General features: G+C 62.9%; 52 protein-coding genes and 1 rRNA gene. 29 read left to right on the forward strand and 24 right to left on the reverse strand.

Annotated elements, in window-relative coordinates:
- From rrf to G3574_RS12590, 4 genes are all read left to right on the forward strand, one after another.
- Nucleotides 1-103, forward strand: a 5S ribosomal RNA gene (rrf, locus tag G3574_RS28995); the annotation flags it as partial.
- A 204-nt stretch (nt 104-307) separates the two neighbouring features.
- Nucleotides 308-829 (forward strand): chromate transporter, encoded by a 522-nt coding sequence (locus G3574_RS12580; protein ID WP_235953368.1) that lies wholly within the window; start codon nt 308-310, stop codon nt 827-829.
- Entirely contained in the window at nt 826-1,404 is a 579-nt protein-coding gene (locus G3574_RS12585; protein ID WP_163963612.1) for a chromate transporter, read from the forward strand. The genes G3574_RS12580 and G3574_RS12585 overlap by 4 nt, the downstream gene beginning before the upstream one ends.
- A gap of 30 nt (nt 1,405-1,434) precedes the next feature.
- Nucleotides 1,435-1,938 carry an arsinothricin resistance N-acetyltransferase ArsN1 family B gene (locus G3574_RS12590; protein ID WP_163963614.1) on the forward strand — a complete coding sequence of 168 codons (504 nt, stop codon included), beginning with the start codon at nt 1,435-1,437 and terminating at the stop codon, nt 1,936-1,938.
- A gap of 70 nt (nt 1,939-2,008) precedes the next feature.
- Here the strand turns inward: G3574_RS12590 and G3574_RS12595 are convergent, their stop codons facing one another.
- From G3574_RS12595 to G3574_RS12610, 4 genes are all read right to left on the reverse strand, one after another.
- Nucleotides 2,009-2,593, reverse strand: a complete 585-nt coding sequence (locus G3574_RS12595) for a hypothetical protein (protein ID WP_163963616.1) — start codon at nt 2,591-2,593, stop codon at nt 2,009-2,011.
- 103 nt (nt 2,594-2,696) lie between these two features.
- A complete protein-coding gene (locus G3574_RS12600; protein WP_163963618.1) occupies nt 2,697-3,785 on the reverse strand; it encodes a hypothetical protein in 1,089 nt (362 codons plus the stop codon).
- Nucleotides 3,786-3,909: 124 nt separating this feature from the next.
- A complete protein-coding gene (locus G3574_RS12605) occupies nt 3,910-6,657 on the reverse strand; it encodes a hybrid sensor histidine kinase/response regulator (RefSeq protein ID WP_163963620.1) in 2,748 nt (915 codons plus the stop codon).
- Between the two features lie 456 nt (nt 6,658-7,113).
- Nucleotides 7,114-7,932 (reverse strand): Crp/Fnr family transcriptional regulator, encoded by an 819-nt coding sequence (locus G3574_RS12610; protein ID WP_235953373.1) that lies wholly within the window; start codon nt 7,930-7,932, stop codon nt 7,114-7,116.
- A gap of 334 nt (nt 7,933-8,266) precedes the next feature.
- On the opposite strand from G3574_RS12610, the gene G3574_RS12615 reads away from it, so the two are divergent.
- The 3 genes from G3574_RS12615 (at nt 8,267) to G3574_RS12625 (ending at nt 11,546) form a co-directional block, all read left to right on the forward strand.
- A complete protein-coding gene (locus G3574_RS12615) occupies nt 8,267-10,237 on the forward strand; it encodes an MHYT domain-containing protein (RefSeq protein WP_163963624.1) in 1,971 nt (656 codons plus the stop codon).
- Between the two features lie 145 nt (nt 10,238-10,382).
- On the forward strand, nt 10,383-10,775 hold the full coding sequence (locus tag G3574_RS12620; RefSeq protein ID WP_163963626.1) for a VOC family protein: 393 nt from the start codon (nt 10,383-10,385) through the stop codon (nt 10,773-10,775).
- Between the two features lie 30 nt (nt 10,776-10,805).
- The gene (locus G3574_RS12625; protein WP_163963628.1) at nt 10,806-11,546 is read left to right on the forward strand and encodes a YoaK family protein; all 741 of its coding nucleotides are present in this window, start codon (nt 10,806-10,808) and stop codon (nt 11,544-11,546) included.
- A gap of 12 nt (nt 11,547-11,558) precedes the next feature.
- Here the strand turns inward: G3574_RS12625 and G3574_RS12630 are convergent, their stop codons facing one another.
- Nucleotides 11,559-13,757 carry a hybrid sensor histidine kinase/response regulator gene (locus tag G3574_RS12630; RefSeq protein WP_163963630.1) on the reverse strand — a complete coding sequence of 733 codons (2,199 nt, stop codon included), beginning with the start codon at nt 13,755-13,757 and terminating at the stop codon, nt 11,559-11,561.
- A gap of 211 nt (nt 13,758-13,968) precedes the next feature.
- Between G3574_RS12630 and G3574_RS12635 the strand changes: the two genes are divergently transcribed.
- Nucleotides 13,969-14,331, forward strand: a complete 363-nt coding sequence (locus G3574_RS12635) for a DUF3140 domain-containing protein (RefSeq protein WP_163963632.1) — start codon at nt 13,969-13,971, stop codon at nt 14,329-14,331.
- 30 nt (nt 14,332-14,361) lie between these two features.
- On the opposite strand, the gene G3574_RS12640 is transcribed toward G3574_RS12635, so the two are convergent.
- Nucleotides 14,362-14,817, reverse strand: coding sequence for a DoxX family protein (locus G3574_RS12640; RefSeq protein WP_163963634.1), 456 nt, complete (start codon nt 14,815-14,817; stop codon nt 14,362-14,364).
- Nucleotides 14,818-14,875: 58 nt separating this feature from the next.
- Nucleotides 14,876-15,658, reverse strand: a complete 783-nt coding sequence (locus G3574_RS12645; RefSeq protein WP_163963637.1) for a DODA-type extradiol aromatic ring-opening family dioxygenase — start codon at nt 15,656-15,658, stop codon at nt 14,876-14,878.
- A 166-nt stretch (nt 15,659-15,824) separates the two neighbouring features.
- Here G3574_RS12645 and G3574_RS12650 point away from each other — a divergent pair, with 166 nt between their 5' ends.
- From G3574_RS12650 to G3574_RS12670, 5 genes are all read left to right on the forward strand, one after another.
- Nucleotides 15,825-16,703 carry a LysR family transcriptional regulator gene (locus G3574_RS12650; RefSeq protein ID WP_205609772.1) on the forward strand — a complete coding sequence of 293 codons (879 nt, stop codon included), beginning with the start codon at nt 15,825-15,827 and terminating at the stop codon, nt 16,701-16,703.
- Between the two features lie 134 nt (nt 16,704-16,837).
- Nucleotides 16,838-17,662, forward strand: a complete 825-nt coding sequence (locus tag G3574_RS12655) for an alpha/beta fold hydrolase (RefSeq protein WP_163963641.1) — start codon at nt 16,838-16,840, stop codon at nt 17,660-17,662.
- 191 nt (nt 17,663-17,853) lie between these two features.
- Nucleotides 17,854-19,455, forward strand: a complete 1,602-nt coding sequence (locus G3574_RS12660; protein WP_163963643.1) for a catalase — start codon at nt 17,854-17,856, stop codon at nt 19,453-19,455.
- A 173-nt stretch (nt 19,456-19,628) separates the two neighbouring features.
- On the forward strand, nt 19,629-20,639 hold the full coding sequence (locus tag G3574_RS12665) for a hypothetical protein (RefSeq protein ID WP_163963645.1): 1,011 nt from the start codon (nt 19,629-19,631) through the stop codon (nt 20,637-20,639).
- 29 nt (nt 20,640-20,668) lie between these two features.
- Nucleotides 20,669-21,487, forward strand: coding sequence for a cysteine hydrolase family protein (locus tag G3574_RS12670; protein WP_163963647.1), 819 nt, complete (start codon nt 20,669-20,671; stop codon nt 21,485-21,487).
- A gap of 17 nt (nt 21,488-21,504) precedes the next feature.
- On the opposite strand, the gene G3574_RS12675 is transcribed toward G3574_RS12670, so the two are convergent.
- On the reverse strand, nt 21,505-22,593 hold the full coding sequence (locus tag G3574_RS12675; protein WP_268958883.1) for a sensor histidine kinase: 1,089 nt from the start codon (nt 22,591-22,593) through the stop codon (nt 21,505-21,507).
- Nucleotides 22,594-22,756: 163 nt separating this feature from the next.
- On the opposite strand from G3574_RS12675, the gene G3574_RS12680 reads away from it, so the two are divergent.
- Nucleotides 22,757-23,482 carry a Crp/Fnr family transcriptional regulator gene (locus G3574_RS12680; RefSeq protein ID WP_163963651.1) on the forward strand — a complete coding sequence of 242 codons (726 nt, stop codon included), beginning with the start codon at nt 22,757-22,759 and terminating at the stop codon, nt 23,480-23,482.
- Between the two features lie 7 nt (nt 23,483-23,489).
- Here G3574_RS12680 and G3574_RS12685 read toward each other — a convergent pair whose 3' ends face one another.
- The 8 genes from G3574_RS12685 to G3574_RS12720 form a co-directional block, all read right to left on the reverse strand.
- Nucleotides 23,490-26,804, reverse strand: a complete 3,315-nt coding sequence (locus G3574_RS12685) for a DUF4214 domain-containing protein (protein WP_163963653.1) — start codon at nt 26,802-26,804, stop codon at nt 23,490-23,492.
- 154 nt (nt 26,805-26,958) lie between these two features.
- A complete protein-coding gene (locus tag G3574_RS12690) occupies nt 26,959-27,282 on the reverse strand; it encodes a hypothetical protein (protein WP_163963655.1) in 324 nt (107 codons plus the stop codon).
- Nucleotides 27,283-27,342: 60 nt separating this feature from the next.
- Complete coding sequence (locus tag G3574_RS12695; RefSeq protein WP_163963657.1) at nt 27,343-27,621, reverse strand: hypothetical protein; 279 nt, start codon at nt 27,619-27,621, stop codon at nt 27,343-27,345.
- A 291-nt stretch (nt 27,622-27,912) separates the two neighbouring features.
- Entirely contained in the window at nt 27,913-28,464 is a 552-nt protein-coding gene (locus G3574_RS12700) for a GNAT family N-acetyltransferase (RefSeq protein WP_235953369.1), read from the reverse strand.
- Nucleotides 28,465-28,545: 81 nt separating this feature from the next.
- Nucleotides 28,546-29,529 carry an MBL fold metallo-hydrolase gene (locus tag G3574_RS12705; RefSeq protein WP_163963659.1) on the reverse strand — a complete coding sequence of 328 codons (984 nt, stop codon included), beginning with the start codon at nt 29,527-29,529 and terminating at the stop codon, nt 28,546-28,548.
- Between the two features lie 104 nt (nt 29,530-29,633).
- The gene (locus G3574_RS28800) at nt 29,634-30,179 is read right to left on the reverse strand and encodes a DUF4399 domain-containing protein (protein WP_163963661.1); all 546 of its coding nucleotides are present in this window, start codon (nt 30,177-30,179) and stop codon (nt 29,634-29,636) included.
- A 128-nt stretch (nt 30,180-30,307) separates the two neighbouring features.
- Nucleotides 30,308-30,706: a TetR family transcriptional regulator gene (locus tag G3574_RS12715; protein ID WP_163963663.1), complete on the reverse strand. Its 399-nt coding sequence runs from the start codon at nt 30,704-30,706 to the stop codon at nt 30,308-30,310.
- A gap of 127 nt (nt 30,707-30,833) precedes the next feature.
- Nucleotides 30,834-31,541, reverse strand: a complete 708-nt coding sequence (locus G3574_RS12720) for a PEP-CTERM sorting domain-containing protein (RefSeq protein WP_205609773.1) — start codon at nt 31,539-31,541, stop codon at nt 30,834-30,836.
- A 358-nt stretch (nt 31,542-31,899) separates the two neighbouring features.
- Between G3574_RS12720 and G3574_RS12725 the strand changes: the two genes are divergently transcribed.
- Nucleotides 31,900-32,760 carry an ABC transporter substrate-binding protein gene (locus tag G3574_RS12725; protein ID WP_407941668.1) on the forward strand — a complete coding sequence of 287 codons (861 nt, stop codon included), beginning with the start codon at nt 31,900-31,902 and terminating at the stop codon, nt 32,758-32,760.
- A 6-nt stretch (nt 32,761-32,766) separates the two neighbouring features.
- Here the strand turns inward: G3574_RS12725 and G3574_RS12730 are convergent, their stop codons facing one another.
- Entirely contained in the window at nt 32,767-35,232 is a 2,466-nt protein-coding gene (locus G3574_RS12730) for a mechanosensitive ion channel family protein (RefSeq protein ID WP_163963665.1), read from the reverse strand.
- A 273-nt stretch (nt 35,233-35,505) separates the two neighbouring features.
- On the opposite strand from G3574_RS12730, the gene G3574_RS12735 reads away from it, so the two are divergent.
- On the forward strand, nt 35,506-35,703 hold the full coding sequence (locus tag G3574_RS12735) for a hypothetical protein (protein WP_163963667.1): 198 nt from the start codon (nt 35,506-35,508) through the stop codon (nt 35,701-35,703).
- 7 nt (nt 35,704-35,710) lie between these two features.
- Entirely contained in the window at nt 35,711-37,198 is a 1,488-nt protein-coding gene (locus G3574_RS12740) for an amidase (protein WP_163963669.1), read from the forward strand.
- A gap of 48 nt (nt 37,199-37,246) precedes the next feature.
- On the opposite strand, the gene G3574_RS12745 is transcribed toward G3574_RS12740, so the two are convergent.
- The gene (locus G3574_RS12745) at nt 37,247-38,371 is read right to left on the reverse strand and encodes an ABC transporter substrate-binding protein (protein WP_163963671.1); all 1,125 of its coding nucleotides are present in this window, start codon (nt 38,369-38,371) and stop codon (nt 37,247-37,249) included.
- 277 nt (nt 38,372-38,648) lie between these two features.
- Here G3574_RS12745 and G3574_RS12750 point away from each other — a divergent pair, with 277 nt between their 5' ends.
- Nucleotides 38,649-39,488: an OmpA family protein gene (locus tag G3574_RS12750; RefSeq protein ID WP_163963673.1), complete on the forward strand. Its 840-nt coding sequence runs from the start codon at nt 38,649-38,651 to the stop codon at nt 39,486-39,488.
- 26 nt (nt 39,489-39,514) lie between these two features.
- Here the strand turns inward: G3574_RS12750 and G3574_RS12755 are convergent, their stop codons facing one another.
- Nucleotides 39,515-40,366, reverse strand: coding sequence for an EamA family transporter (locus G3574_RS12755; protein ID WP_163963675.1), 852 nt, complete (start codon nt 40,364-40,366; stop codon nt 39,515-39,517).
- A gap of 428 nt (nt 40,367-40,794) precedes the next feature.
- Here G3574_RS12755 and G3574_RS12760 point away from each other — a divergent pair, with 428 nt between their 5' ends.
- The 4 genes from G3574_RS12760 (at nt 40,795) to G3574_RS12775 (ending at nt 45,779) form a co-directional block, all read left to right on the forward strand.
- A complete protein-coding gene (locus tag G3574_RS12760) occupies nt 40,795-41,715 on the forward strand; it encodes a LysR family transcriptional regulator (protein ID WP_163963677.1) in 921 nt (306 codons plus the stop codon).
- Between the two features lie 100 nt (nt 41,716-41,815).
- Nucleotides 41,816-43,486 (forward strand): outer membrane protein assembly factor BamB family protein, encoded by a 1,671-nt coding sequence (locus tag G3574_RS12765; protein WP_163963680.1) that lies wholly within the window; start codon nt 41,816-41,818, stop codon nt 43,484-43,486.
- Between the two features lie 95 nt (nt 43,487-43,581).
- Nucleotides 43,582-43,857 (forward strand): hypothetical protein, encoded by a 276-nt coding sequence (locus G3574_RS12770; protein WP_163963682.1) that lies wholly within the window; start codon nt 43,582-43,584, stop codon nt 43,855-43,857.
- Entirely contained in the window at nt 43,857-45,779 is a 1,923-nt protein-coding gene (locus G3574_RS12775) for a PAS domain-containing hybrid sensor histidine kinase/response regulator (protein WP_163963684.1), read from the forward strand. Before G3574_RS12770 ends, G3574_RS12775 begins: the two co-directional genes overlap by 1 nt.
- Before the next feature lie 264 nt (nt 45,780-46,043).
- Here G3574_RS12775 and G3574_RS12780 read toward each other — a convergent pair whose 3' ends face one another.
- Nucleotides 46,044-46,253: a cold-shock protein gene (locus G3574_RS12780; RefSeq protein ID WP_163963686.1), complete on the reverse strand. Its 210-nt coding sequence runs from the start codon at nt 46,251-46,253 to the stop codon at nt 46,044-46,046.
- Nucleotides 46,254-46,574: 321 nt separating this feature from the next.
- Nucleotides 46,575-46,901: an NIPSNAP family protein gene (locus G3574_RS12785; protein WP_163963688.1), complete on the reverse strand. Its 327-nt coding sequence runs from the start codon at nt 46,899-46,901 to the stop codon at nt 46,575-46,577.
- Nucleotides 46,902-47,125: 224 nt separating this feature from the next.
- Here G3574_RS12785 and G3574_RS12790 point away from each other — a divergent pair, with 224 nt between their 5' ends.
- The 7 genes from G3574_RS12790 (at nt 47,126) to G3574_RS12820 (ending at nt 52,522) form a co-directional block, all read left to right on the forward strand.
- Entirely contained in the window at nt 47,126-47,797 is a 672-nt protein-coding gene (locus G3574_RS12790; RefSeq protein ID WP_235953371.1) for a DUF4197 domain-containing protein, read from the forward strand.
- A gap of 232 nt (nt 47,798-48,029) precedes the next feature.
- Nucleotides 48,030-48,860, forward strand: coding sequence for a class II aldolase/adducin family protein (locus tag G3574_RS12795; protein WP_205609776.1), 831 nt, complete (start codon nt 48,030-48,032; stop codon nt 48,858-48,860).
- A gap of 74 nt (nt 48,861-48,934) precedes the next feature.
- Nucleotides 48,935-50,239, forward strand: a complete 1,305-nt coding sequence (locus tag G3574_RS12800; protein ID WP_163963694.1) for an MFS transporter — start codon at nt 48,935-48,937, stop codon at nt 50,237-50,239.
- 244 nt (nt 50,240-50,483) lie between these two features.
- Nucleotides 50,484-50,750 carry a hypothetical protein gene (locus G3574_RS12805; RefSeq protein ID WP_163963696.1) on the forward strand — a complete coding sequence of 89 codons (267 nt, stop codon included), beginning with the start codon at nt 50,484-50,486 and terminating at the stop codon, nt 50,748-50,750.
- 14 nt (nt 50,751-50,764) lie between these two features.
- Nucleotides 50,765-51,151 (forward strand): RcnB family protein, encoded by a 387-nt coding sequence (locus G3574_RS12810; protein ID WP_163963697.1) that lies wholly within the window; start codon nt 50,765-50,767, stop codon nt 51,149-51,151.
- Between the two features lie 94 nt (nt 51,152-51,245).
- On the forward strand, nt 51,246-51,890 hold the full coding sequence (locus G3574_RS12815; RefSeq protein ID WP_163963698.1) for a glutathione S-transferase family protein: 645 nt from the start codon (nt 51,246-51,248) through the stop codon (nt 51,888-51,890).
- Between the two features lie 257 nt (nt 51,891-52,147).
- The gene (locus G3574_RS12820) at nt 52,148-52,522 is read left to right on the forward strand and encodes a hypothetical protein (RefSeq protein WP_163963699.1); all 375 of its coding nucleotides are present in this window, start codon (nt 52,148-52,150) and stop codon (nt 52,520-52,522) included.
- A gap of 51 nt (nt 52,523-52,573) precedes the next feature.
- On the opposite strand, the gene G3574_RS12825 is transcribed toward G3574_RS12820, so the two are convergent.
- The 3 genes from G3574_RS12825 to G3574_RS12835 form a co-directional block, all read right to left on the reverse strand.
- Nucleotides 52,574-53,902 (reverse strand): M20/M25/M40 family metallo-hydrolase, encoded by a 1,329-nt coding sequence (locus G3574_RS12825; RefSeq protein ID WP_163963700.1) that lies wholly within the window; start codon nt 53,900-53,902, stop codon nt 52,574-52,576.
- Nucleotides 53,903-53,990: 88 nt separating this feature from the next.
- On the reverse strand, nt 53,991-55,121 hold the full coding sequence (locus G3574_RS12830; protein WP_163963701.1) for an acyltransferase family protein: 1,131 nt from the start codon (nt 55,119-55,121) through the stop codon (nt 53,991-53,993).
- A 346-nt stretch (nt 55,122-55,467) separates the two neighbouring features.
- Nucleotides 55,468-56,766: an MFS transporter gene (locus tag G3574_RS12835; RefSeq protein ID WP_163963702.1), complete on the reverse strand. Its 1,299-nt coding sequence runs from the start codon at nt 56,764-56,766 to the stop codon at nt 55,468-55,470.
- Between the last annotated feature and the right edge of the window lie 173 nt (nt 56,767-56,939).

The following is a 56,939-nucleotide window of genomic DNA, read 5'->3' on the forward strand; positions in this document are numbered from 1 at the left end:
ATAGCGAGTTGGCCCCACCCCTTCCCATCCCGAACAGGACCGTGAAACGACTCCACGCCGATGATAGTGCTGCAACCAGTGTGAAAGTAGGTAATCGTCAGGCTCCCCATGCAAACCCCAGTCGCTCTCGCGGCTGGGGTTTTTGCTTTTGTGCTCGCCAAACGTGTGCGATGGTTCGTGCTCCGGGACCGGGTTTTGCGCCCGCCCGCGCGATGGTTGATAATGTTTCCAAACCCTATTCGTCAGCCTTATGCAAATCGAGCCAGATGTTTCCCGTCCAGGTCCAAGGTCTCTGACTGACCTATTCATGTCCTTTACCCTGCTCGCGCTGCAAGGCTTCGGCGGCGTCCTCGCGGTCGTGCAGCGGGAAATCGTGGAACGCAAGCGCTGGCTCACCAAAGAAGAATTCGTCGAAGACTGGGCCGTCGCCCAGATCATGCCAGGGCCGAACGTGGTCAACATCTCGCTCATGATCGGCGCGCGACACTTCGGACTCAAGGGTGCCATCGCCGCCCTGGCAGGCATGCTGACCTTTCCATTGATCCTGGTGCTTCTGCTGGCGACGATCTACTCTCACTTTGCCGACCAGGCCTGGCTCGCAGGCGCACTGCGCGGCATGGGCGCGGTGGCCGGCGGGCTGATCGCGGCGGTCGGCGTCAAGCTGATTCCGTCGCTGAAGACCAATGTGCTGGGTGTCGCCCTATGCGCAATCTTCGGCATCGGCTGCTTCATTTGCATCGCCATATTTAAAATTCCGCTCGGCAAGGTCCTCCTCACGTTGGGCGTCGCCAGCTACCTAATCGCCTATGTCAGGCTGGAGGGGAAATGAGCGCCGGCCTGCCCATTATCCAGGTGGACTGGCTGGACCTGTTCCTCCACTTCATGATGTTATCCATGCTGTCGATCGGCGGCGCAATTACCACGGCGCCGGAGATGCACCGCTACCTCGTGATGCAGCACGGCTGGCTGAACGAAGCGCAGTTCAACTCGTCGATCGCGATCGCGCAGGCAGCACCGGGACCCAACGTCCTGTTCGTGGCCTTGATGGGCTGGAACGTCGGCGTCAACGCGGGCGGCATCGGCTGGGGATTCCTGGGAATGATCGTCACGATGGCAGGCATTCTCCTGCCTAGCACCACGCTGACTTACCTTGCCACTGGCTGGGCGCACCGCAACCGGCATCTGCGCGCCGTGCGTGCGTTCAAGCAGGGCATGGCGCCGATCGTTATCGCCCTGCTGGTCGCCACCGGATGGATACTCTCGTCGGCGCACCAGGATCCGGCACGCGACTGGGGCTTGTGGGCACTGAGCGCGCTCGCCATGGTCGTCGTATGGCGCACCCGACTGCACCTGATCTGGCTGCTCGCCCTGGGAGCGATTCTCGGTGCCTTCGGCATCGTGTAGGCCAAACCCGCTAAGACGAGGACGACTTACATGCAAACAAGGCCCGACACGATTCGCGCCGCCACCAGCGCGGATGCGCCGGCAATCGCGGCAATCTACAACCACTACGTCGCCAACACCACGATCACCTTCGAAGAAGCCGAGGTTACGTCCGCTGAAATCGGCCGGCGCATCGATGCCGTGCAGTCCGCCGGATTGCCATGGCTGGTCGTCGCAAACCTTGGCGAAGTGAGCGGCTATGCCTACGCGACAAAATGGAAGGAACGATCCGCTTACCGGCATTCCGTCGAAAGCACGGTATATCTGCGCAACGGCTTTTCCGGAAAAGGCTTGGCCGCTCCGCTTTACCAGGCGATGCTCGAGGAACTGCGCCAGCGCGGCATTCACGCGGTGATCGCCGGCATCGCCCAGCCCAATGCCGGCAGCGTCGGGTTGCATGAAAAGCTCGGCTTCCGGCATGTTGCGAACTTCAGTGAAGTTGGCAAGAAATTCGGACGCTGGATCGACGTCGGATACTGGCAGCTCCTTCTCTAGTGGACCGCAGGCCGTTCCGGATATCCGTTTCTGTTCCGGCTTGATGCCGACGCCCTTCGATTACGCCGCCTTACTGGCAGACGTTATCCAGTCCCTTCAGGTCGATGGCGTCCGCCGCTGCCATCAGCTGCGCCTGGATGACGCCGCCGCCTTCGACGGTGACAACGCAGGTACCTGCGACCATGGTGAGTTTTCCAGCCTTGTTTTCGGCATCGTAGACCAGCAGCGCCTTGTGATCTTTCACGGCCAGCATAGACGTCACACCGCCTCCCTCCGGATTGCGGCCCAGTTTGGCTTGCTCAAGCTTCGGCAGGCCGATCCGGCTGTTCTTCTGGATGCGCTGGATGCCGATGTCCAGGTTGCCTTCCTGGTTCTTGAGCGAGAAAGTCTGGTTTACCGCTAGGCTGTGATCGAACATGTTGTCCGGATCCGAGGGCGGATCCGTCAGCCATCCGCCAAGCTTGGCCGGAAGATACTTGTCCAGTTTCTGTCCCATGGCATTCGCTGCCATACCGGGATAGGGCATAGCCAGCATGCCGGCAAGCAGGAACGCCGCGACAATGCGAGCGGAAAAAATAACATCTGGCGATTGGGTCATGGCGGGCGAATTCTCGTCGAGAGCAAAACCGCGAGTTAACTGGAAATCCACTCTCATGCCAAGCCATGTTTATGGGAGGGCGGATCGTCACAGTCAGACCCGGGCTGCGCCGCATCAGGTAGCAACGCCATTGCTGGCAAGCCGCCGCGGGATGCAAGGATCAACCGCCGCCCGGTGCGGTGTCGTCCGCCGAATGAATCAGGTCCTTGGTGACCGTCGCCTCCCGCGACGCCGACATCATGCCGTTCATGCGGCGCGCCGGCCTGGCGGCCAGCCGCTTGTCGCTTTCGCGGGCTTGCGCCGCTGCCGACACTTTCGGCGGCTTCGGCATGATCGATGGAGGAATGGCCGGCTTCGCCTCGGAAAACAGCATGGCCTGGGCTTCCTCCATGCCGCCCGCCTGGCCTGCCTGCTTGTCGCCCGCATTGCGCTGTATCTGGTGCAGCCTCGCCAAGTCCTTGAAGATGCCGATGGCGAATCCGCTGCGGTCGCCGCGGTCGTCGAGCACGAGGGTATTCAGGTAGGAGCCCAGTTCTTCCGTGCCCCAGAGGTCGAGGATGCGCTGGCGCACATGCGGCACTTCCGCCAGGGAAGTCAGTTCGCTCCACTGCTCGCGGGCGTCCCAGGCCGGTACCTTGACGTTGAAGAATTCCATCAGGCGGCTGGCGATCGCCTCGTAGTTCTCGCGATCGTCCATGGCAAAGTACACCTGCAGCAGCCCGAGCCATGGCACGGGCGATGACACATGCCTGACCTTGCGGTAGGGCGCGAGGAATTTCAGCGCGACGTCCGGCCTGTCCATCGCGAGCCACATGTCGATCAGGTCGAAGATATCCAGGACTTCCTGCGCTTCCAGCGTACCGCTGCTCTTGCTGATGGTGATGGAAAACTGGGACACCGGGTCGCACTCCGCCGGCTTCAGCGGAGGCCATATGGCCGGTGTGTTGTCCGGAGCAGGAATGGCGGGCGGGGTTGCCGCGGCAAGCCTCGGCATGGCGGGCGGCGTGGCGCGGGGCGGCTTTCTCCGGCCATGCCGGCGCTGCGATTGCTGATGCAGCTTGCGCAGCGCCAACGCTTGCCAGGCAATCCAGCATCCGAAGCTGATGGTGGCGAGGAACCCCGCGCCTAGCAGCCAGAGCCAGCGCGTGATCGACTGTTCTTCGGCGGCGCCGGCGAGCAGGGCGCCCTGGTTTGCCGCGAAGGTCTCCCGTCCGACGATCCATCCGAGAGCCAGCAACAGAAGAATCACACCAAGTTTGCGGTTATCCACGATTGCAAGCGCCCCAGGAAGGTTGCGATATTGACTATATTATTAGCCGATGTGCTGCCAGATGGAAAGTGTCGCGTGCGCCCCCCGGTATTTTTACGGTTCCTCAGTACAGCGGAAGCGCGTTCAGGAGTTCCTGCAGGCGTTCGAAGCGAACGGGCTTGACGAGGTGATGATCGAAGCCGGCCTCGCGGGCCAGGGCAAGGTCACTGTCCTGGCCGTAGCCGGTCAACGCGATCAATACCGCCCCGGCGCTGGCTTCCTGCCGGCGCAGCCGCCTTGCGAGCTCATAACCGTCGATGCCCGGCAAGCCGATATCCAGGATGAAGACATCGGAAGCGCTCGCCTCCACATCGCCGAGTACGCTGGCGCCATCCTCGCTGGCGATGACCGCATGACCCGACGCCAGCAGCGCCTCGGCCAGCATCCTTGCCGCATCGGCGTTGTCGTCGACGATGGTGATCCGGAGGCGTTTCGCCGAAGACGCGGGCAAGGAGTGATGCACGTCCAAGCGCACGGCGGCCAGATCCGGAAGCCGGGGCAGATACACGCTGAACAAGGAGCCCTTGCCCTGACCGTCGCTGTGCACCTCGATGCGGCCGCCGTGCATGCCGGCAAGGCTTTTCACCAGCGCGAGGCCAAGTCCAAGCCCGCCTTGCGCACGGTCCGGCGTGCGCTTGCCCTGCGTGAACAGATCGAAGATGCGCGGCAGCAGATCGGCCTCGATGCCGATGCCGGTGTCGGCGACGCTCAGCTTGATGTCCGCCTCGAGCACATCCAGCGCGATCGTGATTTCACCGCCGGGCGGGGTGTATCTGCAGGCATTGTTCAACAGGTTGGTCAGCACCTGGACCAGGCGGGTATGGTCGCCTTCCGCAAACGCGGACGCGGAGGCGATGCGGGTGCGCAGCTCATGCTGGCGCGCCTCGATCTGCGAACGCGCCTGCTCGATCGCGCTGGCCACGACGTATTTCAGGTCGACCCTCTCCTTCTGCAGCACCACCAGGCCGCGCGTGACGCGCGACACGTCGAGCAGGTCGTCGAGCAGTTCCGTCATGTGCTGCACCTGCCGGTTGATGATGTCGCTCGTCTGCTGGATCCGGCGCTCGTCGTGGCTCGCCACCTTCAGCAGGTAGGCGGCGGTGCTGATCGGCGCGAGCGGGTTGCGCAGTTCGTGCGCCAGCATGGCGAGGAATTCATCCTTGCGCCGGCTGGCTTCCTTCAGCTCGAGTTCAGCGAGCATCCTGTCGGTCACGTCGATGTTGATGCCGACCAGCGACACCGGCTCGCCGCGCTCGCTGCAGATGACCTTGCCGCGCTGCTCGACCCAGGTGACCTTGCCGGTACCGGGGTCGACCCACCTGCTGGTTTCGTGGAAGCTGCCGCAGGCCGCGATCGCATTACCGATCACCTCCTGCATGCGGGACGCGTCGTCCGGATGCACGTGGGTCCAGCCGTCCGCCGCGTCGCCGACCGTGTGTCCGAGCACGTTCGCGGCATTGTCCGAATACTTGATGACGCCCGATTGCGGCTGCCATTCCCAGACGGCCATCTTGCCGGTGTCCAGGCCCTGCTGCAGCCAGTCCTGCGTGCGGCGAAGCTCGTCCTGCGCTTCATGCAGGGTCGAGACGTCGGTGTTGGTGCCAAACCATTGCGTCACCTGGCCGGCGTCATCCTTGAGGGGAATGGCGAGGATATAGAAGGGACGGTACTTGCCATCCTTTCCGCGCATGCGGGCCATTCCCTCGTACGGCGCGCCGCTCTGCTGCGAGGCTTTCCAGCGCTGCATTACGTCGGGCAGCGCTTCCGGTTCGAGCAGGTGCTGCCAGCCCCATCCCTGGACGTCCGCGGCCGAGAGGCCGGTGTAGTCATGCCAGCGCTTGTTGCACCACGTGACGCTGCCGTTGGCATCGGCGATCCAGGTAAGCTGCGGAATCATGTCGGCCAGCTGCAGGATCTTCATGTCGCTTTCGCGCCTGGCCTGGTTCCTGCGCACCCGCTCGGTCACGTCGACGCCTTCCGTGAAAAGCCCGGTCACCTTCCCGGATTCGTCGCGGATCGGCTGGTAGATGAAGTCGAAGTAACGGTCTTCCAGTGTGCCCCCGGGCCAGCGGCGCACCTGCGCCGGCACTTCTGTGCCGATGAAGGGCTCTCCCGTCCGGAACACGCGGTCGGCCAGCTCGCCGAATCCTTGCGCCGCGAGGTCGGGCAACGCTTCCTTCACGGGCATGCCGATGAAGTCCTGGCCGCCGATGAAGTCGCGATACGCCTCGTTCATGAATTCAAACACGTGGTCGGGCCCACGCAGCACGGCCACCAGTCCCGGCGCCTGTTCGAACAGGTCGAGCATGCGCCGGCTTTCGGCCTCCTGGGCGAGCCGCAGGCTGACCTTCTCGGTCGTGTCGACGCAGACCGCGGTAATGCCGCACACGTCGCCATGCTCGTCGAGCACGGGCGAGCAGGAATAGGTGATCCACGCAGGAATGTCCTTGCCCTCGCGGCGCACCGAGAAGGGAATGTCCTCGAAGAAGCTGGCGTCGCCGGCGTAGGCCTTGTCGACGAGCGGCCGGGCGCGTTCCCAGCGTTCGGCCCAGACCTCGCTGAACGGCTTGCCGAACACCGCGGGATGCTTGTCGCCGAGGATCTTGCCGTAGGCATCGTTGTAGATGGTGATCATGTCCTTGCCCCAGACCACCGCCATCGCCAGCGGCGAGTGCAAGGCAAAGGAAACCATCGTGGACAGGGAACGCGGCCAGCTGTCGGGCTCACCGATCGGAGACGCGCGCCAATCCGTCTTTCCGAGCAGAGCGGCAATGTCTCCGTTTCCGGAAAAGACCTGGCGTTTCTTGTTCATGGCTGGAATGCCGTCTCCGGATAAATATCCGCAACGCGCCCTTGTTATGGTGAGCCCGACGATTCACGCTTGACCGGCTCCGAGGACTTCTAATCCGGTTGTAGCGCTATTTCCATGCACGTTGGAAAGATGAATGCCCGTGGCTTGATATTCATCAAATGTCTTGCCTTGAATTAATAAGCTTCAAGAAGAACCTAGCCACGCCTGTGGACAAGGTGACTGAAAAGTGGATGGCAGGCATTACAACTTTGATCCGCCGCTAGGCGCTGGCCAGCTTATCCACATTTTCTGTGGACAAGTATGCGGATAAGCTGTGGGAGGTTTCCCTATGTCATTGGATTCAAACCAGATTTCCTGTTTGATTTGCCTCAAAGCATGCTTGCCTGATGTCGTCCCGGGCAGACCAAAAAAACAAAAAGCGGCACAGGCCGCTTTTTGTACGATGGCTGGAAGATGTCAGGCGACCGCGCGCTGGCTTGCGAGTGCTGCGGCACTGGCCAGTGCCTGCTTTTCCTTGTTGCGGGTGCGCGAAGGCGGCAGGCGGCGCAGGGTCTTCAGGGCATTGAAGTCCTTGATGTCGATGGCGCGCTGGTCCACCGAGATCAGCCCCATCTCGTTGAACGCCGACAGCGTGCGGCTCACCGTCTCCAGCGTCAGGCCCAGGTAGCTGCCGATCTCGTGGCGCGTCATGCGCAGGTTGAACTGCTTGCCCGAGTACCCCAGCTCGGAGAAACGCTCCGACAGGTTCACCAGGAAGCGCGCCACCCGTGCCTCGGCCGACAGCGAACCCAGCATGGTCACCATGGACTGTTCGCGGATGAGTTCGCGGCTCATGACGCCGTAGATGGCGGCCTCGAGCTCGGGATGGGCCTTGCCCAGGGCGGTGAACTTCTTGAACGGCACGAGGATGACGTCGCAGTTGGTCAGGGCGACGGCTTCGGACTCGTAGCGGCGGCCATGGATGCCGTCGACGCCGAACAGATCGCCCTTCATCGGAAAGCTCAGGATCTGTTCGTTGCCGAAGACGTCGATCATGACGGTCTTGAGGAAGCCGGAGTTGACGACGTACAGCACGTCGAAGGGCTGGCCGATGGTGTGGATGCGCTGGCCCGCCTTGAACTGCACGTGCTGGAATTGCGTATCGCTGTCCGCGATGACGGCGGCGCTCGGGGGAATGCGCAGCAGGTCGCAGACTTCCTTGAGGGAGGACCAGAGCTTTCCTGTGCGTTGCCATGCAGCGTCTGCCGGGATGGCGCCATTGATCGGCGTATTCATGGGGCGGTTGTGGGCGAATTCGGAATGCAGCATTGCTCTTCTCCTTGTGATGCGTTTTGGCTTGCTCGGTGTGTTACTGCTTTCAAGATGATGCGAAGTATGCATGTCCTGAGGGAATGGCACTATCCGCGTTTGTCCGAAATTGCATGTCGGCGGGACATCGCTCCGCGTAGGAATGGGCTTACAAACAAATGTAACGACATGCTACCTGGCAGCGGCGCGTACCTTCATGCACCGGTTCCGGCACGCCCGGACGCCGGATGCGGCACAATGGAGCCCTCCTTCGAAGCGCCGCTTCTCATTCAGCCTTGCACCTTTATCGTCCGCCCTCGCAATGTTGCAAAGCCATTACGTCGCACCACTGGTGCTGGTCTCCATCTTCGTCGCCATCTTTGCTTCCTATACGGCGCTCAGCCTCGCCGAACGCGTGACGCGTTCCCGTGGCCTGGCAAGCATCCTGTGGATGGCGGGCGGCGCGATCGCCATGGGTTCCGGCATCTGGTCGATGCACTTCATCGGCATGCTTGCCTTCCGCCTGCCCATCGCCATCGGCTTCGACTTCCGCATCACCCTGGTATCGCTGGTCCTGCCTATCGTCGTGTCCGGCCTCGCGCTCTGGCAGGTCAGCCGGCCTACCCTGCCGTTCTCGCGGCTCGCCGCCAGCGCCTTGCTCATGGGAGGCGGGATCAATGCCATGCACTACACCGGCATGGCCGCCATGCGCATGAGTCCGGGCATCCAATACGATGTCCCGCTCTTCGTGGCATCGGTTGCGATTGCCATCATTGCGTCGGGCGCGGCATTGTGGATCGCCTTCCGCCTGCGCAGCGATACGCCGCGCGTGTGGCTGCCGCGCATCGGCGCAGCGGCGGTGATGGGCGTCGCCATCGTCGGCATGCACTACACCGGCATGGAAGCGGCGCGCTTTCCGGTCGGGAGCATCTGCCGCGCGGCGTCCGACGGCTTCACGCAAGATGGCCTTGCCGTGCTGGTCATCGTTGCCACCATGGCACTGCTCACCATCACCATGCTTGCATCCATCTATGACGCCAAGCTCGACGCGCACAACCGCAGCCTCAGGCTCACCCGCGCCGCCGCCGAGGAACGCCAGGCGCTGCTGCTCAAGGAGCGCGCGGCGCGCGCGGAAGCTGAGCAGTTGAGCGAAATGAAAGACGAGTTCCTCGCGACCTTGTCGCACGAACTCCGCACGCCCCTCAGCGCCATCCTCGGCTGGGTGCAATTGCTGCAGATGAAGGGCAAGACGGAAGAAGGCATGCTTGACAAGGGATTGCAAACCATCGAGCGCAATGCCAGGCTGCAGGCGCAACTGATCGAGGACCTGCTCGACATGAGCCGCATCATTTCCGGCAAGATCAGCATCGAGCAGCGTCCCGTCGACCTCGGCTCGAGCGTGCAATCGGCGGTGGAGTCGCTCAGGCCCACGGCGCTGGCCAGGAACGTCTCTCTGCAGGTGCGCCGCCAGTCCGACGACACGCACATGATCGGCGACCCTGCGCGCCTGCAGCAGGTGATGTGGAACCTGCTTTCCAATGCAATCAAGTTTACGCATGACGGCGGCAAGGTCGCGGTAACGATAGGCCGTATGGGCGGGCACCTGGTGGTCGCGGTCAGCGATACCGGCATCGGTATTTCGCAAGACTTCCTGCCGCACGTGTTCGGGCGCTTCCGGCAGGCCGATTCCTCGATGAGCCGCAAGTACGGCGGACTGGGGCTGGGTTTGTCGATCGTGAAGCAGCTGGTCGAACTGCACCAGGGAAGCATCGAGGTCGAGAGCGAAGGCGAGGGGAAGGGCGCCACCTTTACCCTGCGCTTCCCCGTCGCCGAAGAACGCGTCGATGTCTTGCCGAACGGCATGTGCGTGCTTGAAGCCCCAGATGGCAAGGCCTTGCCCGGCCGGCTCGAAGGCAGCTGCGTGCTGGTGGTGGACGATCACGCCGACGCGCGCGAGCTGGTCGAAAGAATCCTCGTCGACGCGGGCGCTACCGTAATCGCCGCGGCGAGCGCCGAGCAGGCGCTGGCGATGGTCCGCGCGCGGCATCCCGACGTCATCATCAGCGACATCGGCATGCCGGGCATGGACGGCTATGCATTCCTCCGCGAACTCAAGGCCCGCACGCCTGACGCCGGCAAGGCCATTCCCACGATCGGGCTGAGCGCGTTCAGCCGGGCGGAAGACCACGTCCGGGCCGCCCGCGAAGGATTCTCGTGTTATCTCACCAAGCCGTTCGACCCGCATGAGTTGCTGTCGACCGTGGCCGCGCTGACCAGTCGCCGGGAGCTCTGACGAAGCCGCACCGTGACTGGGGAGCAATGGGTTTTTCCGCGCCCGGGCAAGTCATGATAAATTGGCTTTCCTGCCGGCAGGCGCCGGCGGCAACGATCGACAATATGGACCCCCGGCGCAGCGCTGGAGAAAAAGGAGATGAAACATGTTCAATCACATCATGGTCGGCTCGAACGACATCGAGCGTTCCAAGCGTTTCTATGACGCGGTGCTGGGCACGCTCGGCGCGGGCGAGCCCTTCCTCAACAAGGCAGGCACCGGGCATACCCGGCTTTTTTACCGCCACGACGGCGGCGTGTTTTGCGTGACCGAGCCGATCAACGGCGAAGACGCCACCTCCGCGAACGGCGGCACCATCGGCTTCAAGTGCAACTCGCCGGAGCAGGTGAAGCAGTTCCATGACACCGCGGTCGCGCACGGCGGCAAATCGGTGGAAGACCCGCCGGGCCTGCGTGAAGGCAACATGGGATCGATGTACCTGGCCTATGTGCGCGATCCGGACGGCCACAAGCTCTGCGCCATCTACCGCCCCAAGTAGCACGATTCGCGCGCCCGGCGCAGCGCACCCATGCCGATCAATTACCTCGCCCGCCTGACATCCCGGGAACGAACCGCAAGCGCGAACGTTCATCTCGGGATCGTGCTTGCGTTCATCGCCGGCGCGCTCAATGCCGGCGGTTTCCTGGCCATCGGCCAGTACACCTCCCACATGACGGGCATCGTTTCGTCGGCGGCCGACAACCTCGTGCTGGGAAACGTCGGCCTGGCGACCGCTGCGGCGCTCTCGCTTTGTTCATTCGTGGCGGGAGCGGCAACGACCGCCTTGCTGGTCAACCATGCCCGGCGCCGGTCGGCCAGGAACATCTACTCCGCCCCGCTGCAGCTGGAAGCCGCGCTCCTGCTGGCCTTCGGTTTCGCCGGCGCCAGCCTGCAGCATCATGAGATCATCAGCATTTCCCTGATCGCCATTCTTCTCTGCTTCACGATGGGCCTGCAGAACGCGCTGGTCACCAAGATATCCAACGCCGAGATCCGCACCACGCACATCACCGGCCTGGTCACCGACATCGGTATCGAGATCGGCAAGCTGATCTACTGGAACAGGCGCCGCGACGTATCGCTCCATGTCGTGCTCGCCAACCGCAACCGCCTGAAGGTGCAGGCCGCCCTGGCTTCTTCCTTCTTCGCCGGCGGAGTGGGCGGCGCGCTCGGATTCAAGCATGCCGGATTCTATTCGACCATCCTGCTGGCCCTGCCGCTGGTCGCCATGTCGCTGGCTTCGAGCCTCCAGCCTGGCGCGCCGGACTGAAGCCGCGCTCCGCTAGGCGTCGACCGTCAGCAGCTGGATGGCATCCGTGATCTTGTAGGGCTTGGCGAGCAGCTGCACGCCGGGAATGTCGACGCGGCGATCGCTGTAGCCGGTGGCAAGCACGATGTGGATGTGCGGGTAGCGAATCTTGATCATCTTCGCCAGGTCGATGCCGCTGACATTGCCCGGCATGATGATGTCCGAAAAGACCATGTCGATCGATGGATCCGATTCAAGGCAGGAAACCGCCTCCTCGCCGTTGCCGGCAACGATCACCTGGAAGCCTGCCGCCTTCAGCGCCGGCTCGACCGACTCCCTTACCAGCGCATCGTCCTCCACGAAGAGCAGCGTGCCCGCTGCGGACGACGGCTGGCGCGCCCGTTCCCGCGCAAGCGCCGGCGGCGCGTGGTCGGCGGCGCGCGGAAGGAATATCGTGACGGTCGTGCCTTTTCCTTCGGCGCTGTCGACGACGAGCGTGCCTCTGGCCTGGGTGGCGAATCCGTACGCCTGCGGCAAGCCGAGGCCGGATCCCTTGTCGACGCCCTTGGTCGTGAAGAAGGGATCGAGCGCCTTGGACAGGACCTCGGCGCTCATGCCATGGCCATTGTCCGTGACGGCAATGCAGACGTACTCGCCTGGCGCGAGATTGCCGGATTGCCTGGCGATGACCTGGTTGCTGACCGCGATCTTCACCCAGCCGTCGTTCGCCATGGCATCGCGTGCATTGATCACGATGTTGAGCAGGGCCAGCTCTAACTGCAGGGGATCGATGGTGACGGGCCAGGGCGCGTCATCCGCCTGAACGATCAGCTCGATGTTGCTCGGCAGGGCGCTGGCGAACAAGGGCATGGCGGCGCTGATGGTTTCGTCGAGCCGCACCGTCTGCAGGCGGGCATCCTGGATCCTGCCGAAGGAACGCATCTGGCCGGTCAGCACGGTCGCGCGGTCGATCGCCTTGTCGCAGGTCTCCAGCAGCGCCTCGATGCGTTCGCGGTCGTCGGTGAACTGGATGAGCTGCAGCGACGTCGACAGGGTTTGCAGGATGTTGTTGAAGTCGTGGGCAATGCCGCCGGTCAGCCTGCCCAGGGCCTCCAGCTTCTGCGCCTGCAGGAGGGCGCGCTGCGCCCGTTCCGCCGAGGCAACCGCTTCTGCCACGCGCAGTTCCAGCTCGACGCGGCTCTGGATGATCTGGTTGCTGCTGTTGACCATCGCGAAGCCCACCGCGTCCGTTTCCACCAGGCCGGACGGCGTGGGCACCAGCTGTTCGCCGCGCCCGAGCTTTTCGGCGGCAAGCCTAAGTTCTTCGATCGGTTCCGCGGTATTCCTGGCGTACCACCGCGCCGCGAAGATGGCCGCGCCAAACAGGAAAAGCATGATGCCGCTCAGCAGGGCGGCGGCGTACATCGCGGGCCGGCGCATCTCCGCGAGCGGGACGTTGACGACGATCGTCCATTCGGAGAGCGGCGCACGGGTAAAGAAAGCCGCCGTGGGCGTGCCGCTCAGGGTCACGCCGTAATGCAGGCCCGAGCGCATCCCGGCCAGGATTTTCTGCCGCAGAGCCTCTCGCACGAAGGTGCCGACATATTTGTCCGGCTCGTCGGAGCGTGTCGCTACCACACCCTTGCGGTCGCTGAGGGAAACGATCCACCCCGTGGGGACTTTCTGCTGGTTCAGCAAGGCGCGGAGTTCCGACACCATGATGCCCATGGACAGGTAATACCGCACCTGCCCGTCGATCTCGACCGGCACCTGGACGGCATAATCGTAATGCTTGCCGGCCGGCGCGAAGAACAGGTCGGAAATGATCGTGCGCTCGGGGCCGGCCTGCCGGCGCAACTCCGCCAGATTGGAACCGCCCTTGGCGGGCACGGTGCCGAAGGGCAGGCGGGTGTTGAGCAACTGCTTGCCGCCGAGATCGTTGAGGACCACGACCGAGGTATCGGTGGGAACGAGCTTGCGCGCCTGAGCGTGGAAGGCGGCGAGGTCGCCAGTGGCAAGCGAAGGAGAGGTGGCGAGCGCGCGCAACGTTCCTTCGGTGGTTTGCATTTGCTTGTCGATCAGCAATGCCATGGCGCGCGAGGTTTCCGCAACGCTCTTGCGCTGCGCGTCCTGCTGTTCCGTGTACACGAACCAGACGGCAAACATCGCCGCGATGAAAGCCGGAACGAGTACGGAAAGGACAAGGACCAGAAGCCGGGTTCGAATGCGCATTTGAATTCCCAAGGATGCGCAAAAGTGTATACGGATTCACGCCGGGGCAGCGTCCGCCATGGGATAACCCGGTTCCCCCGGGAAAGATGTCATTGATGGCAGGAAAGCTTCATCCGGTGTTTGCAGGACCGGCGAAGGACGAAACATTTTCGATGCGATTTGTCCAAGACAGTAGCAAACACCACTTCGCCAATTTCCTGGAGGAACCATCATGAGCAAACATGCAGGCACGAACGAGCATGACGCCGCCAGACGCCAGACGATCGCGGACTTCAAGGATGCCGTCAACATGACCGCGTCGCAGCTCGAGAAGTGGCTCGACAGCGAAGATTCGAAACGCGTGGGCCAAAAGCACGGCAACGGTGAGTCCGTAGGGCACCACTCCGGCCGGCGCATCATCGACCTGCTGCATCGTCGCGTCCAGGACCTGAACGAAGACGACCTTGCGCACATGCGCAAGGTCGTCGGCTACATTCACCGTCACATGGCGCAGGGACCGAGCAAGAGCGATCCCGCGACGAGCGACTGGCGTTATTCCCTCATGAACTGGGGACACGATCCGCAGAAAGACTGAGCGGACTTCCTTGCTTCTTGAGTTCCCGGTTCAGTTCCATTTTCCGGCCGCGCCGCCCACGCTGTAGCGGCCCGCGCCAAGGAGGGCCACGGCGATCGCACCGGCGAAGTACAGTCCCTGGAGTTCAAGCGCCCAGCCGCCGGTCTGCGACATGGTGAAGAACTGCGCCGTATGCACCAGCAGGACGGCAACGATCATGTTGAAGGCAACGACCAGGGAAGCGGCGCGCGTCCAGATACCGAGCAGGATCATCAGCGGCGCCACCACTTCGCCGACATACACGAGGTAGCCGATTGCTGGCGGCAGTCCGGCCTTGGCGAGCATGCCCGTGATGAAGCCCACGCCTCCGACCAGCTTGGAGACGCCATGGAAGAGAAGCAGGGCGGCGAGCGCCGCGCGCAGGACGAGCTTGCCTGCATCCTCGCTCGATGCGATGGTGGCAGGGACGGACGCGCGTTGCGCGGTGGATGAGAAGACGGTTTGCATGATGATTCCTCCATTGTTGGTGTCGAAGCCGACACGTTAAAAGTCAGGTTGATGGCAGTCAGGCGAATGCGTAGACGTCCATCGCCAGCACGCCGTACTCGACGCTCGTGTGCAGACGGCGGGCCTTCGGGTTTTCGCCGCCTGCGCCCATGGCGACGTAGAGCGGCATCAGGTGCTCGTCGGTGGGATGGTTTCTCGCCGCGTGCGGCGCCTGCCGCCTGTAGTCGAGCAGGGCCTCGCGCCGGCCTTGCAGCAGCGCGTCCTGCATCCAGTCGCCGAACTCGCTGACCCAGTCCGCGACCGGCGCATCGATGCCCTGGCCGCGGAATTCGTACAGGTTGTGGGTGAGCGAGCCGGAGCCGATGATCAGCACGCCTTCCTCGCGCAGGCTGGACAAGGCACGGCCGAGCCGCTCGTGCTCCGCCGCCGACGCGCCGCGCAGCACCGACACCTGGAATGCCGGGATGTCGGCGTCGGGGTACATCAGCATCAATGGCACCCACGCGCCATGGTCGAGGCCGCGCTGCTGGCTGACCTTGACCGCGAATCCCGCCGCCTCGAGCTGCCGGGCGACTTCGCCCGCGACTTCGGGCGAGCCATGCGCCGGATAGCGGATCGCGAACAGGGCCGCCGGAAAGCCGCCGAAGTCGTGGATGGTTTCCATGTCGCCGGCTGCGCTGACGGCCGGGCCGCCCAGCGATTCCCAGTGCGCCGATACTACGACGATGGCCTTGGGCCGCGGCAGGGTTTTCCCGAGGTCCTGCAAAAAACGGCGGGCCGGGCTGTCCTGGATGGCCAGCATGGGCGAGCCGTGCGAGACGAAAAGCGAAGGCATGGTCATGACAATCTCCTTGGCAGCGGGTGATGCCGTTTTCCGGACAGGACCACGGCGGGCGCTGCATCATGAACATCACTATATTGCCTAACCAGGAAGAGATAAACCACCTTAGAATAAGCACATCGTTTCCCTTTGGTTGACAATCGCCATCATGGATATCGTTGCTGGAATGAAAGTGTTCGTCGCCGTCGTAGAGAGCGGCAGCTTCGCGGGCGCCGCGCACCGGCTCGACATGTCGCGCGCGATGGCCTCGAAGTCGGTGGCCGCGCTCGAAGACCACCTCGGCACGCGGCTGCTGAACCGGACCACCCGCAGGCTGAGCCTGACCGAAGCGGGCATGGCGTTCCATGAACGAAGCGTGCAGATCCTGGCGGACATCTGGGAGGCGGAACAGGTGGCCGGGCGCATGGCGGCAGAGCCGCGCGGCACCTTGAAGGTGAGCATGCCGCTGACCTATGCCCTGCACCGGCTGGGTTCGCTGGTGGCGCAGTACGTCGCGCGCTATCCAAAGGTAAAACTGGACCTTTCCTTGTCCGACCGGAAGGTGGACCTGGTCGAAGAGGGGTATGACGTGGCGATTCGCATCGCCAGGCTGCCCGAGTCCGGCCTGATCGCCCGCAAGCTGGGCACGGTACACAGCGTGATCGCGGGCGCGCCTTCCTATCTGGCGCGGCATGGCCGCCCGGGCGTGCCTGCCGACCTGTCGAAGCACGTCTGCCTCGGGTATGCCCTCGCGAGCCTGGGCGAGGAATGGCGGCTGAAGGGGCCGGATGGCATCGTCAGCGTGCGCGGCACCGGCTCCATCCGGGCCGACAACGGCGACATCCTGCGCCTCGCCGCGCTTGCCGGCGGCGGGCTCATCTTCCAGCCCAGGTTCATCGTCGAGGACGATCTCCGCGCCGGCCGGCTGGAGCGGGTGCTGGAAGACTACACCTCGGAAGAGCTCGGCATCCATGCGGTCTATCCGAGCAGGCGGCACCTTTCCGCGAAGGTCAGGACCTTCGTCGATTTCCTCGCGGCTGAAATGCAGGAAACGCCAGGCGGATAAGCCTGCAAGGCCCCGAGCGGCCGTCCATTCCCCGAGGAAAAACTGAACGTGGTCAAGAGAACAAAATCGCTGCCGGCGGGTCCCATCACGACCGTCCGTCGATGATTTCGGCAATTTTCTCGCAAGGAGCCAGCATGCCCAAGATAAGCACCTCCGGAACGCATTCCACAAAGATTTATTACTACGAGCAAGGCGAAGGCCAGCCAGTGGTCCTGATCCATGGCTGGCCGCTGTCGCACCGCATGTGGGAAAGCCAAATCACGGCATTGTCGGAGGCAGGCTACCGCGTCATCGCCTACGATCGCCGCGGCTTCGGCGAATCCGGCCGTCCCGCGGGCGGCTACGACTACGACACCTTCGCCGACGACCTCAACGAACTCATGATCCAGCTCGACCTGAAGGATGCCGCGCTCGCCGGCTTCTCCATGGGCGGCGGGGAAGTGGCGCGCTACATCGGCCGCTACGGCACGGAGCGCGTTTCCAGGGCGATGCTGCTGGGCGCGGTGCCGCCCTTCCTGCTGAAGACAGATGACAATCCCGATGGCGTCGACAAGTCGGTGTTCGACGGCATGCTCGAGGGCGTGAAGAAGGACCGCGTCGCTTTCCTGCAGCAATTCTTTCCGAATTTCTACAACCTCGATGCGGCGTCCGCGCGCGACTCCGACCTGATTGCCTTCAGCAAGTGGATCGCCTGGGCCGCTTCGGGGCTCGCCACCCAGCAGTGCATCGTGGCCTTCGGCATGACGGACTTCCGCGCCGACCTCGGGAAGTTCGACGTGCCCACCCTCATTGTCCACGGCGACAGCGACAAGATCGTGCCGATCGAGGTGTCAGGCAGCCGCTCGCGGGAAATGATCCGCGGCAGCAAGCTCGAGGTCATCAAGGGCGCGCCCCACGGCTTCGCCGCAACGCATCCGCAGCAACTAAATGCATTGATGCTGGACTTTTTACGGTCCTGAGGCATCCAAGACCTTGATCGCGCCGGGAGGACGGCAACGATGTGATGGCGGGCAACCGTCGCGGACCGGACCGCTTTCCGGACATCGGGCGCCACGCGCGGCAATCGGCAACGAAGAGCAACAAGCGGCTACAAGCAGCTACAAGCAGCTACAAGCAGCAACGAGCAGCAACGAGCGACATGGAGACCAACATGAGTGACCAGCAACCCACACTGACGAATCGCCAGGGCCACCCGATCAGCGACAACCAGTCGTTGCGCACGGTCGGCGAACGCGGCCCTGCCACCCTGGAAAATTACCAGTTCATCGAAAAGATCACCCACTTCGACCGCGAGCGGATTCCCGAGCGCGTGGTGCACGCGCGCGGCGCGGGCGCGCACGGATTCTTCGAACCCACGGGCAAGGTCGGCGACGAGCCGGCATCGAAATACACCCGGGCAAAGATCTTCAACCAGCTCGGGGCGCAGACGCCCATCTTCCTGCGCTTCTCGACGGTGATCGGCGGCAAGGAATCCCCCGAGACCAAGCGCGACCCGCGCGGCTTCGCCATCAAGTTCAAGACCGTGGACGGCAACTGGGACCTCGTCGGCAACAACCTGAAGGTGTTCTTCATCCGCGACGCGGTGAAGTTTCCGGACATGGTCCATGCCTTCAAGCCCGACCCGGTATCCAACCGCGAGGAGGCATGGCGCTTCTACGATTTCATCGCCAACCATCCCGAATCGCTGCACATGGTTACCTGGGTCAAGAGCCCCTGGGGCATCCCGGCCAACTACCGTGAGATGGAAGGCTCTGGCGTCAATACCTACAAGCTGGTCAATGACCAGGGCGTGGCCCACCTGTGCAAGTTCCACTTCCAGCCGAAGCAGGGCGTGCGCAACCTGACGTCCGAGCAGGCAGCGGAAATCCAGGCAAAGGACTATGGCCATGCCACCCGCGACCTGTACGACGCCATCGATCGCGGCGACTATCCCGAGTGGGACATGTGCGTGCAGCTCATGACGGACGATGCCCATCCCGAGCTCGATTTCGATCCGCTCGATCCGACCAAGCGCTGGCCCGAGGACCAGTTCCCGCTGCTCAAGGTGGGCCGCATCGTGCTCAACCGCAATCCGGACAACTTCTTCGCCGAGGTCGAGCAGTCCGCGTTCGGCACCGGCGTGCTGGTGGACGGCGTCGACTTTTCCGATGACAAGCTGCTGCAGGGACGCACGTTGTCCTACTCGGACACCCAGCGCTACCGGGTCGGGCCCAACTACCTGCAGCTGCCCGTCAACGCGCCGGCCGACAATGCCCGCGCCCGCACCAACCAGCGCGACGGCCAGATGGCGTTCAGCGTCGACGACAGCGGCGCCAACAAGCACATCAACTACGAGCCGAGCATGCTGGGAGGCCTGAAGGAAGCGCCTAGGCCCAGGCAGGATTATCACCAGTGGGTCGAAGGCCATCTCGGACGCTACCAGACCACGCGCACGATGGACGATTACAAGCAGGCCGGGGAACGTTACCGGAGCTTCGAGGACTGGGAGCGCAACGACCTGGTGAACAACGTCGGCAATGATCTCAAGGCCTGCCCCGAGCCGATCCAGCTGCGCATGGTGTGGCACCTGCTCCATTGCGACGAGGACTATGGCCGGCGCGTGGCGCAGATCGCCGGCATCGATGTGTCCAAGGCGCGCGACCTGCCGCCGCTTCCCGGGAAGCCGGCGCCCGGCCAGAACCGCGGCGGGCCGACCTATACCAGCGGACAGCGCGAGGAGGCCGGCAAGCAGGAAACCGCTCCGGCGAAGTAAGCCTGGGCTCGATGGCATCCGGGGGCGCCTTGTGCGCCCCTTTTTTGTTTGCGGGCAATCCGGTTCGCGTCCGATCAATTCCGCGGCGGCAAGCTTATCCAAACCGAAACACGACTTGCCCTGCCTTTGCGTCGCCTAAAGGCACGCGCGCGCGCGAGTGCTAATGTGTTTGCATGAGCACGCAACCTACAGTGTCGGTACCGGCCGGATTCAGCGATGCGGCCCGTGCCATCGTGGCAGCCCGCCGGCCTTGCTGGCAATACGAGCTGCTTGGACAAATCCTGTGCGACGCCGTCGAGGAAGCCGCGACGATGGATCCACCCGGGCCGGTCAGCATGCCGGCCGAGACCAGCTTCCCCAGTTTCGGCTCGTACTGCCTGGAACTGGTGGAGCGGCTCGCCAGCAATCTCGAAAGCATGAACCCGGCCATCGCAGAGGAGGTGACGCAGATCGCGAACGGCGGCATGCATGCCTTCGGCAAGGTCGCAAGCAGCATGACCGAGACATACTTGCAGGCAAGGCAGCTTGCGCACGAGATAGCTCGCCTGCCGACGCGCTCGGCCGACCTGACCCCGCGCCCAGCCTGGCGCCGCGAGCTCGAAGGCTACATGGTGAAGGTCAAGGAAGACCTCTGCGACATGGCGGCGCAAAGCCTGCTGATCCACGAAAGCATCGGCGAATCGATCATGGCGCGGGTGCGCAGCGCACAGAAGCGCACGCAGGCCGGCGAACCGTGCGTGCTGGACCTGAACCTGCGTTTCTGCTTCGAGTCGAGCACCTTCAACGAACACCTGCAGCAATTCATCGACTGCCTCGACATGATGAGCCGCGTGCTCGACGCGAAGATCGGCATCACCAAAACCTCGTTGCAGCATGGCACGCCCCAGCCCGGCCGCATCTGTCTCTACCAGAGCCTGTTCGACGCCGACCTGGTCGCGGTGACCGTGCGCTGCGACGGCGAGGAAAGCGCCGCGCTGACCGTGCCCTGGAAGATGCTGCGCTCCTATGCCTGCATCCGCGAGGCGCGGGTATACGATGTGCGCAGGGCGGAAGCCTGCGTGCGGTCCCTGCTGGAGCCGCATCACACGACGGGCGTTCCCGTCACTTACCAATTGCCCGTGGCGGAGGCCTCGGAACTCGTGCGCAGGGTGGCGCAGCTCTATGCCTTGCCCTCGATGAGCTGAGACGATTCACCGGCGCGGGAAGGACAGGCATGATTGCCAGGCTGCTCATCATCGACCCGCAGAACGACTTCTGCGACGTGCCCGGCGCGGCCCTGCCCGTGGCCGGCGCGGACGCGGACATGCATCGTCTCGCCGACTTCATGCAGGACCATGGCGAACGGCTTGCGAGCATCACCGTCACCCTGGATTCGCATGCCTCGGTGGCGGTGGAACGCACCACCTTCTGGAAGAAGAAAGACGGCGGCGAGGTTGCGCCCTTCACCGAGGTGACCGCGGCCCAGGTGCGCGCCGGCGAGTATATGCCGCGCGACGCTGCCCTTGCCGGGGACGTGCTGGCCATGCTCGACAAGCTCGAAGCCGGCGGCCGCTACCGCCTGATGGTGTGGCCGGTGCACTGCGTGACCGGCACCTGGGGACACAATATCCACGACGCGGTGGCAGCCCGGCTCGCCAGCTGGAAAGTCGAGCGGCAGCGTCCGGCGAAGAAGGTGCTCAAGGGGGTATACACGCTGTCCGAGCACTACGGCGTTTTCGAGGCCGAAGTCCCGGTCGACAGCGAAGAGAATACGCGCTTCAACCACAAGCTCGCGCATGACCTGCTCGCGGGGACCGACCTGCTGCTGGTCGCGGGCGAAGCGTCCAGCCATTGCGTCGCGGCGAGCGTGGAACAGCTGCTGCGATTCACGCCGCGCTTCGCGGGCAAGCTGCCCGCGATCGCGCTCATCCGGGAATGCATGAGCCCGGTGAGCGGATTCGAAGCCGCGGAGCAGGCATTCTTCGACCGCGTTGCGGCCCGCGGCGTGGAACGCATCGGGCTCGACGAGGCGGCCCGGCGCTTGCGTTCCTGAGGCGCGCTTCCCGAGGACTACTCGGCCTGGCGCGGCAGGCGCACGGTGAAGGTCGTGCCTTCTTCTTCCGTCGACGTCACGTCGATGGTGCCGTGGTGCGCAATCACGATCTCCCTGACGATGTACAGTCCCAGTCCCATGTTCTTCCTGTTGCCGGCATGCTCAGGACCGCGCCGCAAGGGATCGAAGATGTGCGGCTGCACCGCCTGCGGGATGATGGTTCCGCCGTTATGCACGATCAGTACGGCTTCCCCATCCCTTGCCAGGGTGCTGACGGTGACCGTCGTGCCGTCGCCATACTGGATGGCGTTGCCGATGAGGTTCTGGTAGATCTGTCCGATGCGCGCGCCATCCCATCTTCCGCGGACATCGCCCTCCAGCACGGCATGAATCACCGCGCCCGGATTGGAGACGCGGAATTCCTCGATGATCTGTTCCGCGATGACGGCGAGGTCGACTTCGGTGCGGTGGACGGGAATGCCGAGGCCGCTGCGGCTGCGCACGAAGTCGAGCAGGTTGTCGATGATTTCCTGCATGCGCTCGGCGCTGTTGAACATGCGCGAGCCGAGCTGGATCAGCTTGCTGTCCGAATTTTCGGAGCGCATCAGGTAGGTGGCGCCCAGGCTGATGGCGGAAAGCGGCGTGCGCAGGTCGTGGCCGATGATGCCGAGGAAGACGTCCTGCGCCTGGTGCTGCCCCTCGGAATAGCGCGACACCGATTCCGCCAGCGCGCGGTCGATCGCTTCGTTGAAGCGGGTCATGTCCTCGACCTCGAACCAGGTCGCCGTCTTCTCGCGGCGCGACCAGAGGTCCAGGACGCTTACCCTGAGCGCACGGTATTCCGCGAGCAGCTGGTCGACGGAAAACCCGGATACCGCACGGGTGTCGGCGTGGATTTCCGCGGGAGTGTTGCCGCTCGCGTCCCGGCTGCGCGCAAAGTCCGGGTTGGCGAGTTCCATGGCGACTTCCTCCAGGATTTCCCGCGCGTGGTCGCGCAGTTCGTGCACATCCATGGAGCGGTGGGGCGGCTGGATCTTGCGGGCGAAATCTTCCCAGCCCTGCAGGATGTGCTCCATATTGTTCAAGATAAATTCCGACAGCCTCATTGATCCCTTTCTGCGATCGGCTTGCGCTATCTCTAGGAAAATTCAACATTCCCGCCGCAAGCTTCGGAGTCGGACTGTAATTTTTTTAGACATGGAAGTCTGTACGAAAATATACAGACAATGAGAATTGTCCGATGGTCAACATCGGTGTTGAGGAGCCATCATGACCGGCGTACCAGTCACGGCGGCGGCATGTTCAAACCTGATCCTGTCGCAATTGCCGGAATCCGAATACCAGGTGCTCAAGCCCGCGCTTGAGTATTTCCCCACTCCTTCCAAGACCGTGCTCGTCCGGCGCGACGAGGAAATCAGGCACGTGTATTTTCCGCTGTCGGGCTGCCACTCGGTGCTCGCGGTCATGCAGAACGGCGCCGCGGTCGAGGTCGGCACGATCGGCAACGAAGGCATGTCCACGGTGGACGTGCTTACCGGCAGCACGGTGGCCACGGAGACCACCGTTTGCCAGATTCCCGGCAACAGCCTGCGGATGCCGGCTGAGCATTTCAGGCGGGCGATGGATGGCGACGGAGCATTGCGCAACCTCTCGTTCCGTTTCTTCCGCGCCTACCTGAGCCATGTTTCCCAATCGGTCGCCTGCAATCGCCTGCACACCACGGAGGAACGGTTCGCACGCTGGATCCTTGCCAGCCACGACAGGGTGGAAGGCAATGAATTCCAGCTGACGCAGGAATACCTCGCCGACATGCTGGGCGTGCACCGGCCGAGCGTGACCTTGATCGCAAGGCGGTTCCAGCAAGCCGGCATGCTCGACTACCATCGCGGCATCGTCACCATCCTGGACCGCAAGGGGCTGGAGGAAGCGGCATGCGAATGCTACGCGCAGGTGAGGAAGCAATTCGCGCGCGCCCTCGGCAAGCCGATGGGCTAGGCACCCGTCAGGCGTAGTAGTGGTATTCCATGCCGTTCTGTATGGAGCCGATGACCTGCGCCTGGTTTTCGGGGCTCTCGCTGAAGCTTGCCAGCACTTCGGCCGCCGTCTGCCTGACCGGCACGCCGTTGTCCACGATGTTCACCCAGAAGTCGGTTTCGAATTGCTGCGGCGTGCGATGCAGGACGTTCTGGTACAGCAGGTTCACGAGCGCCACGGTGGAAGGATTGCTTCCGTACAAGGACTTGAACTCAGCGGAAGAAACGAAGTTCTGCGAGATCTGGTTCAGCGGCGTGCCGTCATCCATGGCCTTCAGCTGCCAGCCCAGGCCGTCGCTGTCCGGCTTGCGGTTGAATGCGGCCTGGTAAAGCCGATATACCTTGCCGCCGTTGCCATCGATGTCCAAGGCAAGCGCGGTATCGGTGAAAACGAGGCGCTCGACGCCGGACAGCGTGTCGCCGCCGTCGCCGCCGGTTTTCGATACGGTGTAGCCATCCGCGGTCTTTTCCAGCACGAAGTCGGCTTTCTTCCCGCCGTAGCTGATCAGGTCGACGCCGTCGCCGCCGCTGAAGCGCTGGAACGCCGCCGTGCCATTGAATTTGTCGTTGCCGGCGGTGCCGTCGACCGCCGTTCCGAGCGCGATCGTCATGTCGATGAATTTCAGTTTTTCGACGCTCGACAGCGTCGCGCTCGCCTGGCTGCCCGCCTTGTCTTTTACCAGGTAACCGCTGCCCGACGGCGTGACGCTGAACTGCGTCCGGCTGCCGGCCAGGAGCAGCGTGTCGCTTCCCGAGCCGCCGTCCACCCTGCCGCCGCCCCGGGACAGCGTGATGGTGTCGTCGAAGCCGCCGCCGACGACATTGATGGCTTCCGTCTGCAGATGCAGGTCTAGCGTCACGCCCGCGCCGGCATTGCTCAGGTCCACCGCCTGCACGTTGACGAGCTGGTCGTCGCTCATGGCGTTCAGGATGGTCGAGGTCTGCGTGACGCGCAGGGTATTGGTGCCCGTGCCGCCATCGATCACCAGGCCGGCCACCACGCCCAGGATGACATCATCTCCGGCGCCGCCGGCAAGTTTCCCGCCGCCGGCGCTGGGCGTCATGATGTCGTTGAACGCGCTGCCGTTCACGGCGATGGCTTCAGACTGCAGATGCAGGTCGAGAATCACGCCCGCCGCGGCGCCGGCGAGGTCGATCACCGCGATGTTGACGAGCTGCGCATCGGCGGCGGCATTGAGGTCGGCCGACGTGGCGGAGAGCGCGAGGGTGTTCTTTCCCCCGCCGCCGTCCAGCCAGTCGGCGCCGCTGAAGTCGACGATGGTGTCATCGCCGGCGCCGCCGGTAACGGTGTCGTTTCCCGCGCCCCCCGCGAGCCGGTCGCCAAGGTCATTGCCAACAATGACGTCATTGCCGGCGCCGCCGATGGCGCCGGTGAAGGTGGAACCGAAGGCGATGGAAATGTTGTCGTGCGCCGCCGTTCCGTCGGCGTTGACGCCGACGGAGCTGAACGTGCCGGGCGTGAGCGAAATCGTGACGGGCTTGCACTGGTTGCCGGCATCGAGCGTGGCGCCTGGCGCCGTCGAGAACAGCGTCCTGGACTCGGGAGCCGTGCTGCCGACGGTGAAGCTCTGGGTTGGAGACGCGGCAGCCGCATTGACGCCATACAGGTACTGGATGCTGGCGATGTCGTACAAGCCCGGCGTGGAATGCCATGCCGTCCTCAATGGGTCGTTGACATACGACATGTCGGTGAACTTGCGGTTGTCGAGCGCCAGCGGCATGAACGGGGCTTCGCCGACGCCCGAGCTGCCGTTGTAGTTGCCGGGATGCTTGAGGCCCAGGCTGTGCCCGATCTCGTGGATCAGCGCCTCATAGGTGTACATTCCGCCGACGTAGTTGGCGTCGGAGCGCGCCACTTCCATCAGGATCTTGTTCGACGTGTAGGCGCCCGATGGCGCGGAAGAAAAGAAGGTGATGCCTTCCGCGGTGCCCTGCAGGTCGGCGCAGCCGAGCCTGAGCTGGCTCGACGACGAATCGGCGACTTCCGTGAAGCTGAGGTTGGCCAGCGCCGCATAGCTCGCGAGGATGGTGCGCACCGCGTCCTTCTGCGCGGCGGTCATGATGGCGAAGCCGCCATAGCCGTTGACCGTGCTCGTGAGGAAGCTGTACGTCAGCTTGACCGGGGTGCCGAGCGGCGAACCGGCGTTCCATCGCGCCCCGTCGAGCAGGCTGGCGATGGCCGTGTCCGTGCCGACCTTGTCTTCGGTGATGGTGTAGGTGCCCGTCGATGACGAACCTGCGACGGCCAGGTAATAGCTGCCGGTGCTGGTCGCGGTGAATCCGATCTGGGGATCGGCCAGCGTGCCTGCCTTTGTCGTGTAGACCGGCAGGTTGTCGCAGCTCTCCAGTTGCAGGAGGTTGGCGTCGAAGAGCGTGAGCTTGGGATCGGCCAGCGTTCCGCCAGAAGAGGTCGATCCCTTCACCCCGAATATGTAAGTCGTGCCGGCCACGAGATCGACCTTGTAGTAGTCGCTGGCCGCGGACTTGATTTCGCCGGTTTGCGCGGATTGCGCCGTCAATGCCTTGTAGCTGATCGTTGCCGGATTCAGCACCTGCTCGGAGAGCGTGAAGTTGCCGCTGTCGTAGCCCTTTCCCTTGACTTCGACGTAGTAGGTGGCTCCCTGGGTGACCCTGCCTCCGGAAAGCGTGAGGGCCGAGCCGGTGGAACCGGTGGCGACCACCTTGCCTGCCGCGTCGAGCAGGTTGACGTCGTAGGTGGAGTAGGTATTCGCATTGGGCGGCGTGAAGTCCAGCTCCAGCGAGCCGGACGACGTCGTGGCGAACTTGTAGAAGCGGCTTCCCCAGCCATAGTTGAGCTGGCCCGAGATGGACTGGCCGGCAACGATGGTATCGGCGGCGGCCTGGGTGGTGTTCTTGCCGGATTCGTACAGGGTCGTGGTGCCGGTGACCATCGACGCCGTAAGGTCGTAGGTGCCCGTCAGTCCATCCTTGGAGGCGTAGACATAAACCTTGTAGGTGCCCGCGCCCGACAGCACGGCATTGACGGTCTTGCCGAAGCCATAGCCCACGTTTTCGCCGGCAACAAGCTTGTTGTTGGCATCGTAGATCGAGACGCTGTAGCTCCAGGCATTCGCCGTGGAATTCGCCGTGCCGAAATCCAGCTTCAGGATGCCGCCGGCCGAGGCGATGAACTGGTACCGGTCCACGTCGCTGATCGTGGCCGCCACGCCGCGTACCGTGTCCCCGAGTTTCAGGGTGTTGGGCGTGGTGTTGTTCGGCTCCTGCTCGAAGACGAGGGACATGGCTTCTTGATAAAAATTGTCAAGAGGAAATAGTTACACCCTGTCATGGCCTTGTCAATTGAAGCAGGAGTGGGATGTTGTTCGAACGGGAACGGCAGCGGAGCGGCCTTGCGCCGCTCCGCTGCCGGAGGTGGAGAGCAGGTGATGAGCCGGCTTAGAACAGGTTGACGTTGTTGCTGCCGTTCTGGCTGGGCGCGACGTTGGACGTGATGCCGGAAGCGAAGGCGACGTTGTTGCCGTTGTTGACCAGCGTGTTCTGGGACTGGCCGAGCTGCTGGGCGACGTTCAGGTTCATGTCGTTCTTCGTCAGGCCGAAGCTGGGTCCGCCGTAGGGCAGGCCGTAGGATGAGCCGCAGCCGGTGTAGACGGGGACGGAGCAGGACGACGGAGACATTCCGCAGCCGCCGGATACGGCAACCATGTCCTTGGTGGCGAGGTCGGAGGAAGTGGCGATGTCTTTGATGAGCAGAGCGGTCATGATGGGTTCCTTGGCAATGATCGAGTGAGCGTATGTGGTTGAAGGTCTGGCGATGCTGTCTTACAGGATGTGGATGTTGTTGCTGCCGTTCTGGGTCGGGTTGACGTTGGACGTAATGCCGGACGCGAACGCGACGTTGTTGCCGTTGTTGACCAGCGTGTTCTGCTGCTGGCCGAGCGACTGCGAGGCGGCGATGTTCGCATCGCTCACGGACACCGAGAACTGCGGGCCGAACCAGGCCGGCATGTTGTAGTAGCCGGTACCGCCGCGAACCTTGCCCATGGCGCGGGCGTCGAGGGTTGCAGTGGAGGACAGGTCGGTGACGGTCAGTGCTTTCATGGTGGATCTCCTTGGTTGGTTGGGTTGGTGAGCAATTCTGTTGCGCACGTCTACCCTATTGCAGGCGCCGTGCCAGCCCGCGCATGATGCAGGTCGATTTTCCCAAGTCATTGAAATGACTGAGGAATTTTTGAAAGAACCAGGGAGGCGTGGACGATCAGTCAATGGCGCGCGGCACGGCGGTGTCGGGTGTCGCCGGACGGAAGGAGTGAAATGTGTCTGTCGTTTGCAGACAGTTGCGGTTTGCTTCGAGTTGGAGTGCGCCGGCATCGAGGAAGCGATGCCGGCCTGTCATGCCGGGCGCGCTTCCCAGTCCGGCCTGAGCAGGCCGTAAAGCGCGGCGTCCGTCGTTTCCCCCTTGTTGCGCCAGCGGTCGCGCAACAAGCCCTCGCGCACGAAGCCGAGCTTCTCCAGCAACCTTGCCGAACCGGCATTGCGCGGATCGATCTCCGCTTCGAGGCGGTGCAGCGGCAGGTCCTGGAAGATCCGGTCGACGAAGGCATGGATGGCTTCGTACATCAGGCCGCTTCCCCAATGGGCGCGGGCCAGCGCATAGCCCAGCTCGGCGCGCGCGCTCGCTTCCACCAGCTTGAACAAAAGACAGGTGCCGATGGGCGTGCCATCCGGCAGGGTAATGACGAACTGGAAGGTGTCGCCGTTCTTCTGATAGGCCAGCACCCGGTCATGCCACGCTTCGGCATCGGCAAGGCTTTGCCAGCTTGCGTAAGGGAGGAAGCGGGTGACGGCATCATCGCCGTTGACCGCCATGAGTCCGGGCAGGTCCGACTTGTCGATGGGTCGGATGCGCAGGCGCGGCGTTTCGATGTGCGGGGAGAATTTCAAGGCAGGCCAGTCAGGTCATGAAAACGGAAACGCCATGGCCGGGGCGGGCCCGGCCATGGCATCATGGGTTGTGCGCAATCTTCAGCAGCCTGCGGCGCATTTACCGTCGGCGTCGAACTCCATCGTCTTGCCGGACAGCGGAACGTGCGCCGCCACCTTGACGGCCTTGAGGAAGGTTTCCGTCTTGCTGCCCGGCCGGACCTTGCCGTTCACCGTGCCGACCTCGTTGGCATGCGAAGCGATCACGGAGACCGGCTTTACGAGATCATTGATCACGTATGCGGCTTCGTTCGGTCCCGTCGTGAAGCCGTCGCCGATGTTCATCACCGCGAGCTTGGGCTTGTAGTGGTTGCGAACGACTAGCTCGTGATCGGCCATGATGCCGGTGTCGCCCGACAGGTAGGCCACCAGGCCATTGCTGAAGCCAAGCACGTAACCCGTCGCCAGGCCGACGTCGCCCGCGATGCCAGCCTCCTTCATGGCCTTGCCGAAGTCGCCGCCGATGTAGTCCGGGTCGAGGCCGTTGCTGTGCAGGGCCGGCACGGTCGCGATGCGAACGCCACCCATGGTGACATTGCCGCCGAAGCGCACCAGCACCGAGTTGGCGGGATCGCCGCCGTTCGCCTTGAGCTTCGACGCAAAGAACGGCGGCATTTCGCTGCCGGTGACGATCTTCGATTTCTTGGCCAGCGCGATGTTGACCGCGCTGGAATTGGGCATCGCCGACACCGACATGTCAGGCGATCCGCAGCTTCCCGCGTTGAGGGCCTTCTGGTGCGCGTTTCCGAGGTGGTCGCCATGCATGTGGCTGACCAGGATGACGTCGATCTTCCCAAGGCGTGGATCGTTCGCGCCGGCGACGGTGCGGCCCGGATCGTAGAGGATGCGCGTTCCGTTCGGATCTTCGAAGATGAGCGCCCGGTCCTGCGCGCAGAACTCCCCGTCGATGCCGCCGAGCGGCGTCACCTTCACGGTAGGGGAGGCGTTCTGGGATTGGGCGAAGACGGGAAGACACGCCAGGCTTCCGGCAACGGACAAGGCAGCGAGCAGGACCGAACGATTCATTGCACCCCCTAGGGTTTTAAGGTTTTCAGGTTTTCAAGTTGTGAAGCGGGCATTCAATCTACCACCGGCCGGCGATGCGCGTTTCCCGCGCCCGGCAACGATGATTACTTTGGCAGGACCTCGATCGTGATTTCCTTGCTCGCGATGTAGTAAGGAACATGATTGTGGTCCGCGAACAGGAGGCGCAAGGTATGGCGTCCGGCGGGCAGGTCGAGCACGGCTTCGGTTTCTCCCTTGCCGAAATGCTTGTACCGCTGCTTCTGGTATTCGTCGGGCTTGTCGAAGGGGATGGGTTGCTTGATGTCGGCCGGCAGCGGAAGGTCGATCAGGATGTGATGATGGCCGGTGCCGTCGATCTTGCCCGCCTTGACGGGCGAGACGCCCATGCCGGTGACGGAGAACGCCACGCGGAACGGCGACTTTACCCGGTCGCCATCCTTGATGTTGACGAAGTATGCCGCCTTTTCCGCCACCGGGAACGGCCTGGTCCGGTCAAAGGCGCTGAGGCTGCTGATGACCGACTCGGTGTTGATCGTGGCGGAAGACGCCGAGCCGAAGCCAGGCGACTGATCGTTCGCGCCGGCGCCATGCCAGGCAAAGGAAGCGATGACCGCGATGGCGGCGCATGATCGTTGAAGTTTGGTATGCACGGACTCCCCCTGTTTTTCCTGGGGGAATTATAATTTGTCTTGGACAAACTGGTTGCCGAAGTTTTGAGTTATTGAGAAAAATCAATCCTGCAAGCCTGGCCCCGGCCAAGGCTGGCGCACTTTCCGATTCATCCCGGATCGATTTCCTTTTTCATGCCTTGCACCTTGAGCCGGACATTCTCGTAGGTCAGCTCGGCGTTGACCTCCTGAAGCTTCGCGAGGACCTCCTGCATCATGGCCAGCTCGGTCTTGAGGAAGCCGTTCTTTTCCCGTTCCCATTCCAGCACGTCCGAATCGGCATCGCTTGCGCCCCGCGCCCGGACCTGCACCTGCCTGTTCGACTTGATGTCTTCCGCGATCTTCGGATAGCGGTTGTGAATCAAGGACGCGCTCACCCCGGCTTCCCGCGCCACGGCCGCGATCGTCAACTTGCTGGCGCCGGTAAGCGCCTTCCCTTCCTGGATGCGATGCATGGCCAGGCGCAGATCCCTGGCCCGGGCTTCTGGAGTCTTACGCTGATTCGCCACGTCCCTCTCCTTGTCAGTGCAAACAAGAGCAAACGCTAACTAGCAACGATCGATGTCACTGCGCTCCGAGGCGCCAAGCCCTGCCATCCCGGCAAGGCCTGGCGCCGACGGCAACCGCCGTCCGGCCTCAGGAGCGTTTTTTCTGGCGCCTGCTGATCGCGATGCCAAGCATGCCGAGTCCCAGCAAGCCCAGCGGCACCGGCTCAGGCACGCGCACCGGGGGAGGGTTGCCATACAGCCAGACGCTGCTGCTATACCCTTGCACGTGCACCGCGCCGACGTAATTGCCGCCGCCTCCATTGTCGGGCACGGATAGCGAGTTGAACGAATTGGCCGTCAAGCCGTTGCCGGTGAACTTGTATACGGACGTGGCGCCCGCGGCCAGCTGGCCGGGGTTCGACGTGGCGAAGCCGAAGTACACGTCGAACATGCCGCCGGTGCCGTCCGCCTTGTAGGCGTTCGAGCTGTCGGTTGCGGTCAATGCCTGGACGCCGGAGACGAAGGTTTCGGTCAGCTGGTTGAAGTTGACGCCGGCCACGTTGAAGTACCAGTCATTGACGTAGGCGCCTGACAGGATATTGTTCATGACCGACATGGTCAGCGTGACTTCGTTGGCGCCCGTGTCCTGGAAGGTGGCGGTCGCATAGACGGCGTTCGGGTCCGCGGGCTGGCTGGGCGGCGTGCCCGAGAAAGCGCCGGCGTTGTCGAAGTTGATCGTGAAGGTGGCTGCCTGGCTGAGAACGGGAATGCTGGCCAGAAGGAGGGCCCCGGTGAGGCCTTTCAGGGTGCGCGATACTTGTCCAAACCGCCGCCCTGCTTGGAGATGAGTCGTCATTGTTAGCTCCAGTGTGTTCGGGTTTATGGGAAGAGTCCCGACCGAACATTTGCAAGAGCCGTTCCTAATGTTTAATTTTAGACAAAACAAGCACTTAAAACCGGGTTGTTCCAACTCGAATAGAAATTGTTAGTTTCATCGACGGGACGCCGTTTTTTTGCCATTAAATGATGTGTGTCAGCAATAAAAGTCGTTACTAATTAGTTACTTAGGAAGATTTCCCCAAGTTCGGGCAAAAACGCGTAAAGAAAATCGACAGCGCCTCCCGCGCCAAGCCAAAACGCATCCGCAACCCGGGATGCACTATCATGGCGCTGGACCAACCTCGACCTTCAATCCGCCAGAAAAGGGGACAAGCATGCTTGGCAAGGCACTCCACGCGATCACCAGGTTTCCCGGCGCCTGCGCCGCGCTTTGCCTCGCAGCCGCGCTGGCTGGCTGCGGAACGGCATCGACGACGTCATCGATGCCATCCAGGTCATCCGCCGCTTCGAGCGCCGCGGCGAAGGAACTCGCGCCATCCGGAAAGCTGCGCGCGGCAATCAATTTCGGCAATCCGATCCTGGCGACGAAGGATGCGGCCACAGGGGAAGCGCGCGGCGTTTCCGTGGACCTCGCGCGCGAACTCGCGCGGCGCCTCGGGGTTCCGCTGGAGCTGGTCACCTACCCGGCCGCGGGGAAAGTGGTGGAGGGCGTCAAGGCGAACGAATGGGACGTGGCTTTCGTCGCGATCGATCCCCGGCGCGGCGCCGACATGGACCAGACCACTCCCTACGTCATCATCGAAGGCGCCTACATGGTGCCGGACGCCTCGCCGATCAAGGAGAACGCCGACGTCGACCGGCAGGGCGTGCGCATCGTGGTCGGCGCCGGCAGCGCATACGACCTGTTCCTGTCCCGCGAAATCAGGAAGGCCATGCTGGTCCGCGCGCCGACGTCGCCTACGGTGGTGGACACGATGGTGCGGGATGCCATGGAAGTGGCGGCGGGCGTCAGGCAGCAGCTGGAAGCAGACCAGAAACGCTTCCCTGGCCTGCGGATGCTGCCGGGGCGCTTCATGGTCATCAACCAGGCGATGGCCACGCCGAAGGGACGCCCTGAAGGCAGTCGTTACCTGAACGAATTCATCGAAGAGATGAAGGCCTCCGGGTTCGTCGGCAGTGCCCTGAGCAGGCATCATGTCGACGGCGCCGCGGTCGCGCCGCCGGCAGGCCGGTAGGGAGACTCAAGAAGCCGGCGCCGGGGTGGACGCCGGCGATGCCTGCGCCGCCAGTTCCTGGTTGCCCAGCGCCTCGTTGATTTCCGTGATCAGGTCGCTCCTTACCTTGAGCCAGGCATCGAGCTCGCCGGTCCAGATCCGGAGTTCGAACTCGAAGGCATCGACGCCTCGCCGGATGAACAGCACCTCGGGCGGCGGCGTTTCCAGCACCTCTTTGTTCCAGCGCGAAACATCCAGCAGGGTCGTCTTGAGCCGTGCCACGTTGATGTCCGGCCTGGTGAACACGGGCACGGCGATCTGGCGCAGCTGGCTCGACAGGGTCCAGTTCGTCAGCTTGTCGGAAATGAGTTTGCCGTTCGGAATGATCACGCCCGCGCCGCTCGTGCTGTGGATGACGGTCGCCCGGATGCCGATGTGCTGGACCCGCCCGACGATGTCGTCGATCTGTATGGTGTCGCCCACCTTGACGGGACGCTCGAACAGCACGATGAGGCCGGAGACGAAATTGTTGACGATGTTCTGCAGGCCGAAGCCGATGCCGACCGTGAGCGCGCCCGCGACGATGGTGAACTTCGTCATGTCCACGCCGATCGCCGTCAGGGCGAGCACCAGGCCCGACAGCAGGATGACGTAGTGAACGGTGGTCGATACCGCGTAGGGCAGCCCCCGGTCGAGGCGCACGCGCGAAAAGATTTCCTCTTCCAGGAAGAAGCGCGACAGCCTCGACAGCATCCATGTGGTCCAGAGGATGAGCACGAACATGCCCACGTCGCTGACCGTCGCGCTCAGGCTGCCGAGGCGGTAGGTGGTTGACCAGAACGACTGGAGCGCGGCGACCAGGCGCTGGCGCAGTCCAGCGCCCTCGAGGGTGAGGCCCAGCCAGAAAGCGAGGGCGGCCCACTGCACCCAGCGGTTGGTGCGCGCCGCGATCTGCGCGCGGTGGCGGCGCACGCCAGCCAGGAAGGAGAGCGGCGGCAGGTACAGCATTCCGTGCAGCATGCCCTCTCCGGCGCGCGCGATCACGTAGAGCACGACCGCGAGATAGGCGCTGCCGATCAGCGCGCGCATCACCAGGTCCGCCAGCCGCGCGTAGCCGGCCACATCGCACGCAAGCGCGGTCACCGCCAGCCCGCCGGCAATCCACCTGCCATAGCCGACCATCCGCCACGCGAGGGCATTGGGCGTTGGCTCGGCAGGCGTCTCGTCGTCCGTAACGCCAATCCCACCAATGCCAGCGCGGACGCGACGGACACGGCGATGAATCACCGCAACGAAGACCAGCATGGCAAGCGCCTCGCACAGGAGAATCAGGCGATGCACGCCGGGCAGGGGCGCGAACAGCGCCCGCAGCCGGTCCACGAGAAAGAATCCCACCACCGCGAACAGCACCTGGTAGATGCGCCGCTCCACCACGCGCCGCGCGAACACCAGCATGGGCGCGGCCGCGATGACCCCGATCATCAGCGTCAGCGACCTGGGCGCGCGGGGATAGAACCAGGAACTGAGCAGCATCGCGAGCAGCACCGCCGCGACGGCGGGCATGTCGAACAGCGCCTTGTTGCCCTTGAGGTCATCGTCATCCTCCGCAAGCTTCCCGATGCGGCCGCGAACCACGAGGAAGAGCAGGTAGAGGCTGGCGAGCGTGGCGGCGTGCAGCGCCACGTCCCGGTCGTGCGAGCGTACGTAGCTTTCCAGGTTGTTCGCCTGGTTCAGGATGTTTTCGCGCGCTTCCGCGGAAAAGTCCCGCAGGGGATCGATCCAGAAAGCCTGGCTCCACATCGGGGCGCTGTCGCGGTACAGCAGGCGCGTGGCGGCGCGTTCGCTGGCATCCTGCAGGATGCGCCTCAGGTCCCCGATCTGCGTCCCGAGGTCGGTCACCTTGCCGAGCAAAGCAAGCACCTTGGCGCGGTCGTCGAGCACGCTCTTGCCGGCCCGGTCGATCGACTTGAGCAGGTCACGCACGCGCTCCAGCACGTCCTGCGGCGCGGCTTCATCCGCTGCGGCCTTGGCGGTGGCGTCCCACACGGCCTTTTGCCCATCCAGTTCCTTCAAGTCGCGATCGACCTGCACGGCAGCGCGGGTCAGCTCCTTGCGCAGGGGGGAAATGCGCAATTCCGCATCCCGCAGCTCGTCTTCCACGCTGCGAATGCTTTCGAGCGAATAGGTTGAAAGACGCTGGCGACGAACCTCCCTTATCCGCAAGGCAATCTCGCGTTCCAGCGGCGGCAGGTCTTCGCTTGCGGTCTGGATGGCATCGTCGACCCGCCCCCGGTTTTCCAGCTGGCGGATGGCGATCAGGGCAGCCTCCGCCTTGACCGCGATGTCGGAGACCGGCACGGGCTGGGGTGCCGCCGTCGCGGGCGGGGCCGGCGCGGATGGCGCGTTTGCCGCAGGCAACGATGGCTTTGGGGGCGTTTGCGGGAATCCGGTTGTCTGGAAACCGAACAGGATCAGGACGATCAGCGGCCACATGAAGATGCTGGCCTTGCTCCGCAGCCCTTTGCTTGCACGTTGGAAAAGACGTTTTCCAGGTATCAATGTTTCTCCATCAAAAATCTTCGCAGGCCCGAGGTGCGCGAGTTGCGCAGTCCTCATGGCGGAAAGCGGACACGTGCCCGCTTAGACGAGGGCGGCTTGCCGGAAATTCACGAAAAAGAAGAATCGCGGCAACGAAGCTTATGGAACACCGGGGAGCCGGCGAGTTGCTACAATGACCTTCCGACACAGCCCATCAAGGACGAGGCGATGGCCAAGAAAGAAAAGCTCGACCCCGAAACCGCCGCATTGATCGAGTGGTGCACCCAGGTGGAAGGTTTCCTCGTGGCCGGCGGCGCGACCTTGCCGCAGGCACAGGAACACATCGAAGAGAATGTCGAGTGGTTCACCGACATGTTCTACGATGGATTGACTCCCGAAGAGGCCGCGAAGGCCGCGTTGAAGTGAGGCAGCCATGAATGCAGCCAGCACTGGCATTGCGAATGCAGGCGACATCGTCGGCCTGGGCGCGCTCGAACTCTCGCATGTGATCCGGAGCCGCAGCGTCTCCTGCCGGGAAGTGATGCAGGCTTATCTCGATCACATCGATGCCATCAATCCTAGGGTCAATGCCATCGTGTCCCGCCAGGACCCGGAACACCTGCTGCGGCAGGCGGACGAGCGCGACAGGCAACTGGCCGGTGGCCTCTGCCTGGGATGGATGCATGGCATGCCGCAGGCGCCCAAGGACCTGGCCGCCACCGCCGGCCTGCCCACCACCCTCGGGTTCCCGGGGCTGAAGCAGAACGTGCCGGCCGTCGATGCCATCGTCGTGGAACGGGCGCGCCGCGCCGGCGCCATCTTCATCGGCAAGACCAACACGCCCGAATTCGGTCTCGGTTCGCATACCTACAATTCGGTATTCGGCACGACACTCAATGCCTACGATCAGTCGAGGACGGCCGGCGGAAGCAGCGGCGGCGCGGCCGTGGCGCTGGCGCTGCGCCTGCTTCCCGTGGCCGATGGCAGCGACATGATGGGTTCCCTGCGCAATCCGGCGGGATACAACAATGTCTTTGGCATGCGCCCCTCCTTTGGCCGCGTGCCCGCCGGGCCGGGAGACGAAGTCTTCAGCCAGCAGCTTTCCACCGAAGGACCGATGGCGCGCTCGGTTGCCGACCTGGCGATGCTGCTCTCCACCCAGGCGGGATACGACGAACGCGCGCCGCTGTCGATCAACACCGATCCTGCGGTTTTCGCGGGTTCGCTGGAGCGCAGCTTCCAGGGCGCCCGCATCGGCTGGCTGGGCGACTTCAATGGCTACCTGCCGACCGAACCGGGCATCATGTCCTTGTGCCGCGATGCGCTCAGGCATGTCGAAACGCTGGGCATGTCGGTGGAGGAAGCGACGCCCGATTATCCGATGGAGCGCTTGTGGAAGACCTGGCTGACCTTGCGCGGATTCCTCGTGGCGGGCAAGACCCGCGCGCTATATGCCAACGCGGAGATGCGCGCGCAAATGAAGCCGGAGGCGGTCTGGGAAGTCGAGCAAGGCCTTGCGCTGAGCGGCGCGGACGTGTACCAGGCATCCGTCGATCGCAGCCTCTGGTATGAGGCGCTGCTCAAGCTGTTCCGGCATCATGACTTCCTCGTTCTGCCTTCGGCCCAGGTTTTTCCCTTCGAGGCATCGCTCGACTGGCCGAAGCACATCAACGGCAAGGCCATGGATACTTATCACCGCTGGATGGAGATCGTCATTCCCGGCACGCTGGCCGGACTGCCGGTGATCAATGTCCCGGCCGGGTTCAATGCGGATGGCCTGCCGATGGGCCTGCAGATCATCGGCAAGCCGCAAGCCGATCTGTCCGTGCTGCAGCTGGGCCACGCCTATGAGAAAGTGATTCCCTACACGCGGGTCAAGCCGGCCTTGCTGGAGGCAAAACAAGGAAGGGCGCCAGCCTGAGCCGCGCGGGAATCTTCCGGAACGCGCCAGCCGGCGCGCTCGCCAGGATCAGAACATCAGGACGCCCTTCTTGAACAGGGCAATGTCAAGGTAGCTGGAAAGGCGGGTGCGATTCGTTCCCGTCGCGGCGGCCAGGCCGCCCAGTTCGATTTCCGTTGGCTGCGCCAGCGTCTCGTGCAATGCCTGCCGTCCGCCCCGTGCCTGCTGGATGATCCTTACCAGGACCTTGGCGGCGGCATAGCCTTCCAGCGTCAGCGACGACACCGCTTCGTCGCGGTATTTCCGCATCATCTTCAGATGCTCCATCTGGATCATCGAGTTTCCGGCCGCGGGATTGGGAACGACCTGCGAAAAGACGGTCCATTCCACCGCCTTCGCGCCTGCCAGTTCCCGCAAGGTTTCGAGGTTGATCAGCGACGTGCCCGCGACGAAGGTCTGTGCATCGACCTTGCGGAATTCCTTCAGGAAGAGCGCCGTGCCAATGGTGTCGGCAACGACGACGATGAAATCCGGCTTGGCAACGGCCAGCTTGCGCGCTTCGACGGCGGCATTGGAACCGTCGGCCGCCAGCCGCACGCTCGCGCGGATCATTCCCTTGTGTTCGGCGATCACCCCGTTCAGCGCCCGCATCGAATCGGCGGAGGCCGGCGTGTCCTGCATGACCAGGCCGACGCCGCTGGCGCCAAGCCTGGAGAAATGCGCGAAGACATGGCTCAACTCCTGGCGGAAGGTGGGGCGCCAGAACAGGGCGCGGGTGCCGGCAGGATAGTCGTTCGCGGCGAGCGGCGCGAACAGCATATGTCCGCTGCGCTTGAACGCCGCCGATTCGAGCACGGCCCTGAGGGTGTCGTCACCCACGCCGCCGACCAGGAAATCCGCCTGGTCGCGTTCGATCAGGCTGCCGACCGCCTTGGCCGACCGTTCGGCATCGCCATGGTCGTCTTGCACGATGTACTGGATGCGCTTGCCATTGATGCCGCCGGCGGCATTGACGGCATCGAAGCAGGTCTTAATGCCGGCGACATAGTCGCGGCCGAGCGCCGCGTTCGGGCCGGAGAGGTCGATAGCTTGCCCGATGGTGATGACGTTTCCCGCGCCTTGCGCTTGTTGCGGCAGGAAGGGCAGAGAGGCCAGGCAGGCGAGCAGCAGGGTGGAAGCAAGGCGAGGAATCATTGTCGATGGCCGGGCGCGCAAAGCCGCCATTGTGCGAAAGGAATGTGACAGGCGGATGAAACCCTCGTGTGCCTTGCTGCGCATCGGCGTGTTCAAAAGGGATTCCCATATATATGGGTTGCCATGTCCCTCCTTTTCGGGTCTACTCTCGCCTGTTTTTCAAAACGGGTTGCGAACGCGGGAGTGCGCGCCGTGCTTTTCGCCTGCCATAGGTCTCTTGGTTACCCCAGCCGCCTAAGTTAATCCAGCGCCGACGCCAAGCAAAGGATGGATGTCAATGAACCGTGCAAGTCAATGGATCGCCTCGATCGCCCTCATGCTGATGATTGCCTCGGCGTTTGCCGCAAAGGATCCGAGCGATACCGAGGGCACCGCGGAGCACCCGCAGGTCGCCCGCTTCCCCAACTTCTTCATCGACAACAGCAAGTACAACGATTACAACGAAGTCGGCTTCAACCTGAAGAACGGGGAGCAGGTCAAGGGAGGTAAATACTGGTTTGTCGATTACATCCTGAAGGAAGGCGCGCGCCAGCCCAGCACCGTCGAGCTGGTCCGGAACTATGAAAATGCCTTCAAGAAGGCGGGCGGAGGCCTGGTCTACCGCGAATCGCCGGAAGACGTGGTGTATCGCATGCCCCTGGGCGGAAGCGGCGAGCGCTGGATGAAGCTCCACGTCGATAACGACGGCTACCGATACCAGATCGAGGTGATCGACACCGGCAGCATGGAGCAGAAGGTCGAGTTTTCCGCCGATCAGATGAGCGATGCCATCAAGAAGAACGGCTTCGTCGCGCTCAATGGCATCATGTTCGATACCGGACGCGCGACGATCAAGCCGGAATCCGAGCCGCTGCTCAAGGAAGTCGCGGCCCTGCTCAAGAAGGAGCAGTCGCTGAAGCTGTCCATCGAAGGCCATACCGACAACGTCGGCGACAAGAAAGCCAACCTCGACCTGTCGAAGAAGCGCGCGGAAAGCGTGATCGCCTACGTGACGAAGGCCGGCATCGATCCGCGCCGCCTGAAGGCGGACGGAAAAGGGGACACGGCGCCGGTGGCGGACAATCGCACCGAGGAAGGCCGGGCAAAGAACCGGCGCGTGGAACTGGTCAGGTTCTGACCGGCGGGATTCGGCGCGTACTCGCCTCAGGTACCGAGGGCGAGCGCGCCGAGTACGATGACCAGGCAGGAAACCAGCCTGCCTGCGCCCAGCCTTTCATGCAGGAAGACCTTGCCCAGCAAGGCCGCGAACAGCACGCTGGTTTCGCGCAACGCTGACAGCGCCCCCATCGCGCCGTGCTGCATCGCCCAGATGACGATGCCGTAGGCGCCGGCGGACACCAGCCCGCCCATTCCATAGGTTGCCGCCTCCCTTGCCGGCAACCGCATAGACTTCATTCCGTTCCGGAAGACATGCAGGGCGGGAGTCAGAAGAAACAGCAGGAACAGCCAGGCGGTGTAGGACGCCGCCGCCATTGTCGCTGTCGTTGCCGTTCCCCCGGACAGCCTCACGCCCATGCCGTCGACCACCGTGTAGCACGCGATGGTCGCACCCGTCAGGAAGGCATTGCCGAGGCCGCGCCGCGTGACCTGGCCCCGTTGCAATGCCAGGCCGACGATCCCGGCGGACACCAGGATCACGCCCAGCGCATGGATAGCCGTGAGGCTTTCGCCCGCAAGGAAGAATGCCCCGAGCGCGACCAGCATCGGCGAGGAGCCGCGCGCGATGGGGTAGGCCATCCCCAGGTCGCCGGTCTCGTAGGCGCGGACGAGGAAGAGGTTGTATGCCACATGGATGATGCCGGACAGAAGAATGTAAGGCCATGAAGCCGCTGCGGGAAGCGGCAGGAGGCAGCACGCGACGGCAGCGAGCGTTCCCATCGACAGGCAGATCCACGCCATCGACAGGGACCGGTCCTTGCTCCCATGAAGCATGGTGTTCCATCCCGCATGCATGAATGCGGCGACAAGGACGAGTGCACCAACGGAGGAGAACATGGCGATGGAAGGAAGCGGCTAGGGGGCAAGGCTGGAATTATAACGAGCGGGCGCCGGCATCGAGCCAAGGGGGCGGAAACGCCAGGCTCAGCCCGGCTCATCAAGCAACCCCATCGCGACAATGGACACGCGCCCGGCGTGCGGTCAACCGATCCGCATGCCGCGCGCGGCGATGCACAAGGTTCCGGGTAGTGTCGCCGCGGCAGCCAGGGTTGGCAGTGGGGCCTTCATCGTGTCTCCTATCCCTTATAAGTGATTTCCAGATTCAAGGCATCTTCCGACATTTTCCGGCGGGGATGAAGGCGGGGGTTAATGGAAATCAACCCTCCGTTATTCTTTGTCCAGAAGTGCTTCGCGATGGTTCACCATGTCGGATGGCCCGCAATCTGGTCGTTCCCGGTGAAGGACATGGGCCAGGGGAGAAGATCGTGAAAGATGATCGGCTGCTGGAGATGCGGGTGTTCAGGACGGTGGTGGAAGCCGGCGGTTTCACCGCGGCGGCGAACGTGCTGGGCGCGAGCCAGCCCTTCATCAGCCAGGTCGTCACCAGCCTGGAGCAGCGCCTCGGCGTCACCTTGCTTCACCGCTCCACCCGCATGCATCGGCTGACCAGCGAAGGCGAACGTTACCTCGTGCTGTGCAGGGAGGTGCTCGACGGGCTCGAGGCGGCGGAGGCGCAGATCCGGTCCAGCGAACCGGCCGGCGACCTGCGTATCAGCGTGCCACACGCCTTCGGCATGGACCAGATCGTGCCGGTGCTGCCCGGCTTCTGCGCGGCATACCCCAAGCTCAGGGTGCACGTCTCGCTGTCCGATTCCAACGTCAATCTCATCGAGGATAACTTCGACGTCGCAATCCGCATGGGCCGGCTGCAGGACTCCACCTTGCGCAGCCGCAAGATATGCGACCTGCAGCGGGTCGTGGTGGCGGCGCCGTCCTATCTCGACGCGCATGGACGGCCGGTGACGCCGCAGGGACTGGCGCGGCATCGGTGCCTGCTCTGGGAGCCGCCGCGGGATCATCTCAACCACTGGCCCTTCCTGGTCAACGGCAAGGTGGAGAAGCTGCATGTCCAGGGCGGCCTCCACAGCACCGACGGCACCACCTTGTTCCAGCTCTGCGTTGCCGGCATGGGGATCATGCGCCTCGCGGAACACCTGGCCGTTCCCGCGATCCGGCGCGGGCAGCTGGTGCGCCTGCTGCCCGAGTACGAGGCCAAGGACGACACCGCCATCCATGCTGTCTATCTCCCCGAGCGCCAGCTCGTGCCGCGCGTGCGCGCCTTCGTCGATCATGTCGTGGAGGCGTTCCGCGAACCGCCTTGGATGAAGGCGAACCGCCCATCGTAGGGCGCCATGACTCCCCCTTCTTCAATCTTTGTTGATCCGACAACATCGTTATGGCAGCATGTCCCCTCTGAAGAGTTCGATTCGCGAAGGGCGGGCACCAATGAAAACCAAAGGCATCAGAACCGCTTCCGGGCGAGCCATGGTGATGGCCGCGGCTTGCCTCGTCATGATGCATGCCACCGATGCAGCCGCCTGCGATGATGAAATCAACCCGGATGCACGGGTGGTCTTCAACGGTTTCGGTGGCGACCCCTTCAATACCCGCAAGCAGGCATCCGCGCTGCGTTCGGAAAACGTCGGGCATCTCGTCCCCGCGCTGGTTCACGGCGACACGGAAGCATCGGAACGGCGCGGCACCCCGGTCGTCACGACACAGGCAATTTTTGCCACCCTGAAGTTCCATGTCGCCGCGATCAATCGAACCACCGGTTGCGAATATTGGCGATATTCCCCCTTCGGTGCCGACGCCGATCCGATCAGGAATGGTTTCCGCTCGATCTATCTGCTCAGCGAAGGGAATGGCAATCCGGCGATCCTCTATGCGGGGGACAGGAATGGCTACGTTCACGCGATCGATACCAGGTCGGGGAAACTCATTTGGAAAAGGTTTCTTGGAACGGACCAGGACAACCACATGATTACCGGCACGGCGATCGCAGGCGGCGGCAGGCTGTTCGTTCCGGTGTCGACCATCGAAGTGGCGCGCACGGTGTTCGTTGACGACATCTGTTGCCGAAGTCACGGACTGGTCCAGGCTGTTCATCCCTATACCGGCGACGCCATCTGGACTTTCCATGTGACCGAAGACGCGAAGCCGCAACCCGGCAATCCGAACCGGCTCGGCCCCAATGGCGGCAGCGTCTGGGGCTCGCCGGCACTCGACGCCGAGAGCAAGACCCTGTTCGTCGGGACCGGACAAAATCTCACGCAACCGGCCACCGCAACATCCGACGCCCTGATCGCGCTCGATACTGAAACGGGCAAGATCAAATGGTCTTTCCAGACGACGGCCAACGATGCGTGGAACATCAGTTGCCAGTTGCCGGCACTCTGGGGCAAGGAAGCCAAATGCGACCGGCCGGAGGGCGGCGATTTTGACATCGGCGCCGCACCGCTGCTTACCGCGCTGCCGGGTAATAAGCCGGTCGTCGTCGCCGGTGCCAAGAGTGGCGTCGTGTATGTGCTCGACCGGACGACTGGGGCGCTGGTCTGGAGCAGGCGTCTCGGTGCCGGCGGCAACCTGGGCGGTATTCATTGGGGGATGGCCAGCGACGGCGAAAGGATCTACGTCGGCGTCAGTGATCTGAACGTGCAGAAGCAGACGATATTCGACCGGCCGGGCAAGCCCGCAAAACAGGTCGTTTCAAAGAACGGGCGGCCGGGTGTCTATGCACTAGACCTGCGCGATGGGAGCGTCGCATGGGAAGCGCATCCGACGCGGGACCATGAAGGAAAGCCGGTGCCGGCAATTTTCTCAGCCGCCTTGTCTGTCACCAATGACGTGCTGTTTGCCGGCGCGCTCAACGGCATGCTGTATGCATTCAACACGAAGGACGGCACGATGCTCTGGTCCAGCGATGCATCCACCAGTCCGGCCCGGCTTGCGCCTGCCCGGCCAGGCGTTCAGGGCGGCACGATCGATGGCGCGGGGCCGATCGTGGCCGGCAACGACTTGTTCGTCAACTCGGGATACAGCACCTTCGGCGGAGCCAATCGATTCCATGCCGGACCAGGAAATGCCTTGATCGTCTACAAGCTGCCCGGTCAATGACACTCTATCGATCATGGACCTTTCTCGCCTTGTTGCTCATCTAGGCTGGACGGCAAGGGCTCGCTCAATCGGCCGGCGAAACGGTATGGGTGCCTATGAAGGATGCCGGCTGGCTTGGCGAACGTGTCATTCGTCTCGAAACGACACTCTACAAGCCGGAAGGAACAGGGCCGTTTCCCGTCATGATCTTCAACCACGGCTCCAGCAACGGGCCAATTCCTTCATCCTACATCGAGAAGGCTGCCGCTTTAGGTAACCGTGGCAAGATCCATCACCTTGACCCAAACCAAGTTCTGAAGATCGAACAGAATGAAGACCTGTCAAAGCGAGGTAATGATGTCCATCTCCCCCATTCGGAGACAAAGTCGTAATGGTCATACCCAATCTCTTCCAGGCAAACTTCAATTCATTTCCGATAGGGAACTGCCTGTTGGCACCTACTGCGGAATTAACGATTCTTGCAGTAAATGATGTGTTCTTGAAAGGCTGCTCTCGCCGACGGGAGGACCTGGTTGGAGCCAGTCTTTTCACCGCGTTTGCCGGCAATCCGGATGACGCACAAGATACGGGTGAAGCTGCGTTGCGTGAATCGATAGCGCGTGCCATGGAAACAGGCCAACCCGACAAGATGAGCGTTCAACGCTATCCCATCCTTGTCGAGCAGGCCGGTGGTGAAGTGCGATATGAAGAGCGTTTCTGGAGCGCGACCAATACGCCCGTCCTGGGAGAAGACGGCAAGGTATTGTTCATCTCGCACAGCACGACCGACGTGACGGAATTGGTCAGGTCCGAGGCGGTCGCCAGGGAAAGCGAAATACGCTTTCGCGCGCTCATCGATGCCACGTCCGAGGTCATCTACCGCATGAGCCCGGACTGGAAGTATATGCATCAGCTCGATGGACGCGGCTTTCTAAAGACGACGACCAGGCTGGATGAATACCGGATCGAGGACTACGTGCATCCGGAAGATCTGGATCTGGCTCGTAACAAGATTGATGAGGCAATCCGCAAGAAGGCAGTTTTCGCGTTGGAGCACCGCGTGCTGCGTGCGGACGGAAGCTTTGGCTGGACCTACTCGAGGGCAGTGCCGATCCTGAACGAAAAGGGCGAAATTCGCGAATGGGTTGGAATGGCCGGCGACATTACCGACCGTAAGGAAGTGGAAGAGCAACTCAAGGAAGCGAGCAAGCGCAAGGACGAATTCCTGGCAATGCTGGCGCATGAACTGAGAAATCCACTGGCACCGATTGGCGCTGCCGCTGAACTGCTGCAAATGGTCAAGCTCGACGAGGCGAGCGTTCGCCAGACCAGTCAAATCATCGGTCGCCAGGTCGAGCATATCACCGGGTTGGTCAACGATTTGCTCGACGTGTCGCGCGTCACCCGAGGCAGGGTTGAACTGGATCTTGCGCCGCTGAACATCAGTCATGTTCTGACCGATGCAGTCGAGCAGGTCAGTCCGCTCGTCGGCGCCAGAAGACACCGGCTGATGCTCGATCTGTCACCGGACGTCGTGCTGGTGTCCGGCGACAAGAAACGTCTGGTCCAGGTCGTTGCCAACCTGCTGACCAACGCCGTCAAGTACACGCCCGAGGGCGGAAACATTCTGCTGAAGACAGCCTTGGATAATGATCAGGTGCGCGTCGAAGTCACTGACAACGGTATCGGCATGGACCCTGGCCTGGTACAGCGCGCCTTTGACCTGTTTAGCCAGGCCGAGCGTACCTCCGACCGGTCGTCGGGCGGCCTGGGACTCGGGCTGGCTCTGGTCAAGAACCTGGTTGAACTGCATGGCGGATCAGCCCGCTGTTCCAGCCAGGGAATTGGAAAGGGCAGCACCTTTACCGTTATCCTGCCACGCCTGGATGATCAGCCAGATCATGCAGGCCGCCTGCATGGCGAGCAAATACTTGAACCAGGCAATCGTCCGTTGCGGATTCTCGTGGTGGACGATAATGTCGATGCGGCGGTGATGCTCACGATGCTGCTTGAGGCGGCCGGTCATGAGGTATCGGTCGAACACGGCGCCTACCAGGCACTGGAACGTGCCAAAGCCGACAGGCCTGACGTCTGCCTGATCGATATCGGCCTGCCCGACCTGGATGGAAACCAAGTGGCCAGACACCTGCGCAGTTTGCCTGAAAACGCTGGCACCATTCTCGTCGCCGTGACGGGCTACGGGCAGGAAAGCGATCGGGAAAGCGCCCTGGCTGCCGGCTTCGACCACCATCTCGTCAAGCCGGTCAACACCCGCCAGCTCGCCGCAATACTCAACAAGATCGCCAACACGTAACCGCTTCTTCCAGGTCTTCCCATGTCGCTCGCTTCTAAAGGGCGGCCAGAAGATTCTTCGGGAAGCTTATTCAGGCCAGAAATGCAAAAAGCCCGCCGAAGCGAGCTTTCATTCCTACACTGCCAAACCAGCCGCAGCCATCAGGCACTCATGCTATCTGCAAGATGTCCCTAACGAAGCGAAACCTCAACAACCCATGCTATCTGCGTGGTGTCATTTCAGGCTTCTAAGGCCGCGCCGCGTGGCAGCAGAAAACGAAACTGGTCAGATGGGGCGGATGTTGCTGGCCTTCTCGCCTTTCGGACCCGTGGCGCGCTCGAAGGACACGCGCTGGTTTTCCGACAGGCTCTTGAAGCCAGTGCCCTGGATGTCCTGGAAGTGTGCGAACAAGTCGCCGCCGCCATTGTCAGGGGTGATGAAGCCGAATCCCTTGGAATCGTTGAACCATTTAACCGTACCGGTTTGCATACTCATGTGACGTCCTCTTGAAAAATGAGGGACAGCGCTAGAAGCGCGCCCGAAGCGCACCCGAAATCAAGGAGATGTAACCGAAGGAATTCAAACGGAAGTGCTCGGCGGGCGAGCAATACAGGAAGGAGGCCAACAATAACTACGGCTTGATGCAAGTGCAGTGCTGCGCATCGTACAGGCAAAGCGCCGAATCACCTAGCGTTTTCTCGACTTATCTTTCGCCAACTTTTCATATGCCCAACGTCGCTGGCCCAAGTTGCATGCGACGTGGAAAGTGCAGCAGCGAAGTGACAGGCATGTCCGGGCATGCCTGTGCCCATGGGTCTAGCGCAGCGCCGAGTATGCCGTCGGCGTCAGGATCTGATTCTCGATGCGTTCCACGATGGCGGCCTGCGCTTCGGTCTCGGTGCGTTTGGCAATCCATTCGGGATCGCTCGCGAAGGCATTCCACTTCTCTTCGCGCTCCGCCAGGCTTTCCCACTGCAGCATGTAGGTCAGCGCATGATTGCTTTGACCGACGAGCGTGGTCCAGAAACCGACCTGACGGATGCCGTATTTCTCCCAGAATTTCAGCGTGATGCTTTCGAAGCGGGCGTTGAGCGCGGGCAGGCGGCCGGGCGCGCAGTGATAGGTGCGCAATTCATAGATCATGTTTCAATCCTCAGATAGGCTTCGGTTGCGTTTCATGTTCGGCGGAAAGAGCGACCCGAGCATGATATCCCAATGCAGCAATCAGCACCGGCGCGTCGCCAGGCATGGCCATCCAGCTTCCTCTTCGGCTTCATCTTGCCGCCTTGCCGTGTCAAGCGGGTTTGGTACACTGGCTAGGCTAGCCTCAAAGGAGCTACCCCATGTCCGCATCCCGTTTCCGCCGCATGTTCGCATTGATGAGCCTGGTTTCTGTCGCGCCCGTCGTCCTGGCAATCTCGCTGTCTGATTTGTCCAATCAGGAAGCATCCAGCGGCCTGAAGGCCGCGCTGGAAAAGGGGGCTTCCGCAGCCGTGTCGAAGCTTGGAACGCCCGGAGGTTTCCTGGACAACGACAGGGTCAAGATCCAGTTGCCCGGCGTGCTGGAACAGGCCCGGCCTTTGCTGCAAATGACTGGACGTGGCCAGCAGCTTGACGAGCTGGTGGTGTCGATGAACCGCGCCGCTGAATCCGCGGTGCCGATGGCCAAGCCGCTGCTGGTCGACGCGGTCAAATCGATGTCGGTGAGCGACGCCAAGAATATCCTGACCGGCGGCGACACCTCCGTCACGAATTTTTTCCGTGAGAAAACATCGGCCGCGCTGGCCGTGAAGTTTCTGCCCATCGTCAAGGGCATTACCGACCGCTCCGGCCTTGCTGCGAAATACAACGGCGTGATGAGCCAGGCGTCGAAGATGAACCTCGTCTCCGACGACCAATCGACTGTCGAGAAGTACGTCACGCAGCGCGCACTGGATGGTTTGTACCTGATGATCGCGGACGAAGAGAAGGCGATCCGGGCCGACCCGGTGGGCACGGGCAGCAAGATCATCGAGAAAGTGTTTGGAAGCATGAAATGACCTTCCCGATCATCAAGACTGCCACGCCTCTTTAGGCGCATTGCCATGTCCCGGACATCCTGATGGATCTTCAACGCATTGCCGGCAAGATTTATTTCAAGACGCAATAAGTCTTATTTCCGGGAATGGCTAGATCGGCAAGGCTGGTCGTCTTATCGTAGCGGCACTGAATCACTTCAAGCCAGGAGCCGCCATGACAGTCGTTACCGAACAGACCAACCTTGACCCGCGGATGACGGAATTGCGCCGCACGATTTCGCATCCCTCCAACAATTCCATCTATCGCCCGAAGCAGGCCGGCCTCGTCTATCCTGAACTGCCGGACTTCTCGACCTTCGCCGAGGAGAGGCAGTATCGCAAGGAACGCCTGGTGGCGGCCTGCCGCGCCTTCGCGCTGCATAACCTGGACTACGGCTTTGCGGGCCATCTGACCGTGCGGGATCCCGAGCATCCCGAGCTGTACTGGACCAACCCGATGGCGGTGCATTTTTCCCAGGTCAAGCTTTCCAACCTCATCCTTGCCGACCACAAGGGCAAGGTGGTCGAGGGCAATCATGCGCTCAACCGCGCCGGCTTCGTCTTGCACGCCGCCGTGCATGAAGCCAACCCGGACATCGTTGCCATGTGCCACGCCCACAGCCTGTACGGAACCGCCTTCGCCGCGCTCGGCAAGCCGCTCGATCCGATCACCCAGGATGCCGCGGCGTTCTTCGAGGACCACGTCGTGATCAAGGATGAAGCCGGCGCCGTGGCGGTGGAAGAAAAAGCAGGCATGTCGGTCTGCGATTACTTCAAGAACGTCAAGGCGGCGATCCACCAGAACCATGGCCTGCTTACCGTCAGCCGGCACAGCATCGATGCCGCGGCCTTCTGGTTCATCGCGCTGGAGCGTTGCTGCCAGCAGCAATTGCTAGTCGAAGCGACCGGCATCAAGCCGGTGCAGGTGCCAGAGCAGAGTTCCCGCTACAGCCGCGAGCACGTCGGCAGCGAGTACATCGGCTGGCTGCACTTCCAGCCGATCTTCGGCCAGCTGCAGCAGCAAAGCCCCGACATGTTCGACTGACCCTTCCGGCAGCACAATAAACACGGCAGGCGCGGTCGCGGACCGCGCCGCTTTCATGGAGATTGGAGACCACCATGCTTCGCACCACCTACCAAGGCGGAGTCGCGCACAACGACGCCGAGTCGGCGACCTACACGAAAGTGACCTGGCGCCTCATTCCCTTTCTGTTCCTTTGCTATGTCTTCGCCTACCTCGACCGCGTGAACGTCGGCTTCGCCAAGCTGCAGATGCTGTCCGACCTGAAATTCAGCGAGACGATCTATGGCCTGGGCGCGGGCATCTTCTTCATCGGCTACTTCCTGATGGAGGTGCCGAGCAACCTGGCGCTGCATCGCTTCGGCGCGCGCAAGTGGATCGCGCGCATCATGATCAGCTGGGGCGTCATTTCAGCTGCCATGATCTTCGTGAAATCGCCGACGATGTTCTATGTCCTGCGCTTCTTCCTGGGCGTGGCAGAGGCAGGATTCTTTCCCGGCATCATTCTTTACCTGACCTACTGGTATCCGGCATCGCGCCGCTCGAAGATCACCGCGCTTTTCATGACCGGCATACCGATCGCCGGCGTGGTGGGCGGCCCGCTCTCGGGATGGATCCTCGAACGCTTCCATAACGTCAACGGCCTGCCGGGCTGGCAGTGGCTCTTCCTGATCGAAGCCATCCCGTCGATCATTGCCGGCATCGTGACATTCCTTTATCTCGACGACAGCATCGCCAAGGCGAAATGGCTGAGCGCGGAAGAGAAGGCGACGCTCGAGCGCAACTTGGCCAGCGAATCCGGCAAGATCGAAGTCAGCCATGCCAGCGGCGCGTTCACGAATGCGCGGGTCTGGGTCCTGTGCGCCTGCTACTTCGGCATCATCATGGGCCTGTACGGCATCGGCTTCTGGCTGCCGACCCTCATCAAGGCCTCCGGCGTCACCAACTCCCTCGACATCGGCCTGCTGACCATGATTCCCTACGGCGTGGCGGCGGTAACGATGATCCTGGTTGGCCAGAGTTCCGACCGTACCCGGGAACGCCGCTGGCACGTCGCGATTCCTGCCGTCGTCGGCGCCGCCGGCCTGGTGATCAGCACCATCGTTCCGGCCCAGCCTGCGTTCGCCGTTCTCTCCCTGACTCTCGCCACGGCGGGCATCCTGGGAGCGCTCTGCCAGTTCTGGTCCATTCCGCCAGCCTTCCTGGGCGGCGCCGCGGCCGCGGCGGGCATTGCCCTGATCAACTCGGTCGGCAACCTGGCGGGCTTCGTCAGCCCTTACGTGGTTGGCTGGATCAAGGACGCGACCCAGAGTACCGACATTGGCCTCTACTGCGTCGCCTTTTCGCTGGTGGCCGCCGCGTTCATCGTGATGACGGTTCCGAAGCGGGTGGTCAATCACTAGAACCGGTCATGGCCTGGGCACCCGGTCCGGCTGGCCCGGGGCAGGCAGGAAAATGACGGCGGCAGGCAAGCTCGGGGAGCTTGCCTGCCGCGTTGCTTTTGGATGCCGCCGGCGTGCCGTCAAGGGGATCGTTGCGGCCGGCTGTACCGGCATGTACGGCTTTGCCGGGAAGTGTAAGCTTGAGTAATAACTCGCTCACTGAAAACTTCCGTTTCTATACTTGAAAGCAAGCGAGGAGCTATCTATGAAACTTCCTATCAAAGCGTTGGCAGCTGCGCTCATCTTGCTGCCGCTGTTGGAGGGTTGCGCGGTGTATGGCCCGCCACCCGCCTATTCCCAGGGACCTTACTACAGTGCCCCGGTCTATGCCAATTCCGGGCCGGCGTACAGCCAGGCGCCGGTTTACGTGCAACCCGCGCCTGCCTATGTCGGACCGCCCGTCTACTTCGGGCTCGACTTCGGCTTCTGGGGCGGAGGACGGCGCGGGTGGGGCGGTCGCCACTGGCACTAACGAGGACATCGATCATGAAAAACACGCGAAAGTTTCTCTCCGTCATGGCGTTCGCCTTGCCGGTATTGATGTCAGGCACTGCCTTCGCGCAGCACGGCCATGACGACCACGACCGGGGACACCGCGACGAACATGCCGGCGAACGGCATGACGGCCGCGGCTGGGACCGCGACGACTACGGACGGGGCAACGATCGCCGCGGCTACGAGCAGCGCCATGGCTTCCATCGCGGCGAGCGGCTTCCGCCCGTCTACCGGTCCCGCCAATACATCGTCGAAGACTGGCGCTACCATCGGTTGCCGCCGCCGCCGCGCGGCCATTACTGGGTGCAGGTCGGTGCCGAATATGTGCTCGTCGCCGCGCCCACGGGCGTGGTCGTCAACGTCATCGTCATGCCCTGAGGGCTGCCTCCCCTCGGTTTCGCCTACAATCCTCGTCAATCCGCCGCGCGCTGCGCGGCGGGTGAAACCTTGCACGGACACGGGGAAGCCTGCGATGACCATCACCATTACCGCCTTCGCGCGGTCGCCTGACGGCGGCCGCGGCCTTGCCCGGGATACCCGCGTGCGCTGGGCGCTCGAAGAAACCGGCCAGGCCTACGATGTCCGCCCGCTCTCTTTCGAGGCGATGAAGCGGCCTGCCCACATGGCGCTTCATCCCTTCGGACAGATTCCAACCTACGAGGAAGACGGCCTGGTCTTGTTCGAGACCGGGGCGATCGTCTTGCATGTCGCGCAGCGGCATCCCGGCCTGCTGCCGGCGGACGCCGACGCGCGGGCGCGTGCCATCAGCTGGATGTTTGCCGCGGTCAATACGGTGGAGCCGCCCATCCTTGAGCTGGCGAACGCCAGGCTGCTCGAGCATGACAAACCCTGGAACGAGGAGCGCCTGCCCCTGGTGGAGGAACGGGTCCGGGTTCGCCTTGCCCAGCTGTCCGCCCGGCTGGGCCACGCCGACTGGCTTGATGGCGGGTTCAGCGCCGGCGACCTGATGATGGCGTCGGTGCTGCTCAGGGTGAAATCATCGGGCATGCTGGACGCATTTCCTGACCTTGCCTCCTATGTGGCGCGCGCCGAGTCCCGTCCGGCCTACGTGCGCGCCTTCGAAGCGCAGCGGCTGGCATTCGTCGGCGCCGCATAGGCGAACTCGGCTTCCACCATCGGCAACGATGACGTTCATGGCATGTAAATCTTGTTTGGATGCTGGAACCGCTGTCGCGCCGGATGCATGGCGCACGCGGTCGCGGTGAGCGCAAGCGCGACAAACGTCAAGACATGCCCTCGTCGCCTGGACATGGCGCAAACATTTTCCCGTCCCGCGTGGGGCATCGTCGAAACTTGGTCTCGGCACGGATCATGCATTCAGGCCGGTCAACTTACTTTTCGGAGATGACCGCAATGATGCTCGACGAAGACACCATCAGGGACTGGCACTGGAAGGATCTCCTTCGGGGGAAGATCAACAGCCAGCGGCGCAACCGCCATTTCAACACCAAGCTCCTGAACGAGGAGCTGAATCTCCGGCTTGGCGACGCGGCGGAAATCTGGCTGCACGACGTGGTGCGGCCATGGGAGCAAGACGAAGAGGCCTGGAAAAAACGCCTCGGCAACGATCCCTTCCGCATCGACACCCGCGCCGGTGAACGCAAGGCGGCGGATGAGCGGCTCATCCAGGAATCCAGGTCCTTCTTCGAAACGATGGAAGTGCCCGCGGTCGCTCCCGAGCTGCTGGCGGCGCGGCCCTTTACGGAAATGGGGCTGCCGGGAGCGTAGCAGGGGTTTCGCAAGGCATCGCCTTGCGCCGCCCTTGGCTTAGGTACCGGCTCACTTCCGCGGCGGCCGCTTCTCCAGCAAGGGTTCGCTGACGCCTTCGACCCCGACCAGCCCGAGGATAGCGACCAGCGCCTTCACCGGGCCGAGATAGGCATTGGCCGGGTCGAACCATTCGCCCGGCGAGTGGATGCCTTCGGAAAAGCCGCCCGCGCCGACCACCGCCGCCGGGATCCCCAGGCTGATCGGCAGGTTGGCCTCGGTGCTTCGCGCGCCGGCCAGCTTCGGCGCGGCGCCGGTCGCCTTCACGCCCATCCACAGGGCTTGCACCACCGCGTTGTTCGGTGAAGGCGAGCCGCCCGGCCGCGCGCCAACCTGGTCGATCTTCACCTGGATCTTGTCGCTGCCCCAGCGCTTGTTCTCCATGGCTGCCGCGTCGCGCGCGATCTGCAAGGCCTTAGCTTCCAGCTTGAGCAATTCGTCGTTGTCATTCGAACGCATGTCGAGATCCATCGTCGCCTCGGCGGCGATGGAGTTGACCGAGGTGCCGCCCGCGATGGTGCCGACGGTGAAGGTGGTCTTCGGCGTGGCCGGCGTCTGCAGGTCGCTGATGCCCGCAATGGCGCGTCCCAGCGCATGGATGGCGCTCGGCTGGCCGAAGGCTTGGTAGCTATGTCCGCCCGGGCCCTTGTAGGTGATGCGGTACCGATTGCTGCCGGCCGCCTGGAAGGAGATGTCCGCGTTCTGGACCGTGGGCGATTCCAGCGCGATGTAGCCGTCGATGTCCATGTGATCCTTGAACACCTGCTTGATGCCCTTCAGGTCGCCCAGGCCTTCCTCGCCGACCGTGCCGCAGAACCAGACATCGCCCGCCGTGCGGATGCCGCTTGCCTTGAGCGCGCGCACGATGGAAAGCACCGCGGCCAGGCCGCGCGCGTCGTCGGCGATGCCCGGGGCGTAGAGCTTGCCGTCCTTCTCCTTGATGGTGAGGTCGGTCTGTTCCGGAAACACCGTGTCCAGGTGCGCCGACAGCAGGAGCTTCGGTCCCTTGCCCGAGCCGGGCAGGACACCGCACATGTTTCCGGCCGCATCCTCCCTGACGTTTTGCAGGCCGGATTCCGCGAGCCGCTTGCCATACGCCTGTGCGCGCCGCGCTTCCTTGAACGTCGGCGAGGGAATGACGACCAGCGCCTTCTGGTCGGCCAGGGTGTTCTGGTCGTCGTCCTTCAGTGCGGCCAGGGCTTGCCTGACCTGGGGCGCCGACAGGATGCGGTCGAAGGTTTCCGGATAGGCGGCGGGAAGCACGAGCTCCTCTGCCTGGACGGGCAAGCATGCGCCCAAAATGATGGCGCCCGCGAGCGCCGTCCGTGCTGCCAGTTTCATGGTGTCTCCGATGTCTCGACCAGCGATGGAATGGAATATCGATCGCCAGTGTAAACCCGATGGAGACCTCGTGCCGAAGAGGCGAACCTTACCGCCGCCTGGTCCAGCGAAATGCGAATGCGCGGCCGAAGCGGGTCGAATCCGCGGTGAGGCGGTTGATGCGATCGCGGTAGGGCTTTTCTATCCAGCGATAGGTCCAGCCGGATACCACGTACAGCGCTGCCACATACAGGATCACTACCAGCGATGCCGACAGGATGCCGGTCGCGCGCCGCGCCGGATTCCCGAACACCAGCAGCAGCGGCTCATGCATGAGATAGATCGAGTAGGAGCGCAGGCCGAGTTGCTGGAACAGCGGCAGCTTGAGCGTGTCGGCAAGCGGGCCGGTGTCTTCCCCGAGCGACAGCACGAGCACCGCGAATGCCGCGGGAAAGGCGAAGGCGGCCGCGCTGACGTTCCCCACCAGCGCCAGCGACAGGAAAAGCAGGAAGGCAATGCTGACCTGCAGGGCGGAGGAGTCGAAGCGCCATCGCTGGCTGCATGCCTGGGTCAGCACGCCGAGGAAGAAGGCGTGCAGGCAGCGCACGAAGCCGAAGTCATAGGTCAGGGCGAGGCACTGCCCGGCACCGATGCAGTGATGGACCACGACCGACGCCCAGATCGACAGCAGCAGGCCGGCAATCGAGAGGATCGCGAAGACCGCGAGGCGCTTGCGCTCCGGCGCGATCAGGCAGATTGCAGCGAACAGCAGGTAGGTGTAGAACTCGGTGCTGATGCTCCATGTCGGGCCATTGAGCACGAGATGGTCGAACAGGCCAAGCGCATGCGTGAAGGTGACTGTCGATACGATCTCCCCGAGGCTGGGCACGAGGTAGGCAATGTCCCCCGGGCTGCCCAGCATGCCGGCGTGACCGCTGGCGATCGCGAACCGCTTGGCGGCCACGAGCATATTGGTGCCGACGATGACGGCCAGCGTCGAGAACAGAAGCAGGGGCAGCAGGCGTCCGATGCGGCGCGCGATGAACAGCCGGAAATCATCGCCATCCTGCATCCGGGATGCATACGTCTTGCTGATGACGAAACCGCTGAGGACGAAGAACAGATCGACGAACAGATAACCATGGCGGATCGCGGAAAATTCATTGATGCCGATCTTGAGGTGGTATAGCGCGACGACAACGGCCGCTATCCCACGCAATCCTTCCAGCGATTTGATCATGTTTTTGCGATCCGATTTGTCTAATTTGACGATATCCCCATTGCACCACGCACAGTATTACTAAATGCCATTGCCCCTTGCTTGATTGATCTCAGCAGGCCTAGGTATATTTTTGTAAATACCAGGATCGGGGGAAAAGCCGTCATTGACGAATGTCAGCACCAAAATGGTGAGGCCCGAAACTTCCGGCATCTCTCCCCATTTCCCTGCCTGGCGCGGCCCACTGCATGCCATGTCCAGGCGGGGAAATGAAAAAAGCCCCGCTCGATCCGATCGAGCGGGGCGCAAAAGCCAGCCTGGGATACAGCCGACCTGGAGACGTCCTTATATCCGGAAACGATACGGATCAGCGCGCCATGTTGCGTGGAATCGCCGCGATCACCAGGACCGCGCCTAACACCAGAAGGCCGGCCAGCACGTACATGCCGAGCGTGGTGTTCTGGGTGGCATCCTTGATCGCGCCGACCATGTAGGGACTGGCGAAGCCGCCGAGGCCGCCGAGGGAGTTGATCATGGCAATGCCGGCCGCCGCGGCCGTGCCGCCGAGGTAGCCGGTGGGAAGCGTCCAGAACAGCGGCAGAACGGTAAGGATGCAAGCGGTGGCAACGGTCAGCGCCAGCATCGCGATCGTGGTGTTACCCGCGAAAAGCGTGCTCGCGATCAGGCCGAGGCTGCCGATCACCGCGGGAATCGCCGTATGCCAGCGGCGCTCGCCGGTGCGATCCGAATTCCGGCCAACCAATACCATCGTTACCGCGGCAGCGCCATAGGGAATCGCCGTCAGCAGGCCGACAGTCAGCACGTCCTTCACGCCGGTGCTCTTGATGAGTTGCGGCAGCCAGAAGCCGACACCGTACAAGCCCATGCTGAACGAAAAATAGATGAGCGACAGCGCCCACACCTTGCCGTTCGAAAACACCTTCGCCATGCCGAGGTCTGCCGTCTGCCGCTGGTCTTCGCGCACCTCTTTCTCGAGAAAGGATTTTTCCTCGTCGTTCAGCCACCTGGCTGCGCGGATGCCGTCGTCGAGATAGGCCAGCACGGCGATGCCGACGAAGACCGACGGCACGCCTTCCAGCAGGAACATCCATTGCCAGCCCGCGAGACCGCCCACGCCTGACATCGAGTTCATGACCCAGCCCGACAAGGGACCGCCGATCACGCCGGAGAAGGCGATTGCGGTCATGAAGAGCGCGACGATCTTCGCGCGCCGCCGCGCGGGATACCAGTACGTCAGGTACAGGATGATGCCGGGGAAGAATCCTGCCTCTGCCACGCCGAGCAGGAACCGCAAGGCATAGAAGCTGAGCGGCGAGTTCACGAACATCATCGCCGACGAGATCACGCCCCAGGTCACCATGATGCGGGCGATCCAGACGCGCGCGCCCACCCGGGAAAGGACGATGTTGGAGGGCACCTCCATCAGGAAGTAGCCGATGAAGAAGATGCCCGCGCCCAGGCCATAGATCGTCTCGCTGAATTTCAGGTCGGACAGCATCTGCAGCTTGGCGAAGCCGACGTTCACGCGGTCCAGGAAAGCCACCACGTAGCACAGGAACAGAAAGGGAATGAGGCGCCAGCTTACCTTCGAGTAGGTGGCCTCTTCGAAGCTCTCCGAAGCGGAGGCGAGGGTCGTTGCAGTCATGTCTTCTCCATTTGAATTTGTTCGCGCCGGACATTGGCGCGTCCGCGGTGGAAATATAGGGAAGATGCATGCCCGAAGCTAATGACATGTATTCATACGGGCCATAACCATTCGACATGCCCGGCCTTCATTCCGATTTGGAATGAGGCAGATGAATACATGTCATTGGATTC

This window comes from Noviherbaspirillum galbum, assembly GCF_010974945.1.
GTDB classification, from domain to species: Bacteria; Pseudomonadota; Gammaproteobacteria; order Burkholderiales; family Burkholderiaceae_D; genus Noviherbaspirillum; species Noviherbaspirillum galbum.

Bases quoted from the DNA above. Each gene is read 5' to 3' on its own strand.
- G3574_RS12775 (WP_163963684.1), top strand. From the start codon at position 43,857: ATGGTCATACCCAATCTCTTCCAGGCAAACTTCAATTCATTTCCGATA.
- G3574_RS12815 (WP_163963698.1), top strand. From the start codon at position 51,246: ATGACCATCACCATTACCGCCTTCGCGCGGTCGCCTGACGGCGGCCGC.
- G3574_RS12805 (WP_163963696.1), top strand. From the start codon at position 50,484: ATGAAACTTCCTATCAAAGCGTTGGCAGCTGCGCTCATCTTGCTGCCG.
- G3574_RS12670 (WP_163963647.1), top strand. From the start codon at position 20,669: ATGATTGCCAGGCTGCTCATCATCGACCCGCAGAACGACTTCTGCGAC.
- G3574_RS12745 (WP_163963671.1), bottom strand. From the start codon at position 38,371: ATGATTCCTCGCCTTGCTTCCACCCTGCTGCTCGCCTGCCTGGCCTCT.
- G3574_RS12685 (WP_163963653.1), bottom strand. From the start codon at position 26,804: ATGTCCCTCGTCTTCGAGCAGGAGCCGAACAACACCACGCCCAACACC.
- G3574_RS12790 (WP_235953371.1), top strand. From the start codon at position 47,126: ATGTTCGCATTGATGAGCCTGGTTTCTGTCGCGCCCGTCGTCCTGGCA.
- G3574_RS12750 (WP_163963673.1), top strand. From the start codon at position 38,649: ATGAACCGTGCAAGTCAATGGATCGCCTCGATCGCCCTCATGCTGATG.
- G3574_RS12585 (WP_163963612.1), top strand. From the start codon at position 826: ATGAGCGCCGGCCTGCCCATTATCCAGGTGGACTGGCTGGACCTGTTC.
- G3574_RS12680 (WP_163963651.1), top strand. From the start codon at position 22,757: ATGACCGGCGTACCAGTCACGGCGGCGGCATGTTCAAACCTGATCCTG.
- G3574_RS12720 (WP_205609773.1), bottom strand. From the start codon at position 31,541: ATGACGACTCATCTCCAAGCAGGGCGGCGGTTTGGACAAGTATCGCGC.
- G3574_RS12765 (WP_163963680.1), top strand. From the start codon at position 41,816: ATGAAAACCAAAGGCATCAGAACCGCTTCCGGGCGAGCCATGGTGATG.
- G3574_RS12615 (WP_163963624.1), top strand. From the start codon at position 8,267: ATGTTGCAAAGCCATTACGTCGCACCACTGGTGCTGGTCTCCATCTTC.
- G3574_RS12740 (WP_163963669.1), top strand. From the start codon at position 35,711: ATGAATGCAGCCAGCACTGGCATTGCGAATGCAGGCGACATCGTCGGC.
- G3574_RS12800 (WP_163963694.1), top strand. From the start codon at position 48,935: ATGCTTCGCACCACCTACCAAGGCGGAGTCGCGCACAACGACGCCGAG.
- G3574_RS12595 (WP_163963616.1), bottom strand. From the start codon at position 2,593: ATGAGAGTGGATTTCCAGTTAACTCGCGGTTTTGCTCTCGACGAGAAT.
- G3574_RS12725 (WP_407941668.1), top strand. From the start codon at position 31,900: ATGCTTGGCAAGGCACTCCACGCGATCACCAGGTTTCCCGGCGCCTGC.
- G3574_RS12650 (WP_205609772.1), top strand. From the start codon at position 15,825: ATGAAAGTGTTCGTCGCCGTCGTAGAGAGCGGCAGCTTCGCGGGCGCC.
- G3574_RS12755 (WP_163963675.1), bottom strand. From the start codon at position 40,366: ATGTTCTCCTCCGTTGGTGCACTCGTCCTTGTCGCCGCATTCATGCAT.
- G3574_RS12830 (WP_163963701.1), bottom strand. From the start codon at position 55,121: ATGATCAAATCGCTGGAAGGATTGCGTGGGATAGCGGCCGTTGTCGTC.
- G3574_RS12645 (WP_163963637.1), bottom strand. From the start codon at position 15,658: ATGACCATGCCTTCGCTTTTCGTCTCGCACGGCTCGCCCATGCTGGCC.
- G3574_RS12810 (WP_163963697.1), top strand. From the start codon at position 50,765: ATGAAAAACACGCGAAAGTTTCTCTCCGTCATGGCGTTCGCCTTGCCG.
- G3574_RS12665 (WP_163963645.1), top strand. From the start codon at position 19,629: ATGAGCACGCAACCTACAGTGTCGGTACCGGCCGGATTCAGCGATGCG.
- G3574_RS12675 (WP_268958883.1), bottom strand. From the start codon at position 22,593: ATGAGGCTGTCGGAATTTATCTTGAACAATATGGAGCACATCCTGCAG.
- G3574_RS12580 (WP_235953368.1), top strand. From the start codon at position 308: ATGTCCTTTACCCTGCTCGCGCTGCAAGGCTTCGGCGGCGTCCTCGCG.
- G3574_RS12825 (WP_163963700.1), bottom strand. From the start codon at position 53,902: ATGAAACTGGCAGCACGGACGGCGCTCGCGGGCGCCATCATTTTGGGC.
- G3574_RS12640 (WP_163963634.1), bottom strand. From the start codon at position 14,817: ATGCAAACCGTCTTCTCATCCACCGCGCAACGCGCGTCCGTCCCTGCC.
- G3574_RS12785 (WP_163963688.1), bottom strand. From the start codon at position 46,901: ATGATCTATGAATTGCGCACCTATCACTGCGCGCCCGGCCGCCTGCCC.
- G3574_RS12590 (WP_163963614.1), top strand. From the start codon at position 1,435: ATGCAAACAAGGCCCGACACGATTCGCGCCGCCACCAGCGCGGATGCG.
- G3574_RS12770 (WP_163963682.1), top strand. From the start codon at position 43,582: ATGAAGGATGCCGGCTGGCTTGGCGAACGTGTCATTCGTCTCGAAACG.
- G3574_RS12620 (WP_163963626.1), top strand. From the start codon at position 10,383: ATGTTCAATCACATCATGGTCGGCTCGAACGACATCGAGCGTTCCAAG.
- G3574_RS12695 (WP_163963657.1), bottom strand. From the start codon at position 27,621: ATGAAAGCACTGACCGTCACCGACCTGTCCTCCACTGCAACCCTCGAC.
- G3574_RS12660 (WP_163963643.1), top strand. From the start codon at position 17,854: ATGAGTGACCAGCAACCCACACTGACGAATCGCCAGGGCCACCCGATC.
- G3574_RS12735 (WP_163963667.1), top strand. From the start codon at position 35,506: ATGGCCAAGAAAGAAAAGCTCGACCCCGAAACCGCCGCATTGATCGAG.
- G3574_RS12630 (WP_163963630.1), bottom strand. From the start codon at position 13,757: ATGCGCATTCGAACCCGGCTTCTGGTCCTTGTCCTTTCCGTACTCGTT.
- G3574_RS12610 (WP_235953373.1), bottom strand. From the start codon at position 7,932: ATGAATACGCCGATCAATGGCGCCATCCCGGCAGACGCTGCATGGCAA.
- G3574_RS12655 (WP_163963641.1), top strand. From the start codon at position 16,838: ATGCCCAAGATAAGCACCTCCGGAACGCATTCCACAAAGATTTATTAC.
- G3574_RS12605 (WP_163963620.1), bottom strand. From the start codon at position 6,657: ATGAACAAGAAACGCCAGGTCTTTTCCGGAAACGGAGACATTGCCGCT.
- G3574_RS12795 (WP_205609776.1), top strand. From the start codon at position 48,030: ATGACGGAATTGCGCCGCACGATTTCGCATCCCTCCAACAATTCCATC.
- G3574_RS12635 (WP_163963632.1), top strand. From the start codon at position 13,969: ATGAGCAAACATGCAGGCACGAACGAGCATGACGCCGCCAGACGCCAG.
- G3574_RS12705 (WP_163963659.1), bottom strand. From the start codon at position 29,529: ATGAATCGTTCGGTCCTGCTCGCTGCCTTGTCCGTTGCCGGAAGCCTG.
- G3574_RS12780 (WP_163963686.1), bottom strand. From the start codon at position 46,253: ATGAGTATGCAAACCGGTACGGTTAAATGGTTCAACGATTCCAAGGGA.
- G3574_RS12835 (WP_163963702.1), bottom strand. From the start codon at position 56,766: ATGACTGCAACGACCCTCGCCTCCGCTTCGGAGAGCTTCGAAGAGGCC.
- G3574_RS12820 (WP_163963699.1), top strand. From the start codon at position 52,148: ATGATGCTCGACGAAGACACCATCAGGGACTGGCACTGGAAGGATCTC.
- G3574_RS12730 (WP_163963665.1), bottom strand. From the start codon at position 35,232: ATGTGGCCGCTGATCGTCCTGATCCTGTTCGGTTTCCAGACAACCGGA.
- G3574_RS12690 (WP_163963655.1), bottom strand. From the start codon at position 27,282: ATGACCGCTCTGCTCATCAAAGACATCGCCACTTCCTCCGACCTCGCC.
- G3574_RS12625 (WP_163963628.1), top strand. From the start codon at position 10,806: ATGCCGATCAATTACCTCGCCCGCCTGACATCCCGGGAACGAACCGCA.